Origin of the sequence: Halocatena pleomorpha, from assembly GCF_003862495.1 — an archaeon.
GTDB lineage: Archaea > Halobacteriota > Halobacteria > Halobacteriales > Haloarculaceae > Halocatena > Halocatena pleomorpha.
Genome location: NZ_RRCH01000028.1, coordinates 57,672 through 115,342, shown reverse-complemented (window position 1 = coordinate 115,342; position 57,671 = coordinate 57,672). Strand labels below are relative to the sequence as shown.

The following is a 57,671-nucleotide window of genomic DNA, read 5'->3' as shown; positions in this document are numbered from 1 at the left end:
AGTTCAATGGTCGTCCACCAGTACAATTCAACCACAAGTGCTCGTCAGAACGCGACCGAGAACGATCTCGTCTTCCCCGTTTCGACCGTTCAATACCACGGGAAAAGCCACACGATGGTTGGTGTACCCACAAACACGCCGCCAGAACTGTCTGGCCACTCAGTTCCGTGGCGGAATGCAACCATTCCAACACCACCAACCAATGGTATTCGAGGAGACGTTTCAACCCCGTCTCGCCAACGATTGCAAACTAAAACCGGATCGCAGGTGTCCGTTCGTGTTGTCCCATATGAGACAGACGATTCCATTTTCCCCCACGCGTGGTATGTCGCGTCTCCATCCACCGTTCAGACGTTCGGTGCAACGGGTGCACTCGTAGTTCGTCCGAACGGGTCGACCGAGCGCGGACAACAACTCTCACAGGGAGGAATCGTCGCACCATCGCTGTCCATGTACTTTTTACGCGGAATGCAACAAGTCCTTCACGTCCTCTTTGCCGCGACGATCGCTGCGAGCGTTATCATTCTCGTCGTGCTCTATAGCATGACGAAGATGAGCGTCCGGGATCGACGCAAATCGATCGCCGTCATTCGGTCAACCGGCGGCACAGCCCGCCGTCTCGTTGGTATCTTTTCGCTTCGGTCCGGTATCTTGGCTCTTGTCGGGTTCGTTCTGGGAGTTGTGCTCGGGTTCGTCGCGATACGGGCAATCGTGAAAATAGCGATTTTTCTCGGGGTGTCGCTCTCACTTGATCCGACCGTTACACCGGCGGTTGCTCGTATTTTTCTAATGATTGGTTGTTGTATCGTCGGTATCGGCACGCTCGCAGGTGCCCTCGCCGCCTGGTCGACAGTGACACAGCCCCCTTCACGGTTGAATCGGCCCAACGGTAGATCCACCACACCCACGAAACGAACATCGAAATTTGGTATTCGCGTTCATCCCCGATTACTACCGTGGCGATCGGTAATTCCCACTGCAACGACACTGACGGTCTTTGCTCTTATCATTATCCTTTCCGGATCGCTGGCAGGCGTGCTCGCTCCGTTAGCGACCACGTCGACGGGAACCGTCACGGAACCCGAAGCACCATATCCGATGGCGAGTCGCATCGATAGCCAGTATGCGATACCGCTCCGGAATCAGGGGATCAAAGCCAGCCCCGAAATTATCGTCGCGCAAGTTGCCGACGGAAAACCCTACCTGACAAGGGGGGCGAACTACTCTGCATTCGCTGGCGTTTCGGATGCGCATTTAATAGAGGGACATCCACCTGAATCTCCCTCACAGGCAGTTGTCGGGCACGATCTCGCTCGGACGTTGGACATTACAACCGGGGAGACGATGCTCGTAGGCGGGAGTACGTCGCCAGCAGTCGCACGAGTGACCGTGGTCGGTGTGTATCGCGCGCCAGGAATGCTAGACGATCAACTCGTGTTTCCGCTTGCGACTGCCCATACGCTCTCGACGAAACCGGGAACAGTCCAATTCATTCGAACGTCTGGTGGCACACCGAAGATCGGTGCGAAGAATCAGAAGGGAAGCCGAACCAGGGACGTAGTCGTTACCAGTGTGTCCGCACCTCGGGCAGCGGCTATCAATCAACAAATTCCCGTCACTATCGGCGTCCAGAACATCGGTGCGTCGAAACAAGCCCGGACGATAACGGCGTCTCTTGGTGGAGATACGACGCGGAAATCAGTGACGCTCCCATCAGGCGGTAAAACGACCGTTCACGCGAACATGAGTGTTCCCCGATCGGGTAACTACACGTTGACCGTCGGACCACACTCACAACCGGTTCAGGTGTATCGGAAACCGCCGCTCGTCCTTCCGATTACTCCACAGCAGGCACCACCGGGCGCGAAGATCGGCGTCGCGGTCCACACAATCACTGAGGAGAACGTCTCGGACGCGACGATCACGATCGGGAATGCGACAAAAACAACAAACGAAGAAGGATTCGCGCTAGTAACACTCCCGGAAACGTCCGGTACGTACGAACTAACGGCACGGAAAGGGAAACGAACGATAACCCGACAGATTCAGATCGAACAGGACGCCTCACGACGGTTAATCGCGGACATCGATCTTGAACCGGAGACTGGAAACGTCTATACGAAACCGAAAGCCAAAATCCGAACCACCAATCCCTGGGGAAAACAGCTCACGCGCAACATGTCAGTCGTCACTCCATTCAAGACACGAGAGCGGACACAGACGTTCCCTGCGTACAATGTAAGCAAAGCAACGATCCCACTCGATGACGGCAATTCTTCGAACCGGATTCCTCCGGGACGGTACACGGTCAAAGTCATCTCTAACGATACTGTCCTGGCGACAGACACCTACACGGTAACGGATGATGCACAACTCGGAACAACACTCCAACAGAACGCCAGCTTTTCGAGCGGCAGTGGTCTTGGACAAGCCGTCGAAGTCATCTTTGGAAATTTCCAAGTACTCATTGGGGGGATGATGGTGCTTGCCGGATTAACAACGATCGGCAGCACGACGGCGACCTTTGCTCAAGGGGTCCATGCTCGTCGACGTGCAATCGGGATTTACCGTGCTACTGGTGCTACTCAATGGCAACTGCTGAAGATCCTGCTCAGCGATGTGGTTCGCATATCGCTCCCTGCATCGATCATCGCGACTCTCTGTGCACTCGGAATCATGTACGCTGTGTCGATCACTGGCTTGCTAACGATTTTTGGTATCCAGTTGTCGGTGTCAACGAATTCCGTCGTGCTCCTCGGAACGATCGGTGGGTCACTCTTGCTCTCGTGTCTAAGCGTATCGCTCGCGGTTCTTCCGTTTCTCACGGCGGACCCCACTGCGTTACAGCAGAGTACTGGGCAACGACGGGTCACGAATTGATACCTTTTGTATAATTGTACAATTAACTGTGGGTGATGTTAAAACGTCAGTGGTTGGTTCTTCTGCCGAGTTTCCACCCTCGGCTCCAAACTGAAGGACAGACGAACACCAGGTGTAGAAACGACTAGTCTGGCTCTTGTTCATCGTCGACCAACGAACTGACGGCACCAATGGCGGTCGTCGCGGTTCCGCCACTTACCTGCTCCGCAGCGAATGCGGCTTTCTCGTACAGTTCAGTAACGTCTCCGATCGTCGCGAGCGTTTCGTCTGTGAGTTTGGCTTCCCGGCACGCGTTATAGAATTCCCAATGAGTAGACGCGGTCTCGGGAACCACTCCGCCGAACCGGTCTCGTGTCGCTGCATACCCCATCTTAATGGCAGTTTCGAACTCACCAGCATCGAGTGCCGAACGGGCGCGATCAAGAAATATCGGCGCAGTCGGTGACGATAATGCATCGACGGACTCGTCAGAAACCGTCGTCACAACACCGTCGGTACTCGCTTGAGTATATTCATCCGTATCGTTGCCGCCCCGGGTATTCGAGCGCCAGAGGAAAAATCCGCCGAGCATGGTGAGCGTAATTGCGCCAATCCCTAGCAGCCACTTGCGCAATTTCTGACTCAAGAGGCCAGTATCGTGGACATCGACCGTGATCACGGTTGATGCACGGGCTGATTTCACGCTCTTTTTATGACCGTTGAACCGCGCTACGAGGGTCATCTTACCGTCTTCAGAGACGGCACGTGATGGGTTGTCGAATGAGACACGATACGTTCCATTTTTGTCCGTTTGTGCAGAGGCGACCTTCGTTCCGTTAGCGAAGAAGAAAATTGGCTGGTTTGGGAGCGATGTGCCATCCCGGGTTCGGAGTCGGCCGGAGAGGCTTGCGTTTTGCGTTCCGCCGGTCGTTTCCGTAAGCGTGAGCTCTGTCGGAGTAGCGGCAACGGTGATAGGTGCCGTCGCATTTTTAGCGGTGAGCGCTCGGTTGCTGAACGGGAATGCGATATGGAGTTGGTGTTTCCCCGCGGACACATTAGCTGGGAGCGGTGGGGCAACGGAAAATGAACCGTTCGGCGCAGTGCGTGTCGTCCCGAGTCGTTCATCACCGATATAAACGGCGACCGGTACGTCGCGTGCGACGATTCCCTCCGCACGAACGTGCCCGGACACCGACGTTGTATGGTTGTATCGTGTCCATTTGGTGCGATCGGAAATCGAAATCGTCCCCGAATCCTGAGAGATGTTCACCGAGACCGTTGTATTCGATCCAAGATAGATCGAACTATTTTGTGGAGCATATTCGATGCGCAGAGCATGGGAACCGAGTGTCAAGACGGACGGTCGAGCAGTGAGCGTAAAATTACCGCTCTCGTCCGTTCGATTCGAGACACGTTTCGATCGATTTCCACCCAGTTGTAGCCTAATCGACTGATTTTCTATCCCAGTTCCGTTCTCATCGGTGAGTCGACCGGTGAGTTGAATCGGATCGAGAAACGATGCCTCGTGTGAATCGAGAGACACCGTCAAGTTCGTATGATCAAACTCTTTTTCACGTACTGAGGCCTGTTGCTGGGAGATATTTCGTGTGATATTCTGAATTCGTCGTTTTTCGCTAACAGTGCTGACGTTTGTGCTGTCCGAGAGTTGATTGTAGTCCGTCGTTACGTTGCCGCTCGATCGGTTGATCCCTTTTGCTAAGCGATCGAGTTCGTGAGCGATCCGACGAGCTCTTTTATCGTTTCCGTGCTGTTTCGCCCGCTGATAACGATCATGGAGCTTCCGATACCGCTGAGCCTTCGAAACGTATGTTCGCTGGCTCTGCTGCGTATTTTTCAGAGTTTTTGCCAGCTTGTCGTCGTGCGTTCCGTCCGTGTTCTCTGACACATCGACGTATTTGCTCAGCAGGTCGTCGTACCGATTTCCTAACACCGAATGGGCTTTCTCGTATTGTCCTTTCTCAAGTTTGATAGTACTTCCAGTGAGTCGTGATGAGAGCCGACTGGCCAGCCATTTTTGAAGGCTCGAAAGGTCGCCATTCGACTGGATAGCATCGGGATTTTCCTGCTGTATCGTGGAATTGTTTCGCGCAAGTGGTGTCGATTCTATCTTCTCCGTCGAGTTGATGGTCGATGTATCGGCCGGCGACAGCGCCACGACTGAAACGGGCAGTATCGTCGCTACGAGGAGAAAAACGAGGAGAGACATAGAGGCAACGGACTGTGTCACAATTATATCGTCTCTTCCCCTTCCTAAAAACATCTTTCTTATTTGTACGATTCATTATATTATTTTTCATAATATTTGCAGAGAACCACGCCTATGATTAGTGTGGATTTTTTCAATCCAAAGATCGCTGAACGAGTTAAAAGCTGGAGAGGAATTTTCAAACTTAAGACAATACATTAAATTGGTTAGAAGATAGTCGTCAATACCATGGAAGTGAAGCAAAGATACAAATCAGGAGTGATCCTTGGGTGTTTGCTTGCTTGTGGAGCGTGGTTATTCAACCAACCGTTGCTGCTCATCGGTGCGACCGGAATCGCTGCGTCACTTCTCGTCCATCAGTATCGGTTTATGCGCGATGTGTTGACGGCGACAGACAAATTGACGCTCACCCAGTCAATCACCCCTTCGCACGTGACAACTGACAAAGAGACGTCTGTCGCCCTACGAGCGACTCTGCCGGAAACGACACCGCTTGCCGTGACAGTCGAACCGCAACCACCGGTAACAGCGACTGGTCTTGACCCAGATGAACATCGACTGACGCTCGTGGATGAGAAAGAGACTGCGACAACGACGTTCTCACTTCGGTGGCCGATCGCAGGGAAATTCGAATGCTCCTCGCCGATGGTCACGCTCACCGATCGAGCAGGACTCTTCCGCTCACAGGTGTCGATGGGACCATCAACTACTGTCACTGTCGTTCCGCGACAACCACGAACTCTGCACGTGGGTGTGAGTGGGACTAGCACACCGACTATGTTCGGAGAGCGTAGAACGGGCGAATGTGGTGTCGGTCTCGATCCAGCTGAGACCCGGCAGTATCTTCCAGGCGACACGCTTCGACAAGTCGATTGGAAGGCAACAGCTCGTACCGGAAGTCCTCACGTGCACGAATTCCATGCCGAAATTGATCTTTCGACCGCGCTCGTCGTTGATCATCGCCTATCGATGGCGACCGGCACCACGGGAGAAACCAAACTTGACTGTCTCCGGCAGGTTGCGCTCACGTACGCTGACCATGCACAAATGAAAACCGAGCCTCTTTCCTTGTACACCGTCGGTGACAACGGCGTAACGACCGCACTCGGAATGGAATCAAATACGCGCCACTACACTCACGTGGAGACAATCCTTCACGATCTCGATCCAACGGATAATCGGGAACAGCCAACCGATCAGACAGGAGCAAATCAACTACGAACACGCCACGAGAACCACACACGGCGATTACCTGACACGCGCTCGATGGCGGCTGCGCTACGGACTGATGCTTCGTCGTTCGGACGGACCCTACTGCCATACGTGGCTGAGCCAAGGGGATACGTCCAACAAATCCAGGACGACCCCCTTTTCGAGACGGTCCGAACCTATCTTGGTGGCAATTCCGGATCGGTCATCACTGTCCTCCTCACTGATGACACGCACCGAACAGAAGTTCGAGAGGCTGTCAGAACGGTACGCCGCCATTCCGAACATGTGCTCGTGTTTCTCACGCCGACGATACTATTCGAACGTGGTGGGCTAGAAACTATTGAAACAGCGTACGACAGCTACGTCGAATTCGAGGAGTTTCGGCGGAATCTTGCTTACATCGATGGCGTATCGGCATTCGAAGTGGCACCTGCTGATCGAATTGAAGCGGTTCTCGCCGCAACCCAGCAGACGAGCACAGCACCAGCGGGAGGACGGTAACGATGCGGTACGAGCAACCGACGCGGCTCGATGGCGTCGGCGCACTTCTCGTCGCGGTACTTGTCACTGTCACAACGGGAGTACCCGGTCTCATCGCTGGTACTGCGGTTCTCATCGCGTGGTACACGGTGCCGACGCTGTACACGTTCGCGTTCGGACACCTAGTAGTTGGGGCGCTTGCCGAGAACATTGCTACTCCGTACCTTGTCGTGTTGGAACTCGGCCTCCTTGCCATCCTCGTCGGGCCAGCACTCACGCTTGCCGCGTCGCGTTGGCGAGCAATCGTTACGAGCGTCGTTGCGATCGTATTTGGTGGGGGTGTGCTCGCGCTCGCACGGGGGAACGGTCATCTCTGGTCGGCACTCGGAGTCGTTGGCCTCATATTCGCTATTGGCTCGTACGGATTGCACCGGTACGAACACGTTGCGCTCGGACTGTCAGAGAACACCTATGAGTAACACTGCAACCCCATGGACCACGGATAGAGATGATGAAACAGCGGCGGCATCAGACTCTACTTCGGAGGCCGACCTCGCCGCCCGACTCGAACTGCTCATGGAAGAAAACAGGCGGTTACGCGACGATATTCGCCGCGCCCGACAGTCACGGTATCGGCGTACGGCACTCGCGATGGCTGGCCTCGGAGCGGTAGTCGGCGGTTTGGGAGTGCTCTTTCCCTCCTCACAGGCCGTCTTCTTTGCACTCGCTGGAACAGGGTTGTTCGGGGCGATTCTCATCTACTTCCTAACACCGGAGCAGTTCGTCTCGGCAACGGTTGGCGAGCGAATGTATGCTGCACACGCCGAACTTGGCGCTGAACTCATCGATTCGCTCGGGTTGTCCGAGACGATCATCTATCTCCCCACCGGTAATACGGCGGGAGCCGATGCGGGTGTCCGCATTTTCGTTCCCCACCACCGCAACCACGACCTGCCGTCGCCAGATGACGCGGCTACATTGTTCGTTGCGACGGCCAACGAGCGACACCGAGGCGTCGCCGTTCCACCGACAGGCGCTGGCTTGTTTCGGGAGTTTGAGTCGATGGTCGACGATCCGGCAGACGATCTCCCTGAGCTCGCCGATCGACTCGCGGACGCACTCGTTGAGGGGTTTGAGCTTGTTGGGAGCGCAACGCCGGACGTGGACAAAACGAATGGCCGCGTGAGTATCGGCGTTAGTGACAGTCGATACGGCGCAGTTGACCGCTTTGACCACCCCGTCGCGTCGTTCATCGCAGTCGGAGTCGTACGATGGGCAGAACGACCAGTCACGCTTGAAAGTACGACGGGCAAGGACGAGCGCGTCGACTATCTCGTAAGCTGTTCGCTAGAGTCTGAAGAGTGATGTGTCGTGCTACTGCTCCGCCACGTGTTCTTGTGTCGTAGTCGGCTACCACTCACGGAGTTTGGAAGCTCCGGGGGCACCATCGGCAATCCAGACGATAAACGCTACTCCTGCGAGCACAAGCTGAAAGAGGTCGAACGGCGTTGGGCCGAGGTTCGCGAAGTGAGCGGAGAAGCTATTAGGTGTCTCAGACGACGGCAATGGAAGCACCGGCCACAGTAGGAAACTCACAGCCTCAAACCGTCCCTGCACAAGCGGACTCACTGCGTCCATCGCGAGGTGGCTTAGGTATCCGATGGCGAGCGCACCCAATGGTGTTCGTATTTTGTACCGTCGAGTGACAATCCGGAAAATGCCAAAAAGGAGTGTGGCAGTCAACAGCGAATGCGTCAGCGTGCGTCCAGACGGGAGGATGGCAAACGTCCAGGCAAGTGGCTTGTCGACCAGATCAGGAAACTGTGTTCCGAACGCGACGGTCACAGCGCCGAGTGCTGTGGGAGAGCGACAGTTTGCTCGACACCAAAGTGAGTAAAGGAGATAGCCGGCGGCGAGATGTCCCCATGGCCACATAGTACCTTGTTTCTCGGACAGGCTGTTAGACACTTCGGCTTGAGTGACCGGCTCGAAGCCACCAGATGTGGCGAGTGCCCAAGATCGATACTTTAGTAAACTCGCTTTTTGTGTGGGTATATAGATGATAACTCAACAACGTCAACGGTTAATCTACGTACAAATTTCGTGGATGCTCGTATCCATTCTCGTATTAGCGGCTTTGCAGTCTCTCTCTCTGGAGTTGTTTTTCGTCCTCTCGTTCATCGGATTGCTCGTTCTCGTCGAACTCACCGCCCCGTTCAATGTGACGCCGGCGTGGCAGCGAAGGCTGAAGTGGTTCATTCTGGTTGGGTTTGTCGTCTTCACTATCATCGTCGTTCGCCGAATTCTGGCGATTCTGCCATCGGGGGTGTTCTAAGCGTGAAGCGATCAACCGACTATTCGATGCCAACGGTTGTCCTTGGCGGGTTCACTCTCCTGATCGTAGTGAGTCTCCTCTTTGCAGCATCGACATCAGGTGCCACATTTGGTATATATAATGATGCATGGGATGGGACGAGCAATCTCCGTAGCGTCACGGAAGGCACCGGAGCGAATCCACAAGTCGCCCACGAGACGACTGCCTATTCGCAGGTCAACCCAAACGATACCGTTGGGATTATTCTCTCACCCGATGAGACGTATTCCACTGCCGACCGAGTTCGTCTGCAACGATTTATTCGGCGTGGTGGAACGCTTCTCGTCGCGGGTGATTACAGGACGCAGACGAATCATCTACTCTCGATGCTCGGAACCGATGCCCGTCTCGACGGTCGTCCAATCCGAGACGAGCGTCGCCACTACCGCTCTCCAGCCATGCCAATTGCGGACAACGTCTCGAACCAGTCGCTTGTCTCGAACGTTTCAGCGCTCACGCTCAATCACGGCACGGTAGTGTCGCCACGAGGTGCGACCGTTCTCGTTGACACGTCCGAGTACGGTTATCTCGATGTAAATCAGAATCAAAAACTCGACGACGACGAAACGATTTCTTCGATGCCTGTCGCCACCGTCGAACAGATCGGTGCAGGACGAGTATTCGTCGTTAGTGATCCGAGCGTCTTGATCAACACCATGCTGGACCGACCGGGAAACCGGGCGTTTGTCCGGGCAGTCATCGGTAATCACGGAACGGTGGTGCTCGATTACTCACACACGTCCCAAATACCACCCCTCAAACTCGCCGTCTTGATCATTCGAGAGTCGGCACTGTGGCAACTTCTCGTTGGGTGTGGATGTCTTTCACTCATCCTTCTGTGGACACAGCGACCAAGTGGCGTCACTCAACGGTGGAACGCGCTCATGGCCCGGTGTAGTGACCAGCCACCGGATCGAGTAGACGGGCAGTTCTCCTCAATGTCTGAATCAGCGATGGTTTCCTATCTACAAGAGCAACACCCCAACTGGGATGCTGTGCGTATCCAACGTATCGTCACGGCGTACCGTGAAGAACGATCCAAGTAACTAGTAGTATTATTTTCATCTCTTTAACCATTGATTTATCCGTATTGGCGCTGAAGCCCTGGTAAGGATGAATCCCCAAGAAGTCTACTCTGCGCTCACAGAGGAGATGAACACGATCCTCATTGGTAATGACAATATTATCGAAGGAATCACTGCCTCGCTGTTCACGCGAGGCCATATTCTTCTTGAAGGGGTTCCCGGCGTCGCCAAAACGACGATTGCAAACGCATTCGCGCACGCGATCGGATTTGAGTTCAATCGGATTCAGATGACGCCTGATCTACTCCCAGCGGATATTACAGGCTCTCACGTCTATCGAGAAGGGACCGGTGATTTCAGCCTCCAACGGGGACCGATTTTCACGAATTTGCTCGTTGCCGATGAAATCAACCGTGCGACACCGAAAACACAGAGTGCGCTGCTCGAAGGAATGCAGGAAAGGACCGTCACGATCGAAGGAGACACGCTTTCATTGCCGACGCCGTTTATGGTAATTGCTACACAGAATCCTATCGAGATGGAAGGCACGTACGAACTTCCCGAAGCTCAACGCGACCGATTCCAGTGCAAACTCATCGTTGACGTTCCTTCTGATGAGGATGAGATACGGCTCATAGACCGCTTTAACGAGACACCGGGCCTCAATCCAGCAGACCTCTCCCAGGTCGTCACCGTCAGGGATATTCTGGCTGCTCGTGAACAAGTGCGAACCGTTCACGTTGCGGAGTCCATCAAGTCCTACGTCCAATCGCTCGTGAGTGCGTCTCGAACACATCAAGATCTCGTCTACGGCGGATCACCTCGTGCGACGCTAGCTCTGCTCCACACTTCGAAAGCACGGGCGGCAATCCATGGACGGAACTACGTGATTCCCGATGACGTGAAAGCGTTGGCCCTCCCGGTGCTTCGACACCGGCTAGTGTTGAGCACTGAAGCAGAGTTGAGTGACCGCTTGCCAGTTGATATCATTCGTGATCTCTTGGACACCGTCACCCCACCGGGTGGTGTAACTGTCGGCAATAGCGAATACGGAGACGCAATCGACACCGATGTCGAACCTACGAAGCCATCCAACACCGACTGAAAATCTGAATCACAGATGCCCACAGACCACGGTCTTCGCTACTGACTGAAAGAATATGAGACGAGTCTTCTCGGTAGTCGGTACTCTCTCTAGGCGTATGCCCAACAGCGGAACTAACACTTACTGGCGAAGGCACACCCACTAGCTGGCATCGTTGAGTGCCTCAACGACGATGTCGGGATCACGAAGTAGCCGATGCACCATGTAGCTTCCCTCACCATATCCACCACCCGTGTGCTCACTCTCGGTGATACCCAAGAAACCTTGTTCTCGAAGAAGCTTAGATACTCGATCGTAGCTGAGCGGCTGTTTCCCTTCTTCAGCAGCAGCTCTCTTATACCAATCGTAGACCGTTGAAGTTCTGAACTGGTCTCGATCTTGTGCCTTCGTTAGTGATGCTAGCGCTGCCAAGACCAGCTTCACCTGCGGTGGCTGTCCGGAAACTAGCTCTTTAAATCGATTCGCTTCTGCCTTCTTTAAGGCTTCATCAACGAAATCATTGGTGACTGTGCTAGCGCCCGCCTTTTCTGCGAGACGGCCAGCCTCATACAGCGTGTCAACGGCCTTTCTAGCGTCGCCATGCTCTTGTGCTGACGAAGCAGCTATCTTTGGAATCACGGACTTCTCCAAGACACCCTCTTTAAACGCGTCTTTACGATTCGTAAGAATATTCCGGAGCTGGTGAGCATCATATGGATCGAATACGAGGTCGTTTTCCTGAAGACTTGAATCAACACGCTCGCTGAACCGTTTTCGGTATTCGATCTTGTTGCTGATGCAAATAACTCCGATATTTGTTTTCGATTTTCCGGATTCCTTAGCGCGTGATACACTGCGGAGAATCTCATCGTTCTCCAGTTTGTCAATTTCATCAAGGATAACGACAAAAGAGTCAATGTCGTATTCAGAGAGCAGTTCCCATGTTATATCACGGTAATCGGCGGCCCCAATACCAATCCGTGGGATTGATTTGTCCGCATGGAGCTGTTCTTCCAGACCACGGGCCATCTCACGACTAGCTTTGGCCTCTGTCTGATAGTCAGAGCAATCGACATAGCAGTACTGGAACGAATGTCCGTTATCCTGCGCTCGTTTCACAGCCCCCCGGGTCACACACCTCGCAACGAGTGATTTTCCCGTACCTGTCTTTCCGTAGATAATGCATGTTTCTGGTGGCCCTCCTTGTATCGCGGGGCCGAGCGCACCACCAACCTCACGGACCTCATCATCTCTCCCAACGATTCGGCTTAGTTTAGGAACGTACCCGACACGCACAAGCTCCCGGTTTGAGAAAATATCTCCTGTTTGATATATATTGTCGGTTAATCCATCATCCATATCATGGCATGAATACAAGACCAGATAAATCTTCCTCACCTCATACCGAGTGAATTCGGATATTTTGATGATAGAGACAACATAGACCTGTTTCAGACTGCTTTATAGGCTATAACACGATAACTCACCCACACCCCATACCGAGTGAAGATCGTACAGAAGCGGCGACGATTGATCAGACACACACCTCGCACCGAGTGAAGATCAAAACAAAGGAGCGAAGCGATCGATAATCTTCTCCCTACACCTCATACCGAGTGAACCCGAATATTCCAGCGGCAAATGCGTCGAGAGTCAGATTTAGACTGCTTTATAAGCTATAACGCTGTATCTCACCCACACCTCATACCGAGTGAAGACCCAAACGAGAGGACAGGCGGTTCACCAGACACACACCTCGCACCGAGTGAAGATCAAAATAAGGGAACGAAGCGATCGTTCAGAGACGGCTAGCTACCTCCAAAAACCACTCAAAACCATATTAGGAATTCATCCAAGCCTGCTGTAGCAGGCTATTAAAGGGCGCGGCTTGGAAGCCGCGCCCTTTGAGCGGACTACGTCCGCCCTTCGGGACGTTCCGTCCTTCGGACGGAACGCCCCTCCGGGGCGCGCCCGCAAAGCGGCCGCGCCTCTGGTGACAACAGACTACGGTTGTGGTTTCCTAATGCATCCTAATAAAGGTACCGATTAGATAAGTATGCACACGATAGAACGTCTACTGCTTACGATTTTACTACCACAAAGATCCTCCTCGCGTTACCACCGGAGCGATGAAAGACAGCTTCGGAACCAGCCGAGGTGAGTCGGTTCGAGAGCAACTCTTCTGATTAGTCCGGCTTGTTGAGGTGTGTCGTCAGGACAGTATCGTCGTCACGTCGCTTTCCTCACAGATGGGGACCCGTGGACACCCACCACAGTCAGAACCGCACGGGCCCTTGTGTCGGTGAACCACCTCGGGGGTCAAGCCTCAAGCCACTCATCTTGCTCATCTGTATTTTGATAGGCACTGACGACGACGGCTATCTCGTCCCCGACATCGAGGAGTTCCTGCAGGTACAGTGTCGCCCAGAGCACCGGGATCAGTCGGCGGACTCTCTCGCGGATCCTCGTCAGCCGACGAGTCTTTCTCGCTGGAACGGTGGGCACAGTCGCCGGTGCTGGTGTCCTCTCCAGTGCAAGCGCTCCTACACAGGCAGCCTCGGAGGCGATCGGAAACGAGCAATGGACACACCCAGCAGGAAACACAGCTTATAACGCACGTTTCGCAACCGATATCGGACCAACAGGGGAGATCACGAAAGCATGGAAAGAGGGGCTCGGCGGGTGGCACGAGCGCGATTCCGTCTGCGTCGTCGACGGGACAGTGTACGCCGCTGGCGATGGGTTGTAGGCGCTTGATTCAGCCGACGGAACCATTCACTGGGAGTTCAGCCGAGGTGCCTGACAGAGTCCCAGAGTCGATGGGCTCCGATGTTCAGAGCCCGACAGTAATGGATGGTGTCGTATTTGCTCCCGTTCGCTTCAATATTTTTGATGATGATAACCCATCGCATGCAGCTATGGTCGCTGTGAACGCAGCCACTGGGGAACGATTGTAGCGGATCGACGCGCCGGTAGGAGCCGAATTCTCCGATGTGACAGCGGTTGGTGGGACCATCTACACGACAGGCCCAGACCTCGACGGCGGCGAGGATCGATTCGTGTACGCACTCGATCCCGTTGATGAACCAGTGCGCTGTCTCGCCCGAGAACAGTCATGGCAGCATTGGCTTCAGCGAGGCAGCGGTTTCGCATATTGGACCGCTTGCGTGACGGCCGCGAACTCCTCACGACAGTCACGAACGAATTCGACTCTTCTTTCGCAGTTCTCCTGATTCTTTTTTCGGTCTCCCTCACGCGGTGAGCGCACAGTGCAGTGCTCACTCGACGAGCTCGTGCAAGGCGGTCGGTTGGTGATAATAGTGGATGTAGTTCCACGCACGCAACCACCGGAGTCGGTCATCCCCTTGATGCCCATACATTCATTATTATTTATAATTAAATTAATACTGTAGTGAATAAGAGCGGACATATCATCAACGGAGTGCTCATCGGCATTGGGGTCGGCGTGCTCCTCTCTCCGACGGGAGACAAGTGGATGGTTCACTCGGCACAGTCTAGTTTAGCACCTCGTCGACCGGCGTTCATCCGTCGAGCGATTGGTGCGGTCTGAGATGGTTGCAGTAATGCGCAAATAATGCAAGCCACTGGCGAACGCTCCGCCGACTGCCCACCCACATTATGGAAGCGGCCGACCCGCATCTTAAGCGTATGAAACCATTTCTCAATGAGGTTTCGCTCGGTGTAGTCGACCTGGCCGCTCAACCCGAGTCGAGAGAGGGCAGTCCGATAGCCGAACTGATCGACGAGAAACACTGTGTCTGAAAGATCGTGTTTCTCGTCGAGGCCAGACAGAAACGCAGCTGCTGGATCGGTGCTGTCCAAACAACGCCACATCGAGAATTAACTTTGTGTCGAGGTATATTGCAGCGTACAACCAAGACCACTCGCCGTTGATCTTGACAGCGGTTTCGTCGACCGCGACCCGCGACGGCGAAGCGTCGGCGGGTCGGGAACGCTGTCAGCAATCCGATGTACCTAGTTACAGACCGCTCCGTGAGAGCGTTCGACGCCGAATTCAGCCAGAATCGAAGTTGTCTCTCTGAGCGAATAACCGGTCGCGTGGAGCCGGACGGCGAACGCCTGAAAGGGCGAGGCTTTCGCCTCGGATTTTCCGTAAACGGCCAAATCTCTGCAGTTCGCTATTATGAATTCTGAATTTTTGTCATATAACCGCGATTTAATACAGCAAGACGAGTTTCAAATCAGTTACTGCCGTAGTTTCTAATACCTCCACCCTTTCAATTCTGATTGTCTTCCCCACGTGAATTCTCCACCAACCACGTGGACGAAAAGATACGTGGGGTGAACCGTGACGATGACAGTTTTGACATATAAATTACTGCAACCATCTCGTATGTAATAGACATCAGATAGGAAACTATTCCGGTAGTGGATCAAGGAAACGAACAACTCACTGGCTGATCTCAACAAACAATCTACGCCATTAATCCCCACTGCGTTAAGGAACACCGAAACGGGCACCAGCAAAAGTGCCGCAACCCATGAGTTGATACCACCTCTCGCCTAATCACGTCCATACCATGGCGTTACCTCCGTCCGACGGATACCATCACTCCCGATCAGTTTCGTCGCCCCCGCACTGTCAGCCCCGAGCATCATTCTGATTAGCCCTTTCAGAATGAAGTACATCGAGTACAATCCAAAAACAAGCGTGATCAGCTGGGTGATGTTGATTCCAGCCGTCTAGGTAGGTTTTCGACGATAGTGATATGACAGTTGACTTATTTCATGATAAACGCCCATCACACAAGGGATACTTCTGAGTCATCGAACTGTTGGAAAGCGACGCACGATTCGACCGGACTGCAGCGGGATCCGTTGTACGCGATCGCGCACCCCACGGACTGGCGGTCATCGTAACACCCCCGACCAGACTAAGTGTCGACCCACGGAGGCAGTAGATCGGTCGGGTCTCCTTCCAGTTTCCTCTATCAGCAGTTGACTGGTCAAAAACGTAGACGTTCCGAGCCACCGCGATCCGTATATCGGGGACGAATCCACGACACTGATACGGTACATCACGACAGGGTAATTATTATACGTGCCCTCTACTATCAAAACACATGTGTTACCGAGTCGCTGTTATCGGTACTGGCACAGAACCGGACAACCCCGATGAAGACGGCTACGCGATGGCATACCATCACGCTACAGCCTACGAGAACCATCCCGAGTGCGATCTCATCGCGTGTGCGGACATCGTCCGCGAGAATGCTGAGACGTTCGCCGAGGCGTTCGACATCGACAACAGAAACGTTTTCGAGGCGTACGATGAACTGTTCGAGGCAGTCAACCCCGACATCATCTCCCTGTGTGTGCCGCCAGCAGTCCACGCTCGAATCGCGATCGACTGCATTCGGTCGGGCGTCGTTGAGGCGATTCACTGTGAGAAGCCGATGGCCGACAGTTACGGTGGAGCACACCTGATGGCTCAGGAGGCACGTCGTCACGACGTTCAGTTGACGTTCAACCATCAGCGGCGGTTCAGTGACGCAGTCAGAACGGCAAAGGAGTTGCTCGACAGCGGTGCGATCGGTGACCTAGAGCGGATCGAGTTCGCGTCCCCGGCCGGTATCTTCGATTACGGATCTCATTCCTTCGACCTCTGTAACTACTTCAACGACGAAGTGCCCGGCGACTGGGCACTCGGTCAGATCGAATACAGCGAGGAGAACATCCTCTTCGGTTCGCACAACGAGAATCAGGCTGTCGTTCTTTGGGAGTATGAGAACGGCGTTAGTGGTCTCGGAACGAGCGACTGCACCGACGGTAGGGGTCCGGCAGGCGTCGTCAGTTGCCACCATCGTCTGGTTGGTAGCCGCGGCACGATCGAACTCGGTCCCTCCACTAAGGACGGAGAGGAGTTACCGACGTTGCGAATCCGCCGTGCTGGTGACGAGGAGTGGAAATCGGTCGAGACCGATGACGGCCTGCACAGTTGGGAATTCATCGACCGCGCCATCGCTGAGAACGTTCGCTGTCTCGAAGCTGCGGAGAAACCGGAACTCTGCGCTGAGAATGCGCTGAACGCGACCGAGTTGATCTTCGCCACGTGGGAGTCCGCCCGCCGACGGGGTCGCGTCGACCTCCCGCTGAGCATCGACGACAATCCACTCGAAGCGATGGTCGAATCCGGCGCACTGACACCCGTGCCGACGGAGGGCGAATAAATGCCGAACATCTCCGTTTGCGTAGAGATGGTGTACGACGACGAGCCGTTCCACGAGCGAATTACGCGGGCCGCCGAGGCAGGCGCTGACGCCGTCGAGTTCTGGGACTGGCGGGAGAAGAACCTCGATGACATCGAGAACGCTGCCGCCGATGCGGATATTCCGATCGTCGGCTGCGTCGCGGGCGGGACACTCACCGATCCCAGCGTAGCCGACGACGCCGTCGAGACCGTTCGAGAGTCGATCGAAATGGCCGCCTCCCTCGGGATGCTCTCACTCATCGTGACGACTGGACCGAACCAGGACGGACTGGACCGGACCACACAGCACAATTCAGTCGTTGACATCCTCTCGCGGGTCGCGCCCGACGCCGAAGCAGCAGGCGTGACGCTCGTTCTGGAGCCGCTGAATACGACGGTCGATCATCCAGGGTACTACCTCGAAACGTCTGAGGAAGGATACGAGATCATCGACACCGTCGACTCACCGAACGTTCGCCTGCTCTATGATGTTTATCACCAACAGATCACAGAGGGCAACGTCATCCAGAACATTACCGAGCACATCGATAGTATTGGTCACATTCACGTAGCTGACGTTCCTGGTCGGCACGAACCGGGAACCGGTAAACTCGATTATGAGAATATCTTTGAGGCGATTGAGGCGACGGAGTACGACGGCTACGTTGGCTGTGAATTCTCGCCTACTAGCGACGCCGACGAGGCGATGGCTACGGTACTGAACTGGTGCTGACGGGAGCGTACTGACGACTGATGGGCTGACGAGGGACGCCATCGACACCCTTGACAGTCGAACGCCCGGCATCGACCGTCGCCGGGGACTCGACTTTCCTGTTCCAATCAGCTCTTACGAACCGTACTGGTACCAGAGGCGATACATGACGTATCCGGCGATGGATGTAGCGAGGAGTGAGACACCCCACAGGCCAAGCACTCCGGCCATCGTTCCTTCGAAGACGAACATACCGGCGAGAAGCAACGCGATTCCGACGCCGGTCGATAGCCATAATCCCTGCCCCCCCGGAAGAGTCATAGATCGATACCGTTCGGCGTTCGATGCTTGAGACGGTTCCGTATCAGTGGTATCAGCCATGCTGTTTCGTCTAAACGATTCTTATGAGGAGTCAACCGATGACCCGGACGTTATTTCGGGACTGTTCCAGTACTCGTGCTGTTCGTCCGCTCGGAAGCACCGAGCGTAGTTCGTTTCCTCATCGTCGATGTAGATCCGTTCTGGATGCTGGCGTTGGCACACCTCGCGGGCTTCTGGACAACGTGGATGGAAGTGACACCCTGACGGAAGATCTGTCGGATCTGGGACATCTATTTTCCGTAACGGGAACGTCGCATCACCCCCGTCGTCGTAAAGGTTTGCCGTCGCCCATTGGAGCGCCTTCGTGTACGGATGTTGTGGGTTTTCCATGATTTCATCTACAGATCCGATCTCAACGATCTCGCCGAGATACATCACAGCGATGCGTCCACCTGACTTTTCTGCTATGTATCTCGCATTCGAGAGATCATGTGAGATAAATAGATACGAGGTCTGGAACAGTTCCTGTAACTCCAGCATGAGATCCATCATTTCGACTCGCAAGGATACATCGAGTGCACTGATCGCTTCGTCAGCGAGGATAACATCGGGATTCAACAGTAGCGCCCGAACGAGAACCGCACGCTGGGTTTCTCCCCCACTCAGTTGGTGAGGATACCGGTTCAGGTAATCGTCGGGCGGTGACATCCCGACCTGTTCGAACAGCGTATGAATGCGTTCTACTCGTTCCTCACGACTGAGATCGGGATACCACTGTTTCAGGGGAATCATCAACGAAGTACGGAGTCGCTGATTTGGGTTGAGCGCACTGCCGGGATCTTGATGGATAATCTGGAGTGCGGACCGGATCTCATCGAAGGGAATCGAAGCGGAACCCGCGTCGTTTCGGGCCTTCCAGATGTCCTGTCCGCGGTAGCGCACTGTTCCGCTGGTCGGCTGTTGAGCACCGATTGCCGTCTTGCCGAGCGTTGATTTTCCACAGCCGCTCTCACCGATGAGCGTGAGCGTTTCCTGTTCACCGAGGGTGAGGGACACGTCGTTGACTGCTCTGACCGTCTCGGAGTCGCTGAAAATATCGAATAGGCCTCCACCGTCGGTGAACGCAACGGAAACATCGTCGATCGAAAGCATCGGTTCGGAGGACATCAGTTATCTCGCCCCTCAGTCGCAGTGGTTCTCCCAGACGATGGACGTTCATCAGGGGCGGCACTGATCGGCACGGCATCCGGGGCGTCGTCGTAGTAGAAACATGCTGATTCGTGAGCGTCACGGACTGTCATCATCGGCGGCTCTTCGGATCGACACCGATCATCGGCTATCGGACACCGGGGGCTGTATGAGCATCCCGAGATCCGATCGACCGGGTCTGGCTTGCTCCCCTTGATGATGCTCATTTCGTCAACCGGGACGTTCAGATCCGGTGTCGCATCAAGGAGTGCACGCGTGTATGGGTGTGAAGCGTTGTACAACAGTTCGTCCGTCGTTCCGATCTCGGTGAGGTTGAACGCGTACATGACGGCAATGCGGTCGGCAAGCGTTGTCAACAGCGGGAGGTCGTGGGTGATAAACACAAGTGTCAGATCGTATTCCGTCTGCAGTTCATCCAAGAGCGTGACGATCGATCGCTGCATCAGCAGGTCTAGGGCGGCTGTCGGTTCGTCGAGAACGAGTAAGTCCGGTTCGAGGAGCAGACTCAGCGCGATGAGTGCGCGCTGTTTCATGCCGCCGGAGAGTTCGTGAGCGTAGGAGTCGAGGATTCGGTCCGGATCGAGATACACGCTTTCTAAGAGTTCGTGCGCTCGGTCCATCCCGGCGGGGATATCACGGCCGTGATCTTGCAGGGTCTCTCTGAACTGTGTGCGGATCTTCGTAACGGGATTGAACGAACTCATCGCCCCCTGAAACACCATGGCGACTTCTTCCCAGCGAAATCGATCCAGCTCGGAGTCAGACAGCTCTAAAACGGAAACCGGTGCTCCGTCCTCCGGGTGGTACATGACCTTACCGGTCGAGACGCCGGGATCGATGACGGCGTTGAGAAACGACGACGCGAGCATGGACTTCCCACTTCCGCTTTCGCCGATGATACCGAGCGTCTCGTTGCGAGCAACGTCAAGGTTGACATCGCGCACGACGTGTGACTGTCCACGATCCATCTGAAACGTGACGTCGAGATTCGAGACCTCGACGATCGTGTCTGTGTTACTCATTCGTTGTGTTGTCGTAGTGGCTTGTCGATCACAGTGTTAGTACCGCTACTGGTAGTTTTCTCGGTCGATCGGATCATGAGTCTGAGTCCCCCTCGTCGATCGTTGCGGAGTGGCGCGCTCTAAGCCGGACGTTGAACACGCTATCCATCCCCTGTGAGAACAACACGAGTCCGAACGACATCAGGAAGATCGTCAATAACGGGAAGGCAAGAAAATGGTACATGCTTGGGCGGTTGAGTGCGTTCCCCTCGTACGCGATGTTCATCATGACGCCCCAGTTGAACGTCGTGAACGGAAGGATACCAAGGAAGTACAGCCCGACGGACTCGAAGATGATACGTCGAGACGCCAGCGCCGAGTTCACCGTTATGTACGGCATCAGTTGAGCGATCACGTCCCGGCGGAGAATCGTCCCTGTCGAGATGCCCATGATCCGTGATGCTTCGACGTAGGATTCCTCACGGATGCTCAGTACTTGCGAACGCACGGTTCTCGCTAACCCAGGCCAGTTGTCCAGCCCCAGGAGAACGCCGATCACGTACGGATTTCCTGGTTGGAAGATGGCGACGAGAACGATTACCAGCGGAAGGCCCGGAATAGTGATAATGATGTCCGTTATCATCATCAGTATCGTATCAAGCGTCGAACCGCGGCGAAACCCCGAAAGAACGCCGACTAGCGCCGCAACGCCGACGCTCACGACCGCTCCAGCGAACACCATCCGGAACATATCCGGCGTCGCATGAATGAGTTGTGCCCCGATCGGTTGCCCGAAGGTATCCGTCCCAAGAACGTAGCTCGGGTTCTGGAACGGTGGTTCGAGAACCGGCGCGTCACCGCTGGTGGGCTTGTCGACCAGCCACACACCGACTGTTCCCATCAGGACGAACATGAGGATGATCGCCGTTCCCACGATCGCTCGCCAGTCGGTCATTGCGACTCGGAACGGCGCAGCGACGTACAGATCGAACTGCCGCTTGAGGCGCTGCGTCTGTGGAACCGTTTCGCGATCAGTATCAGCGTCGAAGAGGTCACCGAGTCCGTCCGAATCGTCGGACCGTTCGCTACTCATCGGTGCCTCCAGAGGAGATTCGGGGATCAATGAATCCGTACGTCAGATCCGCGATCAAGATCGCAACGATCGTTACGAGGGTGAACACGATGAGCGATCCCATGAGCACGGGGTAGTTTCGCACCTGAATGGCGTCGTACACTAACAACCCGACGCCGGGATAGGAGAAGATCTGCTCGACAATGACGGAGCTACTGAGTACTCCGGCGATTCCGATCATGAACTGCGTGTACATCGGCAGGATGGCGTTTCGCCCTACGTACTGAGTCGCGATACGGGAGTTGCGAAGTCCGCGTAGCTTTGCGACGCGCAAGTAATCTTCCCCGAGCACGCGAACAGCGTTACCCCGCATTGTCAACGCCGTTCCGAGTCCGAGAATACTCATCGATAGTACCGGTAATGCGGCGTGATACGCGATGCTCTGCATGAACAGTATATTGAACCCTTCTTCAACGCCAAGGCCAACTCGACCACCTGTTGGGAAAATCTCATTTCGAATGCTGAAGAAGAAAATAAGCAAGATACCTGCGACGTAATACGGCGTGGAGTTGAGACCAATCACGACGATAGATGAGATCGAGTCGAATCGAGATTTTTCTTTGAAGGCCATCACGGCACCAAGTACGATGCTTACAGTGTATCCGATTACCATGGCATAGACGCTGATGAGCATAGACCACGGAATTCGTTCGGCGAGCAGCGATGTCACGGACGCGTCCTCATACAGCGACTCACCGAGATCCTGCTCGAGAAAAACACTGCTCATGTACTGTATGTACTGTTTGTACATCGGTGCATCGCTCTGTAGATTCGTATACTGTGCGACTAACCGTTCAACCCGGGCCGGATCAATCGTGTTGCCAGTGCCCATCTGTTGTTGCAGAATAACGTTTCGGAGGGCTTCAGTCGGTCCGCCTGGCATCATCCGATACAGGACGAACGTGAGCGTCACCGTTACAAAAAACGTCAGCGCTGCCTGTGCAACCCGTTTTGCGAGATAATCCGTTCTCATGGCCGATCCTTAGGTAAATTCGTCGTTTTCATGGATGAAAATTTATGAATTTCTACTTAGCCGAGATCAATCCACTCGTCAAGGCCCATGGGCCGGGATTCGGCCGATCAAGCCGGGTTTCGTCCGGATTTGGGAAGCTGAAGTTGCTGACATCGCCACCGAAACCCCGATTCTCCTGCATGTGTATGATCGATGGCAGGTCGAAGTTGACCCACCGAACGAGTTTCCGGGTGATCGTTTTCGTCTCCTCTGCGGACGATGCGGCGTTCAGGTCGTTCATGAGCTGTGCGGGATTGATTTGAACGCCGTTGCTCCCGACTGTTTCTGCACCGACCTCTTTGGGGATCTCAGTCGAGAACGGCACACCAGTCGGCCCGGTATCGGTACCGCTGTCCGGATCTCCAGCGAGGATTCCATAGAAGTTGTTCGAGAAGTAGGCCGTCGGATGCCAGAACGGCAGCGCAACATGCCAGATCCAGGCGATATCGAATTCCCACTCTTGGAGTTTCGAGTAGTAGTCTTGACCGATCGCGTTCATGTTCGTCTCCATGCCAAACTCGTTCAGTTGATCGCTGAACACCTTCGTCGGCTGGGACTGGGAGACGGCTGATTGGGTGATGATGTCGAAAGAGATGGCTGTGCCGTCCGGACTGACCCACGTTCCATCGGTCATCGAATAGTTCGCGTCTTCCATGTGCGTGCGTGCTCTCTCTTTGTCGGCTTTAACCGGATACTGGATGAGTTGATCGGTGAACCCTTTCCCAAGATACATGTCCTCGATGGTTTCTCGGATTCCCGTCTGGACCTGAGTTGGGGACGCGAGCATTCCGGTCTGGGTTGCTGCGTTGACGATCGATGGGATATCGATCGCTGCGATGATCGCCCGTCGGACTGATCGGTTCCCGAGATGTTCGTTGTTCCAGTTTAGAATGTACTTTTGACAGTTGTAGTGGCTCAGTTTGTAGACGTTTTCGAGATTATCGGGGTACTCCGAGCGCTGATTTTCGGTGATGTACTGCGTCATGTCGAGTTCGTTGCTCTTTTCGAGTTGCTCGACTTGGGTTCCGGATTCGACGTTCGGCAGCACGCGGAGTTCCTCGATGTTCGTCCGATCCGACCACGGATGATCGTCTTGCTTTACAGCGAGTGTCTCGGAGGAGTTGAAATCCTCGATTTTGAACAATGAACTGCCGAGTCCCTCCTCGACGAACGTCTCCGTCGAGATAGTCATCTTGAGGAGGTCGTCGGTGACGGCCTGCCGCTCACTCTTGGTAGTTGCGTCCCGATACCGTTCGAGATATTTCCGAAAGACCGATTTTGGTGCTGCCATCCCGTAACCGGCGTTCAGTTTCGCAACGGTCGGTGAGACTTCGTTCTTGTACGTTCGACGGACGGTGTAGTCATCGATCAGTTCGTGGCTTTTGATAGGTGATCCCTCCGGGTCTTGGTATCGGTCGATTTCTGCCTCGACCAGATAATCCTCGGCGGTGATGTCGTCGCCGTTCCAGTAACCCCAGTCCGTCGGGAACTTGATCGTGACTTCCGCTCCATCGACGCTCAGTTTCTCGAAGAAACTCGAAGAAACCGATCCGTCACCGTGTGCAGAAGTGGTATGCTGAATCCAGTAGATACTGTACGTTTGGGCGTAGTTCGATGGATTCCACGGATTGAAATGAACCTCCGTCGGTGGACGCCCGCCCTCGAATGCCGTGGCGAATGTGGATGTTTCACTGCCGCTATCACCCAGACAACCAGCGAGTGCTGTCGTAAGCGCTGCGCCGCTAGCCCCGATAAATGTACGTCTACTCAGATGACGATGATCCTTGTTCATCTTCCCCACAGGCTATCCATATATTCCACACTCATATATATTTTGGCAACGACAATTATAACGGGATATTTCCAGTTGGGTTTCAGCTTCACGATATGGGGTGTACTCACTCGTTTTTCCCGGTGCAGTGGTGCATCATCCCGAACGAAAATGAGCCAATCACGACCAGCGTTACGAGTTGTAGTACCGTGATAACGTACGTGCCAGTTCCGCTCTCGATGATCGTCAACGCAGTTCCCAAAATGAGTACCGACAGCACTGAAACCATGAACAGGAGGCGAAACTGCTGACGGAATCGACACAGCACGTCGATAAACGTTTCTTCTGACATCATACCAGTGGTTCACGTTCATCCATGACAAAGGTTACTGTGTGAACGAACTGGCCGATCGTAATTCTCGAATGTTGACAGCGGCCCTGCCGTGACTTTTTTATCCCTTCGTATCAAGTGCGATATTAATCGCTATGATAACCGACGCTCTGTCAGACGGCAACGTTCCGATCGTGGCTGGAGACACCATCGCTGATATATACGTTGATGAAGATGACCATAAGGTTGCGAACATTGCGACAGCCGATTTTCGTGACGATATCGAACGCGTAACCGGACGTTGCCCGACGATTACCGGCTCGCTTGATGAACTTTCGGGAGCCGCTGTGATCGTCGGGACGATTGGCCACTCTGTGGGTGTCGAGCGGTGTCTGAAGGTGAGCGATGTTGACGCCGGAACGCTGGCGGACGAACGGGAGTGCTTCGTCATCGAGACGGTTGCTATCGAGACGGTCGACGGACCACTTTCGAACGTCGAGTCGTGTGTACTGATCGCCGGGAACGACCGCCGAGGGACGGCCTACGGCGTGTACGAGCTGTCAAAACAGATCGGTGTCTCGCCCTGGTACTGGTGGGCGGACGTTTCGATTGCGGAGCGCGACGCGGTCGTCGTCGAGTCGGGGACGTACAGCTTTGGACCTCCATCGGTACCCTATCGAGGAATCTTTCTCAATGACGAGGATTTCGGGTTACGTCCGTGGGCATCGGAGACGTTCGCTCCCGAAGAAGCCGAGGACCGACCCGGAATCGGGCCGACGACCTACGCTCAGATTTTCGAACTGCTGTTGCGTCTCAAGGCGAACACCATCTGGCCAGCGATGCACCCCGGTACCAAGGCGTTTTACCAGTACCCCAAGAACCCGACCGTCGCCGAAAAGTACGCGATCATCGTCGGAACGTCACACTGTGAACCGTTGCACAGAAACAACGTCGACGAGTGGGACGATCCGCCGAGTGACTGGAACTATGCGACGAACCGCGAACAGATTCTAGCATACTGGCGCTCTCGTGTCGAATCCGTAGCGGACCACGAGAACATCTTCACCCTTGGAATGCGCGGGATCCACGACTCCGGTATGGCGGGCGGAGACACCCGAGCAGAGCGGGTCGAGTTGCTCCAACGAGTGATCGACGATCAGCGGCGACTGCTAGCCGATGTTCACGATCGACCCGTCGAGGAGATACCGCAGGTGTTCTGTCCGTACAAGGAGGCCCTCGACGTGTATCGCGGTGGTCTCGACGTTCCCGAAGACGTCTGTCTGCTGTGGTCGGACGACAATCATGGCTACGTTCGAACGCTTCCGACTGACGCCGAGCGAACCCGCAAGGGAGGGTCTGGGATGTACTATCATCTTTCCTACTGGGGTCGACCTCACGATTATCTCTGGTTGTCGAGCGTCCCACTTGGCCTCGTCCGGACCGAACTGGTGAAAGCGTATGATGCGGGCGCTCGTGAGTGCTGGATAATAAACGTCGGCGACATCAAGCCGACTGAAACCGAACTGGAGTTCGCCCTCGACCTCGCGTGGAACGTCGAGGCTACCCGGTCCGTTTCGAGCGACGAGTGGCTACGGGATTGGGCAGGTCGCGAGTTTGGGAGCGCTCATGCCGACGATATCGCTGAGATCGTTGCTGAATATTATCGGCTGGCGCTCGCCCGAAAGCCCGAACACATGGGCTGGTCGAGGGTGTACCCGGATACAGGTCCGGATGAACCAGCGTTCAGTTTCGTGCGAGAAGGTGATGAAGCACGTCGGCGGATCAACGCGTTCGAACGCCTCGTAGAACTGGCTGAGTCTGTGTCTGAGACACTCCCACTGGAGCGCCAACCAAGCTTCTATCAATTGGTTCTGTATCAGGTACGCTGTGCCGCGTGGATGTCGAAAAAGTATCTTCATGCTGCTCGAAGCCGTCTGTACGCTGCACAAGGTCGTACGACAGCAAATTGCTACGCCACCTTGGCCGAGCGCGCCCACCGTCGAATCGAATCGGAGACACAGTACTACAACGAAGACCTGTGTGGGGGCAAGTGGGAGGGGATGCAGTCACATCAGCCACGCGAATTACCCGTGTTCGACGCTCCCGCCACGGCGCGCGTAACGCCACGAACGGGGGCTGCACTCGGCGTCGCCGCAGAGGGTCACTTCGAGCCGGTTCGCGGTGACGAGCGCACACCGCCGTCGTTGCCGACGTTCGATCCCGATAGCGATCCCGAACGCTTTATCGACGTTTTTACTCGCGGCGAGGATCCGGTTGACTGGTCTGTGAAGACCGATGTGGAGTGGATCGAGATCGAGACAACCAACGGAACCGTTGCGGGAGAACGCCGACTGTGGGTCGGGATAAATTGGGATACTGCCCCGAATCAGCACACGAGTGGTGAGGTAACGATCGATGGCGGCGGCATCGAAAAGACTGTTCGCGTCGTAGTAGCCTCGCCGTCCACCGATTCTCGTGGTTCGTTTTTGGAGACGAACGGAACCGTCGCAATCGAGGCGGAGCACTACAGTCGGGCTCACGACGGCGATCGAAGCGCCTGGGACCGGTGTGATGTGCCGGGACGCGTTTCAGGATCGACTATCGCCGTTGCCCCCTCGACGTTTCCGAGCTATAGTCCGGACAGCGATGCTGTACCACTGTTAGAATACGACATTGAGGTATCAACGGTCGGCTCGGTCGATGTCGAGGTGCAGTGCGTTCCGACACAGCCACTCAACGAACGACGATCGCTACGGTACGCTATCTCCATCGACGGCGGCGAGAGAGCGGTTGTTTCGATCGATCCCGACGGCGATGAACACGATCCACAGTGGCAACGGAACGTTCTCCGTGGAGCCACGATAACGACAACGACACACGAGATCGAGACGCTTGGGAGCCACACCCTGCAACTCCGAGCATTAGATCCAGGTCTCATCGTGGATCGGATCGTCGTTTACACCGACTGTGACCGTGAGACGTACCTCGGTCCCCGAGAATCCACCGTCAAAACGTGATCGAACTGCACGCCCCTGACCTTGCGTGTCGTGTGCGAACGGGCGTATCGCCATTTTAGACTGCGAGGCGTTTGCCGTACTCGGCCACCAGATCGGTGAGTACGTCTGGTATCTCTCGATAGCTTTGAGAGCCGGGATAGCCGTGTTGTAGCTGACAGGCGAACTGTTAGCGTATTTCCCCGTGGTATCTCCGTCCGGTATGACCAGACGGGCATCGAAACCTGTACGGCTGATGACGGTCCTGCACTCCGATATCGGTCCGCGATGAACGTATTCCGACTGCGAATCCACGTCACGGTTGGAGCGGTACGAGTCACTGTGGTCGGCTCGTAGCTGTCCGATACAACCGGATCCATTGAATTATTTATTATGTTTCAGTGATGGGTCGTAGCGCCGGACGGGATCAGACGAAACGTAGCCCTGAAAGAGTCGTATGAACGGTATTTCGGAACTGAACGATCGCAACCAAATCGTCACGAGACCACCGTTTGCTCATAGCTGCACCCGCAATTCGGTGATGACGGATGAGTCATCACGGAGACGTGATACGCTATGCTTGCCTGCCCCAGAATAGCGATTCGCTCTGATTACAGGCGTACGTCTGTAATTCTATGCTCCTTTGACGACCCATTCCTTCCCACCACCGCCGGAAAACAGTCGTAGTCAGAACTCATTTCCGGGAGAGAGCGAACAGTCCACTTTACAGTAGTGACGAACCGACTCATTTCTCGGTCGACATAACCGGACGCCTCGATCGTACTAAAGACACCATTAGACACGATTTTTTTCAGATAGTCCCTAAACTCCATTCAATGGAGAAGCTGCTTTCGTCGTTGCATTTGGGACGATTCCTTCTACGTAGAGGGACTCGTTCGGGCGACTGAACACTCACTTTACCGAAATGATAATATATTTATCTCTTGGATTAGTATACGTGACGTATGAATCCGGTAGCGGACAATCCGCTTCAGACCCGCGAGGATTTCGGACGGGCCGTCGAACAGTTGTTCGAGCCACTCATTGCCCACTTCAGCCCGGGGAAAGCGAGGGTTAGGCCGACCGCGTCCGGCGCTCACTTTCCGGACGTTTCGGCCGAATTGGAGGGGTTCGCGCGGCCGCTGTGGGGGATCGTCCCGCTGGGCGTCCACAGGGGGTTCGATCGCTGGTCGATGCTCCGGCGAGGACTCGTCAACGGCACCGACCCATCCCACGAGGAGTACTGGGGGGAGGCGGATGACTTCTCACAGAAGCACGTCGAGATGGCCGCCATCGGTGTCGGACTCACGATGACGCCAGAACACCTCTGGGAGCCGCTGTCCGAGGTCGAGCGGGAACGGTTGGTCGCGTGGCTGAATGGGATCAACGACGCCCAACTCCACGACTGCAATTGGCTGTTTTTCCGCGTCATGGTGAACATGGGACTTCGATCGGTCGGTGCGTGTCACGACTGGGTACTCACGCAGTCGTCGCTCGACAGGCTGGAGTCGTTCCACTGCGGCAACGGCTGGTACACCGACGGACCGGAAGAGAGTCCGATCGACTACTATCTGCCGTGGGCCATGCATTTCTACGGGCTCGTCTATGCGATGTGCACCGATGCGGACCCGGACAGGGCGGACCGATTCCGAAGTCGGGCCGAAGCGTTCGCAACCAGCCACCTCCATTGGTTCGACGACGACGGCCGGGCACTTCCATACGGGCGAAGCCTGACCTACCGCTTCGCACAAGCCGCGTTCTGGGGCGCGCTGGCGTTCGCCGGTCTACAGCCGCTTCCATGGGGCGTCATCAGGGGCGTCTGGGCGCGCAACGTCAGGTGGTGGCTGAACCAGCCGATCTTCACTGATGGGGGACTCCTATCAGTCGGCTACCGGTATCCCACGTTGAAGCCGTCGGAGTCGTACAACTCACCCAACTCCCCGTATTGGGCGATGAAGGCGTTTCTTCCGCTCGCGCTCGAACCGGACCACCCTTTCTGGCAGGCCGAGGAGCAGCCGCTGCCGTCCCTCCCTGAACGAGTCGTTCAACCTCAGGCAGGGAAAGTAATCTGTCGAGACGACCATCTCGTTGCCCTCTCGCTCCCCCAAGACAGCGTCCACGGGCGCGAGAAATACTCGAAGTTCGCGTATTCGACGGAGTTCGGTTTCTCCGTCGCTGGTCGGACGCCCGGCCCGGGACAGGCGGGACACGACAGCTCCTTAGCACTCAGCCTTGACGGTGAACAGTTTAAGATCCCATCCTCAGTTGCGGGAACAATGGTGGATAGATCGACGCTCGCGTCGCGGTGGGAGCCGTGGGACGACGTGAGTGTCGAGACGTGGCTGGCACCAGCACCAGCGGGACACGTGCGCATTCACCATCTCGAGACCGAACGCACTGTCCACGCCGAGGAAGGTGGGTTCGCACTCGACCGGACGGGTGACGACGACGCGTCGGCGTTCTCCCACGACACCAACGGGACAACGGCGCTCGCAACGTATCCAAACGGCGTAAGTGGGATCTCCGATCTGTTTGCCGAACGCACGCCAGCAGTCGTGTCGGAGGAACCCAACACGAATCTTGCCCACCCACGAACGGTTGTACCGACGCTACGAGAAACATACGAACCCGGCGAACAGTGGATTGCGTCGGCCACTATGGCTAGCCCGGACCCCACGGCCGACTGGGAACCGTTCCCGGAACTCACCGCTACTGAGGAAGGCCTCACGATCGAAACGCCTGCAGGCGATCGACTCCTCGACTGCACGGCGGGCGATTGGCATAGCGGCGGTGCACCCAAAGAAATCTGAAGAACGCTCGTGACCTCGATCTCTGCGTTTACCAGCCATCGTCGAAGATCGTGTAGTTCTGCGGATAATGATCCTCTGCTGCTCCTACTCGGTGGGCTGTGTCTCTTCATTACGCATATGCTGTTGTAACATAGAGATCTCATACGATCATACCGGACAACCATATTCGCTTTTGCTCCGAGCTTGGTTTTTGAACTGTCCCACAATATTCGATAGATTCAGAACTGAATCAAATACTTCGACTCAGACGGAATATTTCTACGAGTATCTATCACTACCATTGTAATAGATCATCTACTATATCCATCCGGTACTGTCGGACAGCGTTTGTTATCCTCACGGAGGTTCAGGTAGATGCTCTTACAGACCCATGTCTGTAATACAACCTGTTAGTGGTAGAATGCTACCTGCTATGAAGCAACTAAATATCCCTCCGAAATACAATAAAATTAATTATCATATAGAATTTACACCTATTCGAACAAACTGGATTGCATTGAACCGAAGTGAAAGTGATTGACTTGGGTACGGTCCATGGGAAAATACCACTCCGGTGAGGGCACGTCCGTGCAGAGCGCGCTGAGCGGCATCTCGACAGCAACGAACAGTCTGAACTCTATGAGTTGGACGAGACATAACGGATGAGACCCGACAATACCTTTCAGAAGCACTGATCTCGGTTGCGCTACCCAAACGTTTATTATAATGGATTATACAACAAGAAAGTGCGGTTCAAAAGACAATGACTAACTCGAACAAGAGGCGATATCGCCAGTATCGACGCGATTTCCTCAGCGGGATCGCTGTCGGGACGGCGGTGTTCGGAACAGGTAGTGTCACTGCAGCAATCTCTGACGGTCGGAACGACCAGTCTGACAGAAAGAAAGTGAGTGACGGAAGCGAATCCCCCCGTCAGATGGAGGCGCTTGATCGGGGTCTTGTGGCCGTCCCAACGGAAGACGGAGTGCTCGTCCGATGGCGTCTGTTCGGGACGGAACCCGCGAACCTCGGATTCCACCTGTACCGTGACGGTGAGCGGGTGAACAACAAACCGATCACCGACAGCACCAACTACCTTGACCCGGACGGTACGACTGACTCAACCTACGCGGTTCGAACGGTTGGCAACGGTCGGGCCGACGGAACACGTGATGACGGTGACAGCGACCGCAAACCCGGTATGTCCAAGTCCGTCGAGGTCTGGGACGACCAGTATAAGGAAATCCCGCTCAACAAACCTGCCCCCGTGGAAAATCCAAACGACGATACTATGGTCACCTACAGCGCGAACGACGCGAGCGTCGGTGACCTCACAGGCGACGGCACGCTCGACATCGTCGTGAAGTGGGACGGATTAGCGCTAGACAATTCTTTTGATGGGGACACGACCGATGTCCTCTTCGACGCCTACACGATGGAGGGCGAGCACCTCTGGCGGATCAACCTCGGCCAGAACGTCCGTTCTGGTGCCCACTACACGCCGTTCTTAGTGTATGACTTCGACGGCGACGGCAAGTCGGAGTTTGTGGTGCGGACAGCTGACGGCACCGAAGACGGGGCTGGCAACATCATCGGCGACCCGGATGCTGATTGGGTCAACGACAGCGGATACATCCTCGAAGGACCGGAGTATCTCACTGTTTTCGACGGCGAGACGGGTGAGGCACTCGCGACAGAGGACTTCGAGCCGGCACGTGGAGATCCCTGCGACTGGGGCGACTGCTACGGCAACCGCGTCGACCGGTTCCTCGCGGGGGCCGCCTACCTCGACGGCGAACGCCCGAGCATTGTGATGACGCGGGGGTATTATGAAAAGACGATGCTCGCCGCCTGGGACTTCCGCGACGGCGAACTCACGACTCGGTGGGTGTTCGACACCGAGGATGATACTCCGAATCCCAACTACGAGGGGAAAGGCGCACACACTCTTGACACTACGGATGTCGACGGCGATGGCAAGGACGAGATCGTCTTTGGGGGTGCAGTCATCGATCACGACGGTACCGGTCTGCATACCACGAGTATGCAGACCCCCGATGCCATCCACTGCGGGGACTTTATTCCTAACCGTGAAGGATTAGAAATATTCGTCCCAGCGGAGTATCCTTCTGAGGGCGCACCGAGCTTGTCGATGCGGGACGCGGAGACGGGTGAATACATTTGGGCTATCAGGAATGGTGCCGACGTGGGCAGAGCGCTGGTCGCTGATATCGATCCGAACTACCAGGGAGCGGAAGCCTGGGGTGGCCAGCCTCTCTCAAGCGACGGACTGGGCACGTATACCGCTCGCGGTAAGCAGATACGCGAGAATCCCATCAACTCGATTAATTCGGCGGTCTGGTGGACGGGCGACCTGCACCGCGAACTGCTGGACCACGATTTCCTTGGCTGGGATGAAGGGTATGGTGTCGGCTGGATCAAGAAGTGGAACCCAGAAACCGAAGAACTGGATCTCTTGAAGTCGTTCGAGGGAACACGCTCGAACAACTCTTCGAAGGGGAATCCATGCCTTTCAGGAGATATCGTGGGCGACTGGCGCGAGGAAGTGATCTGGCGGACTGATGATAGTGGAGCGCTGCGTCTGTACGCAACGCCCCATGAGACCGACCACCGACTGTACACGCTGTTGCACAACCCGATGTATCGGACGGGAATTGCTCGCCAAAACGCTGGGTACAATCAGCCGCCGTGGCCGGACTACTTCCTCGGTCACGGAATGGACAATCCGACGAAACCTGACATCGAACTCGTCTCTGCCGACGATGGCGACGATTGAGCGTCGCGTGTACCCTTGCGGTAAGGCTCACCAACCCAAAACCTCACGCGCTTAGGATCAAACGTGAGTAGGAAGACAAGTCGCCGTCCCGGCGGCTAATTGCTTCTTCGCTTTCCAGAAGGGGACATCGGTGTCGAGATTGAGTGCGAAAAGTCCCCAACTCGGGCTTTAGGCAACGTCCGCCGCCCGCGACCAGAGAGGTTTGATATGCATCTCCGAGCGACACGCAACTGTGGTGGAACCGGCGTTGCCGGCTCTCTGAGGCACACTTCGATGGAGAGGCCGTGCTGGCGGTCTTCGATCACGCTGGATTCAATGGATATGCTGAGCGGAAGGACCGAGAGTATCTGTCGTCCGTCACTCCGTAGCCAGTATCTCCATCGCTGGTGGGGACTGTCTGATTTCTCTCGGAAATAAAGCAGATGATCAGTTATATTTATATAAAACGACCCGTCACGGCACAATATGAACGTACTTGTCGCTATTCCAGATACTGAAACGCGGGCGGAGTTTTTCTTGCCACAGCTTCACGAACGCATCGAGTCGTTAGGAACGGTTAGCTGGAACGACACTGAAAACCACTACTCTGAGTCGGCGCTTCACGAGCAGATCCCGGGTGTCGACGTACTCGTGACGGGGTGGGGATGTCCAGAGGTCACCAAATCCGTCCTCGCGAACGCCGAAGATCTGCAATTAATTGCTCACACCGGAGGGAGCGTTGCTAAGTACGTTTCCACTGCTGTCTACGAGGCCGGGATCGCGATCATCAGCGCAAACGGCGTGATTGAGGATATCGAGCGACTGGAGCGCGATGAATCGCTGGAACACGAAATCCCACGAAATCAATGGGAAACCATGTCTCGCTGACTGCTGGGTAGATACCGTGTCACTGAATCCCCCGAGTGGCGTATGTGATGAAAACTGGATCTCCTAACTCGCCGCCGAACACGAAGGACATCGACAATTGTAGGTCCGCTTTCACTACCCGCTGCAAGGAATCCTGATCACCTTCTTCCATCGTTACAGCCGACTGAATCCCACGAGGGAAATATGACAAAATTTCACCTTGAGATACGCCGATCAATCAGGAGTGCCTTGTTGAATTCACGGAAGACGTTGGGAAGTTCTCTGTGGGAAGAGACTCAACGTTCGCGTGTGGGGAATCGATTCGAGCAACGCCCCGGTGTCAGCGACGCTCCACAGGTATCTGGACCGACGCTCGGTGGATCAGGGACCGGTTAGGGCGGATTGGCGTCGGGTTCCTCGACTGCGAGCGCCCACTGTTCGATCCAGTCGCGGAGATTACTACTCGGCACCGACAGCGAGTGCGTATTTCCACCGTGATTCGGATAGCCGCCGACCTCCCCTTCGTTGCCAGGGATGCCGGGGGCATTGGCCGGGTCAGATACTGATGTGTCGAGGCTCCGGTTGCGGACGTTGTCGATGACACGCTGTTCGTGGCTGATCCGGTCTGCTGGACGCGCGCCAGCGTACGAAAGGTTGTGGCTCTCAACATCACCCGACGACATCGCCGTCAGGCCACTAGGCCACAGTGGTCGGGAACCGAGTTGGCTCGCGCTACAGAACGTCCGTCCGTTCAGCCCTGGATCGGTGACGTAATTGTCTTCGATAGAGACACTGCCGTCTCCTTTGATGATGGCGTCCGACCAGTCGAATCGTCCAATGTAACTGTTGCCGACGACTGACGACTGTGCGCCGCTTGAGATCATGATCGCCTTATCAAAGTAATAGACGATGTTGTTAGCCACGACGCTCTGTGTGTTGTCCTTCAGCCGGGGATTGCGATCGTTGTTGGCTGCGTAGACCGATCCTAGAATCGCAACGTTCTGTGCGCCATCGCCGACGAGTGATCCGTTGGAGTTCTCCTCGGGTTCGTCAAGCCCCTCAGCGATCAGCGAGTTGGTGATCGTCGTGTTGTTGCTGTCGTAGCCGACTGAGAGGTTTTCGTCGCGGCCCCAGTATGCCGTGCAGTGGTCGAAAATCACGTTCGACGTGCCGTCAGCGTTGTTCATCGGATCGGCACCTTCGGCTGCGCCGCCGTCCTCACCACGGAAGATACGGATGTGCTGGACGACGCAGTCGTTTCCTTCGACCTGAATCATACCGTTGATGAACGTAATTCCGGGCGATGGCGCTGTCTGTCCAGCGACCCAACACTGGTCGTTCGTAATTGACAGATCACTCCCGCCGAGATCGATCACGCCGCTGGCCTCAAAGACGACAAGGCGTGGCCCGCTGGCCTCGAACGCGCTTCGAACAGCGCCCTCAGTTGCCTCTTGCACCCGATGGACCGTCACACTGTCATCGAACCATGATGAGTCCGCGAATCCAGCGTCGAGATCGAAGTAGGACCCGCTGCCGGTGCCACCGCCGCCCGAATCGTCCGATGTGTTGAACGAGGCGATCGAACCAGTGGCAGTATCGCCGTCGCTGGCGTTGACCACCGCACGGAAGTCGTAGTCCGTGTTCGTCACAAGGTCCGAGACAGTCGCACTGTACGAACCAGTCGAGGAACGTGTCTGTGCACCCGTAGCGTTCCACGAACCGCCGCTCTCGCGGTATTCAAAGTAGACTTCTGCTGAGGACGCCCCGCCGAGGCTGTTGAGAGATCCGTTGAGTGTCACCGACGTATCGCCCACACTCGTAGCCGATCCAGTTGTGACGACGGCGTCGGTGTCGCCACCACCATCGCCAGTCGAGACGCTGCCTGCAACGTCAACGTCGCCGATATCGCCGTTGCTTCCTGGCGAAATCCCTGAAAGACTCTCGAACTCCGCGGCGCACAGTGTGCCCGTGCTGTGACTCGTAACTGCGAGACCAACGTACGCGCTATCAGCGAAGTCAATCTCGCTCGGCGCGATGTTTGCGATGCGTGTCCAGTTGCTCCCGTCAGTCGAGCCGTAGGCCGAAATGGTGTCGCCGCTACGCGTCAGTCGGAGCCAGTCTGCCGCGATGGAACCGCCGCTGACTTCACTCTCGCCGCTTCCGTCGTCGGATGTCGTACTGACGGTCGTGTTACCGTTGTCTGACCGCCACTGTAATGAAGCCTCACCGTTCGGACGACGGCGGACCATAGCGTTCTCCGCGTCGGCGTTCAGCGTCTGCCGAACCATGATGCCTGCTTTCGCCCAACTGTCCGTGTTCTCAAGCGAAGTATTGTGGACGGTAACGTCGAAGTCACCATCTATTTCTTCGTAGTAGTAATGGAACTCATCTGCTTGATTCCAAATATCCCCACCGCCTCCTTCGATCGTGGTCGTGGTTGCTGCCGTGGCTGTATTGCCGAACACGACGGTACCGATACTCCCTGCTGCGATCGCACGTAGAAACGTGCGCCTGTTGTGTGTCATTAATACACACCATTTATACTATAGAAATCACTAATAATGAATTTATTATAATATATATTATTATAAAAGTGTGGAAAATAATTTGGTCCAGTAGAATCGTCGAGATCTCTTATAATGATTAAAACGGGAGTTACAGATCACATCTCCATTGGTGCGGGCACGATACGATGACTCAGAGCTGAGAGGTCAACGACTCTCATCAACTCGTTTCTCGTCTGCGGGTCGCTGGACAACGATTCCTATCTGCCGAACGATTACAAGTGTACAACTGTAATAATCCATCAAGGTCAACCGTTTCGCTCTTCGGATATCGATTCCGGCGTCTATGAGGGAACGGAAAATCGAAGGCAGCAGCGTGGTATCAATGAATACCGGTTGATTCGCTATGGGCAAACGGAGACCTCCGTCGCAATCGTATTTCAATGATATCAGACAGATACAGACCGATTTGGATCAGATACTACTACGATCAATCTACGGGGATCAAATATGTTCTCCTCTTGGGAACATATATTCCCCATATTGTAACACCATCCCTATCTCCGTCGTTTCGGCACGCAGCAGCCGATCTTATACGTATCAGGTCATTCTACGGCCGTGTTTAGTTACGCGTGCAAGGTGAGGCAGTGCGATTTCGTGGTGTCTACGCCAGAAATCGCCGCCTCAGCAGAGACTGGATTGGTTGGGATTTGTGGAGCACGAGCGGATACCCGAGTCGGTGATGGCGCTGGGGTTTCTCGTTGCTGGCGCAAAACACCTCCAGACTGCGCTCAATCGAGCAGTCTCCGATTTCAGATGTGATTCGATTAGCATGCTGTCGTTACGCTCTGTGAGCTCACTGAAGACGACTTCACGCTCAGATCCCCGGCAAATAACCATTTACAGGACACCTCCGAACTAGGGTGACCAGCTGAGGATAGAATTTGATGTAGCGGTACACAGTGTGATGACACTGCCATTTGCTCCCGCTGGACCGAATTTACCCACCTCTTGAACTCTTGTCGGAGTGAATCGATAGCAATAGCATTTGCGTCTGATTGGGTAATCACTATTATTTCACCTATACTTTTGCTACAATATTATAGAAATATTTCCGGTGACGGTTTGGTGTCTTAATATCATCTTCGCTTTTCAATCAATATAGTGAAATTAAAACTAGATAGAGGGATCATTCTTACTATCGATTTTATTACTTTTATCCTGGGTGTATTACTCATCTTTGTAAACAACTACAAGAATTTGCCTATCAGGCACAAGTAAACGTCTTGAGCCGTTAAGAAGGTGTCTGCGCCGTGCACGACAGAGTACAGTTCGGCATAGCGCGGTCTCATCTGGGCGAACGTGTCGAGTCACAACTAAGTAGGCGGATACACTTGACGTTAACGAAATACTTGTGAAGTTCTTTAACTATGAACTTATTAAGCTCCTTGAAGTAAAACGACCGTACTACGGTTCATAGTCATAGCGAGTGTTCCACTCGGTTTTGTCGGTTTCGTGAACTGCCTCGTAGTCACGTCAACGGAAAATCGAAGTGTTCTCGTATCAGCACATCGCTTCGCGATTTGCGCAACCCCGCCCTCAACGGAGGCGTGAAGCGCCGGAGTGGGGTGAGGTAGTTCACACGAGACGTTCTGAGGTCGCCATATCAACTAGGTTCTCAACGATCTCATCGACGCGTCCATCCTCCGGGGATATCGAGCGTCGCCTCTGAGTCGGTTTTCAGTTCGAACTGGTAGTGCGATCCACTCCGAATCCCTCTATTTCGCGTTTCTGCAATGAGGAACCCCTTTATCCCGAAGGACTGAGTGTGTATAGCGCTTTTGCGAGGATATTATGTGGACACAGTGGGGGGATACCAACTCCGCCAATACAATTTATGCGGACACGGTAGGGGTCCCCCTCCACGACCCGTCGGGTACTAGCTGTAAATCTTGCTACCAGAACGTATCGTCATCATGTTTGAACCGCACGGCATAGTTGACGCTGTCCAGTGCCGACTCGTAAGCGATACCCGGGGTCGTAGAACTCGGCTAGGCAGGATCGTGCGTCTCGTCGACCGTCCGGTATACGATATCTGAGTAACCACTGGAGATTGTGGTGTTTCTTTGGAATTCGCCCAAGAAGGTTGCTTGCTGTCTATAGAGTGAGAGAGACGCGTACTGTCTTCTGTATGTAGTGTAAAACTACCAAATAGTCGGTAGTTGGAGGTGCGATTGTCTACCATAGACAAAGAAACACCACAGAGTGAGGCGTCCGAGCTGTCGCCAAACGGACTGCTGGACGTGCCGCCGACGAAACCGGTAACAATAACGAGCTGTGTCTCCTCTATAGCAGAAGTCGACTAAGTGGATTTCTAATGCATATTGATCTTGGAATCCATATCGACAGCCCATATTTTCCGAATATTTGCATTGATATCTACCATTTGCAAGTATGATGTTCGCCGGTGCGCTCAAGCACTCCGCCCGGGTCGTGTCTTCCCTACACATCACAGTGCTAGCACAACCTTCAAAAAAAGACGTAAGCAATTTATTTATCCCTAACTATTATAAATAATAAACCACTAGTAAGTGATTAATAGGGAAAAACCTGTCTCCTTCAACCCCGATTAACAGTGCTTCTCTTGGTTGTCTGCAGAATCGCTTGAGCTGTTACCACTGTTGGCCTTAGATGAAGTGGAATTTTTCGAGCTGCTTCCACCGTCGGCCCCGGGGAGTTCCGGAGGCATCGACCGCTTGCCACTGGCCGCCATCTTCGGTGAGAGCGGAACTCCGCCGCCGCCGATTACGGTGACTGTCGGATTCGTACCGAGGTTGGTGGTTTTCACTGTCGCGTTACTTGTGGAGCTTTTCAATTGAGGTGCATTCGCGTTCACGTCACAGCCGCTCACGTTCACCACTGCCTGCTCTCCCCCGGATCTCCCATCGATGTATCGTGCCTCGAAGACCGAGTCGGGATTGACGTCATTAGGAGAGAGATAGAACGCCGAGTTCTCGATCCGCTGGTTACGGTAGTGCTTCCCCCAGACGCACCGGGCATTGCGACTGTCGTCGCTGGGGTATTGTCCCCGCTTGCCGTTCGGATCGTTCACAACGCCGACGCAGTTGCGAACGATCGACTTCGGGGACCCGATGCGGAACTGGCTCACAGTGTTGTCCCGATGGTAGCAGTTTTCGAGTGTGACGGAACCAGCGCTGCCGCCGTCTTTGCCGACAGCACTCGCATACACTGCGTTGTTGCCGAATCCTTCGATGTACGTGTGTCTGATGTCGATGTGTCCCTTGTGGGACGGTCGAATATAGATTCCTCCAAGTTTCGAGGCCGGCTGGCCGTTCCGTGCTTTGCCGTTCGACCAGATGTTTTCTATCAGACCACGACCGCCGGACGGTGTCGATACCTGAAACTGAAAACTATTGCTGCCTTCACCGTCTTGGCCGACACCGCGGAAACCGACGTTTTTGACTGTCCATCCTTTCTTGTTCTGCGAGCGAATCGTCAAAGAAGCACCCTCAGCAGTCTGATCGACCAGAATGTTCGACAGTTTCTCGCCGTCGGATAGGTCGTACACTTCTTTTCCTGTAACCTTCCATACGTTGTACTTGCCGTTCGAAGATTTATCGATCGACGCTGCAGCCAATTCAGTGAGTCCCGTCGTACCCACAACGCCAATACCAGCCGCAGCACCAGCTTTCAGGAAGGATCGTCGACCGAAGTGAGCGTTCGACGCTCGTTCCGGATTGTCATCAACAACCTCGTTAATCTCATCTTTCTCTCCGCTATTCCCTGTATGGGTATCCTTCGCGCTCTCCTCCGAATGGTGATTTCGTGCCATGGATCAGTAAGGACTACCTACTAACAAGAGAGTTGTTACTGATACAACATATATTGTAGTATAACCACTATATTCAGTTCTATTTAACCATCTATTTAGAGTTATTTAATAATGTATTTATGTGTTTATACACATAGATTGCTCATTCCCGTCTGGACATTAGAGGACCTTCACAACCGCGTGTTAGGACCTCCTTACCCGGCTACATGGCTGTTCGTACGATTGGAGTCCTCCAACCACACGCAGCAATATTATTATCCACATTTTATTCCTATTTTTATACTGTAATTGGATGGTATTGTAGGAGAACACTCCTCCGCGACAGCAAGCGATCCAAAACTGGATCGTCGGATCGAAATCGACACCGACTGTCTAAACGCAGCAGCAACTATGCGCGACGAATCCACCCAGCCGACTTCTGATCACCGAGGATATATTAAAAAACCAGAAGTTCTAATAGCCGGGCGTGGTAATCCACTTTAATCGCGATGACAGCAATTGAAACCACCGCCCTCACCAAGCGGTATGGTGATACCCTCGCAGTTGATTCGTTGGCTCTCCAGATCCCGTCCGGCGTCGTGTATGGATTTCTCGGTCCGAACGGCGCGGGCAAGACGACGACGATGCGGATGTTGACCGGGTTGCTCACACCTAGTAGCGGGAGTGCGCGCGTGGGAGGCGTTTCAGTTACCGACCGAGACGCCCTACGGTCACAGATCGGCTATCTTCCAGAAACGCCACCGTTGTACGACGAAGCGACCGCGTTTGAGCAGCTGACCTACGCAGCTGGGTTGCGTGATCTTCCTGAAGGTCCGACACAAGACCGCATCGAAACGCTTCTGGACGATTTTGATCTCCTCACCGACGCCGACGATCGGATCGACGGCTATTCGAAAGGAATGCGACAGAAAGTCGCCTATATACAGGCAGTCTTACACGAACCGCCAGTGGTGTTTCTCGATGAGCCAACTTCAGGGCTCGATCCCCGGGCCGCAAAGACGATTCGACAGCGGATTCGCGGGTTGGCAGACGATGGGATGACGGTGTTTCTCTCCACGCACATCCTTCCTGTTGTCGAAGACGTTGCAGACACCGTCGGAATTCTCGCTGACGGAGAGCTTATTGCCGAAGACACGCCCGACAGCATGACTCAGCGCGCTGAAAGTGGCCAGAAACAGTCACTCGAAGACGTGTTCTTGGAACTGACTGACACTGAGACAGCTGCTGAGGTGCAGCCAAATGGCTGAGTCGGGCTGGCTTGCCCACGCCTGGCAGATGGGTTGGTTCGATTTCAAGCGAACGCTCTCGGGGATGTGGGACGACAAAGCGCGATTGGCGATGACAGTTGGGCCGATGGTGTTTATCGGCGCTGTAGGACTCGCATTGCTCATTGCGTTTGCTGATGAGTTGCAGGGATTTTCGGGGGTGGCACTCACAGACGGTGCCCGAGGACAGGTAGCAATGTTCTGGGTCTTCGGTGTCTACATCTTCACCAACCGGTTAGTCACCCAGCGGAGTCGCGTCGAAGCCGAGGAGCTAGTGTTGACGGCAGTGTCTGCACGAACGGCTGCTGTGGGCCACATTGTCGCCGAAACGCTGCGAGGACTGGCGTATTTTGCGGCTCCAATAGTCGTGCTCACGGCTGCTGGTTTCATTATCTTCGGTTCATCCGGCGTCTTTCTTACTATTCCGATCGCGGCGTTGACGTTCGTGATGACCACCATAATCACAGGGACTGCTGTCGGGTATTCGATCGCCTGGCTGCTCACTCACGTGAAGTTCGTCCGACGGTACAAGACCATCATCGGTGGAGCAGCAGTAGCGGTCGTAATGGGTGGGTATCTGTTCGCGGTATTGGGCCCGACGGAAGGGATGAATGTGTCCTTTATGAGTTGGGTTCCAACAGGGTGGGTGCTCGATGTTGGCGTGTTGGGGGTAGGAGGAGCGATCAAAGGATCGACAGTGAAGGCTATCGGATCGTTGGTGACGAGTGCACTAATTATCGTTAGTGGAATTTTCGCAACCGAACGAATCACCAGTGGTTACTGGTTCAGTGAACCAGTCAGCATCGACGACGCCGATGAACCGACTGATCACAGCGAGCGTTCATTTCGGCTGAGCCCACTCCCGTTTCCGGGGTTTATTTCCCAGCCGACTCGCCGGGTGTCTGAGTGGGTGATTTTGCGTTCAATCCGTGATCCAAGCCGACTCTCGTATCTCACACTTCCGGCGGTTGTCGTCTTCGATGCCGGATTTATCGCCTACAGCAATGGTGCACTCGACGTTGTTCTGGCACCGGTGCTTGCAATTGGGTTGCCCTGGATTCTCAGTGAGATTGCCGCGATGAATCCACTCGGTGACGAAGGGTCGATGTTGCCGATGATGGCCGCTACCATCTCCGCACGCCAGTACGTCCACGGATTACTGGTTCCAGGGCTGCTCTATGGGCTTCCTATCGCGGGTGTACTCACCGCGCTCGCTGGGATGATATCATCCTACTCACCAATGGAAATTGCTGGGCTGGTCGGTATCGCTCTGTATTTGACCCTAGTAGCGGTGACGATCGCTCCCGCACTAGGGATGGCAATGCCACGATTCGATGCGATTTCAATCGGCCGAAGTGACGACGTACTCCCCCCGCGGGTGAGCACGATCGTCATCCACAGTGTAAGTGTGGTCGTTCCCGGCGCATTGCTCGGTGGCCTACTGCTCGGTCCTGAACTGACCCGGACTGCACTGTCATTCATCTTCGGTGGCCTCCCAGCACTCGTGCTCGGACTGCTCGATGTGGGCGGAGTCAGTTGGTTCGAACAGTTGATGAACAATATCCAAGCAATTGACGTCGTAACGTTGCGCTATGGCCTTGGTGGAGGACTCTTTGCTGGTGGCCTCCTCGTGGCAGGAATCTGTTATCGAAACGCAATCAGTCGCTTTGAAAAATACGAGCCACAGTAGCCCACGAGGCTAATAAATATAAGGTAGGCTCGATCGGCATCCAAACGTGTGCGTGGGGATTTTTCTCTGATACCAGTGTCTTTGTCTTGGAAGACATGCATCCCGAGCGAGACGAACTGTTGGTCCGTTATCGTCGTGGTCGCAGTCAGCTCTACCGGCTCACGCTGTCGACGAACCAGGTTGAGCCAGTAAGCGACCATCTCTTGGTGCGAAAGGCACGCTGCAGTCCCAGTGGTGGGTGGATCGCCATCAACACAGCTTATTCTGAAACGGCTCCTAATGAACAGCTTCAAACAGCTATTGTCACAGACTCGGGCGGGTCTCACAGTGAGTCTTTGACCAGCGATCCGGTCGAATTTGCCAAGTGGTCTCCCTCAAACAACCAACTGCTGATCAGGGCAGCCGATGACCGCGACCGATTCGGCGTGTATGATGTGGCAAGTGATCGGCTTCGATGGATCCAAACAGAGGTTTCCCACTGCCAACCAATTGATTTCCTACCGTCTGGTGATGGCATTTTCGTGCTTCAGGATGGGACGCCGCACATCTATCCTATCGAAGAGAATGCGACCGGATCAAGCATCCCTGGTATGAATACGACCTCAGTCACAGCGGCGACGGTGACCGATCGGTCGCTCGTCTTTCAACAGCACGATACAGAGGGAAACGCGTCTCTTACATGTTCAAACACATTTGATATCTACCGCAACAATATCGTCTGCTATCAGGATTCTCACTATCTCGCAAACTATGGCCGACCACTCATGGATTAGCTTCTCTCAGGACGAGTCATGATTAACTGGTTATAAACAATACGACAGAATCAACATTCCCGAGCTATCATAAATCCATCGTGATTTGCTGACAGCTAGGTGTGACATCCTCCCCGCCGTAAACGGCGGGATTCTCTCCTTGCAGAAATAGGAGAACCGGATGGTCAGTCGTCCGCCGGTGTGGCTGCGCGGCTGCCCGTGGTCACGCCACGTTGTACGTCGAGGAACTCCATTGTAGCAGTTGGACACGTGCGCTTGATCAGCTCGAACGTGTCACGACACAGTGCACGACCGTCTGCCTCAGACATGGCCGGATTGCCTGGGACGACCAGCAGGACGTCGTCAGTTGACTCGGTGACCTTGAATGCGTCTGCGTCCCGGCTCACCGGGCCGAGCAGCGCTAAGAGATCTCCATCGGATTCCCAGAGGAGATCACCCTCTGCGGCCGTTTCCGGTTCCTCGTGGAAGATTGGGAGCATCGTCTCGCCACCGTCTGCTCGACGGATCGTGATCGGGCCGTCAATCTCGCCCGTGTCATGCATCCCTAGGATCGCGCCCGACTGGACCCCAACGATGTTGTACGCGTCGACGATATTGTTGTTACGGTTGAAGCCCCTCGCTTCGATCAACTTCACGAGCTGTTCACCGGCTGGCTCTTGATCGGAACGTCCAAGCCGATGGAATAGTTCACGGGAACCGTCGACGACATCAGAGGCCAACACCGCCGAGGCGTCGCCGGTCAGCTGATTGACCTCGTTAATTTCTGCATTCAATGCGTTTGTTCCCGACTGAACGTCGAGATTCCGGATCTGACACCCCACAGGAGCGATGCCCAGGGCACGAACATCGTCCGTGACGACTAGTGTGTTGCTATCCATTACCACATACCTACCTTTAGAACCATAGCTGTTATAATTTTCTATAAATTACCTAATTACTCGGTGATTTTGAGAGTGGATCTGGGAAAAATTAAAAGTTGCTAAATTATAGGCACATTAATCAGTGAGGTACGTCTCATCAAGCTCGTGCGTAAGTATATCCTCACCTTGCCAGCAGATCTGTCCGACACGCGTCCCTTCTGGCACGTGCTCGGTGTCTATCTTTTTGTTCACTTCTGTTATAATTGCCCAGACTCGCGGGTTCGCAAACAGTCCCATTCCCGGCTCAAGCTTCACCCGTTTTGTGGGAAAAGCCGACTGTACGACGAGAACGGACTGATATTCGGGTTCGTTTCCCATTTCTAGTATGCTCTTTGTTGCATTGTTCGAGATATTGGTGGTTCTACACCCTAGAATCGTTAAGATCTTCTAATTCCTATTAAGCCTGTTGAACGTATCTCATCTCGGATGACGGTCGCTCATCGATCTCGTCCCCGAGCGAAACGTAGGATCGCCGTGCTCTCCAGTCGGTACAGGCGTTGATCTCGATGTTGCTGCCATCTGCTCCCATATCAGACACTCATTATATGATCGATTCGCGGCAAGTAGATGTCTACAGCCCGATGAAAAATCCGTCGATCAGCCTGAAAACAGTGATAACGGCGGCGAATTCGAGACCGGATACTCATCTTGGTCCCGCCGTGTCTAATGAGACCTATCAGGAACGATCGAAATATTGTTCCCACCACTGATATCCACCCTATATCCTCATCATCGTCTAGTCTCTACTCAGTAGAGGAGCAACGATGGTGTATATTCCACGCCCCTCGGAGTGTATTGGTGTAGTAGGAATAGCAATTGCTATCGTCGGAATCGTGGGCAGCTTTTGGTTTCTTCTGACAGGAAGGTTCACCCCCTGGGGTTGGTTTCTCTTCCTCGCGAGTGGAACACTCTGGGCAGTGTCTTGGCTCTATTGCATGGGCTGGGAATGGGACCGGTTCTCACAGGAATGAACGAATACCATTTCCCATTGTAACAGAGGTCTTCAGAAAACTGTTTTCTGATATTATTTATCTGATGAGCCATTGTCGGAGAACTGATTCTCAGTCGAGTCACCTCGTACCACCAGTGGCTCATCACCGTTGCTACGGGCCATGTTCTGTTCGAATGTGTTGTTATTTGAATCGATCAAGCGAAACCATTGTCACGATTCTTGTTTGCCGTGTTGTGTACAATTTCATTGTCGTTCGGGAGGGCAGACATGACATAAAACAGGGTACCCGGCAGCAGAATATCTGGCTCGAACTCGCTCCTCCTCACGTATTTATAACCAAAATATGCCACTAGTGAAGATAGGCGCAAGGTTTAGATTCAATCTAAAACTCGATTATACCCGCCTAATGAGCGCTGTTAAGTGGATGCAGTAGATATTAGGAGGTGATGGTGGCTACTCGTGAGGCGTTCCTCAGGGTCTCCTGGATAAACGTTCTGCTGAACGCCCTCAAAATCGCTGTCGAGGGCTCGATTGGATTCCTTACCGGAAGTATCGCACTCATCGCTGACGCCGCCCACTCCGTTGCTGACCTCCTCGCAAGTGGTGTTGTCCTCATCTGGGGGCGCTCCGTTCACAAGGACGCCGACGAGTCGCATCCTCACGGTCATAACCGATTCGAACCGCTCTCTGCACTCTTCGTCGGCGGAGTGTTGGTCCTCCTCGGACTTAAACTGCTGTACGATGCCAGTCTGTCGCTGTTCACTGGCGTCACCGCCGAATACAGCATCTGGCTTGTTGCCGGCCTCCTATTCGCTCTTGTTGACATGTACGTCTGTTACTGGTACACCCACTACGTGAATCAGGACCTCCAGTTGCCGAGTCTCCACGCGCTTGCTACAGACAGCCGCAACGACATCTACACAACGGGAGCGGCCCTAGTGGGTGTTCTTGGAATGGCTATCGGCTACCCCATCTTTGATTCGATTGCGGGTGGCACCGTAAGTCTACTTGTCATTCACCAAGGCATCGAAATCTCCCAAGAGAACATCCGATACCTCGCGGATAGTGCGCCCCCCGAGACAGAACAGAAGGAAATCAAGGGCCGAATCCGCGAACACCCAGAGGTCCGTGGGATTCATGATTTCGTAGCCTACTATTCCGGCCACGTCATCGAGGTGGAAGTCCACGCCGAAGTAGATCGAGGCTTGACAGTGGTCGAAGCCCACGACATCGAATCAGAACTCCGCGATCGTATACGCGACATCGAACTAGTGTCTGACGTTCACATCCATCTCGACCCAGTCGGTCTCAGTGAGTGGGAAGGCGCTAACGATGCAACGCCTGCGTCGACTGGGGACTGACACCGATGCAGTGTAATTGAGCAGTTGACCGTGATGTCTGTATGAATGGGCTGTTTCCCGTGTCTAACAGATAACTGATTCGAAGACGCATTACGCGACGTAGTGATCTTCTGAGAGAATCGATTCGATGAGTCTGGTCTCCGGTCGTGCCGATCTATAGACAACAGCCACTTACACCACATGTGGTGATCATCCCATTAGCCAGTCTGTACGTCGTGTTGCCAATTTCTATGACATTATCTGTCAGCCACCCACGGTCAGATCAATAGTGATTGAAGACGAAACCACAACGTGTTCCAAACCAATGTTTGATCGCTTTCGCCACCCACTGATCGCTGTCATTGTCGCGCTGGTGTTGACAATTCCTTGGATCGGGACGTTCGTCTCGTCTGGTGGGTACGGAACAGTGCACCCAGGCGAAAATATTGCGCCTAGCGTGGCCGTTGTTGTCGCTGGCTTGGCGATTCTCGGAGCAGCGTTCCTACTCGCATGGGCCGCCGAAACCGCTGAAAAAGATGTCCCGCAGGCGTTCGCTATCGCAGTCTTAGCGGTACTCGCTGTGGCTCCCGAGTACGCTGTCGACGCCCTCTACGCGTGGCAGGCCGGCGCTGGCTCAAGCGAGGCTGCCAACCTCGCGGTGGCCAACATGACTGGAGCGAACCGGATTCTCATCGGTCTCGGGTGGTCTGGGATCGCCCTATTTAGTATTTCCCGTGCGAAACGAGCTCACGATCCAGTAGTTGAGCACCGCTCTGGATTCCTTGCGGATGTCGTTGGCGTCGATCAGAAAATCTCGACTGAGATTGCGTTCCTCCTCGCAGCGACAGCGTACGCGTTTTTCGTTCCCTTCAGTGGCGGCATCGGGGCTGTCGATACCCTCATCCTCGTTGGCCTGTACGTGCTTTATCTTTTTATCATCATCCGCAGTGATGTTGACAAATCCGAAGAACACGTTGGCGTTCCTGCATATTTCCAGCGATATCCGAAAGCACCACGGATCAGCGTCGTCCTGTTCGGATTCGCATTTTCGGGTGCAGTCATCTTCACTGCAGTCCACCCGTTTGCGGAGGGACTTGAGCGGTTGGGCCTCCAGTATGGCATTCCCGAGTTTTTCATGATCCAATGGCTTGCGCCGCTCGCGTCCGAGAGTCCTGAACTCATCGTTGTTGCCTACCTCGTAAACAAGGCGCGTTCGACCGCCGGATTCAACGCACTCATCTCCTCGAAGCTCAATCAGTGGACGCTCCTCATTGGAACGCTCGCGGTCGTTTTCTCAATCTCTGCGGGAACTGTCGGAACACTCCCGTTCGATTCGAAACAGGCGGCAGAAATTTGGATCACCGCTGCCCAGAGCTTTTTCGCCATCGCCATCCTGACGAACTTCGAGATTAGCACCCGAGAGGCGGTCACATTGCTCGTACTGTTCGTTACACAAGTACTCGCGGAGTTTTACGTGATCCAGACGTATGCTGAGCCTGCTGCGACGACCATCAGTATGGACATTCTTTATGCCTACACGGCTGTCTACATTGTCCTTGGCATCGGGCTGTTCATCATGCGCCGTGGTAATGTTCGTAAGCTCCTCAAACAGACCATCGCAGCTGCCCGGACAGCATTCAGAAATGATTCCAGCCAACCGGAACGTGCGGACTAATGCCGACTCGAATTTGCTCACGTCGGCGGAAGATCGTCCTCAGCGTGGCAAGGCACTATACGCTGATGGTACTCGCGGCCGTAACTGATAGTTAAAGAGTACCTGATAAGTAGAATGGCGTCTTTTACGACACTGCTGCCGGTGAATGGATAATCGATCCCGGTTGGTTTGACACACTTGTTGGCCGGTCATCGCGGGATATTCGATCCACCGAGCGTATTTGCAGACACGTTGAAATTGAACGCAGAACCCTCATTTCATCAAACGATAAGAAGAGTACAATTGTCTCTCGATGGTGTGGCACCACCGGCCAGTAGATCAGTTGAGATCGAAGTTTATGGTTTTCGTTTGGGTGTAATGTTCGAGCGTTTCAGCAGCGGTTTCACGTCCGATCCCAGACTGTTTATAGCCACCAAACGGCTGGCCAGCTGGGAACTCGTTGTACGTGTTCACCCAGATATTTCCAGCCTCTATATCCCGTGCAGTGTTGTGGGCTTGCTGGAGATCTGCTGTGATGACACCAGCAGCAAGACCGTAATCGACATCATTGGCCCGTTCGATCATCTCATCGTACTCCGACCACTCGAAGACCGTTTCAACCGGACCAAAGATTTCCTCTTGAACTGCCCGGCTTTCGTGGGTGATGTCGGTGATGACTGTTGGCGCGACGAAGCAACCGTCCGAGAGTGCCTTTTCATCCGGTTTGCCACCACCAGTTACGATGTCTGCACCGGAGTCCCGTGCCTGCTCAATGTATTCAAGGGTACGCTGAACCTGTTCTTCAGTAACCTTCGGTCCGAGCGTTGTCTCTTCACAAAGAGGATCGCCCAAGGTGAGTGACGTTACTTCGTCGATAAACGCGTCGAGGAACTCGTCTCTAATATCCTCGTGAACAAAGAGACGCGTTCCTGCACAACAACACTCCCCCGTGTTGTGGAACATACCGACGCGTGCAACCTCAGCAGCCGTCTCGATATCCGCGTCCGGATACACGATTAGTGGACTTTTGCCGCCGAGTTCGAGTGTAATATCGGTGATCGAGTCCGCAGCGTTTTTCATCACGCTACGACCCACTTCAGTTGAGCCTGTAAAGGCTATTTTCCTAACACCATCGTGATTGGAAAGTGGTGCTCCCGCTTCCGGACCGTATCCTGTAACGACATTAATGACACCAGCTGGGAGGATATCATCGATCTCGCGCATCAATTCGAGAATCGACAGCGGAGTCTCCTCAGCAGGTTTCAAAATGATCGCATTGCCGGCCGCAAGTGCTGGGGCGAGCTTCCAGGCAGCCATCAACAGCGGGAAATTCCACGGAATGATCTGCCCAACAACACCGTACGGCTCCCGGAGCGTTTGTATATGATGATCAGGATCACTCTGAACTGTCCGTCCTTCTTCAACCCGGCACGCACCAGCGAAATACCGGAAGTGATCGATGACAAGATTGATGTCGAGACGCGCTTCCGAAATCGGTTTCCCGTTGTCGAGGGTTTCGATCGTCGCAAAGTCCTCGGCCCGAGATTCGATCCGGTCTGCGATCGTGTGGAGCAGTTCTTGTCTATCGGTCACCGAATAGTTCGACCACGTCTCGTCATAGGCTTCCCAAGCGGCATCGACTGCCCGATCGATATCCACTGGTCCCCCTGCTTGTACTTTTGTAAGAACATCGCCTGTTGTGGGATCGCGCGTGTCAAGCGTATCACCGGAGTGACTGTCTCTCCATTCACCACCGATGTAAAGCTGACCGGGGTCGGAGGGAACGAGTTCGTCAGCTGCTTCTTGGTGACGCTGTTTGATTACGCTCTTCGACTCGGGCGATCGTTGTGAATCGGTAGACATCAGGACATAGTGTATTATACAATACGTATTAATTGTTTTTATTATATATCATGATAGAATAATAGGGTATAGTAAAAATATAATTTAGTATAATCATGTGTTCTCGAATGCATATCTATAGTTGAAAATAATGTATCAAGAGCGAGCGGAAGTGGTTTCAGGTTGCGCACTGACTGAACCGTCGACGCCATCGTCATTGCCCTCGCACAGCGACAGTACTTTAGGCGTCTCGTTACGTCGCGTATCAATCGCTGCCCAGTAGTCACCGACACGCAACGGATGTCTGACCAAGCAGAGAGATTGTATGACCGTATGGCTATTCGTGACCGAGGACAGCTATCGGTTCGTACGGTTCTTCGAGGTATTCGACATCGCTGTCGGAGAGATCGATCTCGATCGCTTCAACCGCTTCCTCCAAGTGCTCGACGCTCGATGTTCCATAAATCGGCGCAGTCACACCATCTTTGTGAAGCAGCCACGCAAGGCTGATCTGGCTCATCGTGGCGTCCATTTCGTCGGCGATCTCTCGAACACGCTCATTGATCTCCCTGCTTTGTGGGGAATCGTACCGATCAGCAGTCATCTCACGCATTGCGTCGCTTTCTTCGTGTGGACGGGCGAGGTAGCCACCAGCGAGCGGACTCCACGGAATGACGCCAACGTTCTCTTGCTTGCAGTACGGCAGCATCTCGCGTTCTTCCTCGCGGTAGACGAGATTGTAGTGGTTTTGCATCGTCACGAAACGGTTGAGAGCCATCTGCTGGCTCCTGTGGAGTGCCGTTGCAAACTGGTGTGCCCACATCGAACTCGCACCGAGGTAACGGGCCTGATTGCGACGAACGGCATCATCGAGGGCCTTCATCGTTGTCTGGATCGGCGTGTCGTCATCCCAGCGGTGGATTTGGTAGAGGTCGACAGTGTCCATTCCAAGCCGGTCCAGGCTGTTTTCCAACTCCTGTTCAATGGTCTTCCGGGAGAGTCCGCCCGAATTCGGGTCATTCTCGCGCATTTGCCCCCAAACCTTCGTGGCGACCACCTGCTCGTCACGGTCGTATTCAGCGAGCGCCTCGCCAAGAATGCGTTCGGAGTCGCCGTAGGAGTAGACGTTTGCTGTATCGAAGAAGTTGATACCGAGCTCGATCGCGCGATCGATGACTTCCGTCGATTGCTCCTTTCCGACAGTCCAATCGAACATGTCGCCTTTCTCTGGATCACCAAAACTCATACAGCCAAGACAGATCTTGCTTACCGTCATCCCAGTGTTACCGAGTGTTGTATATTCCACTTGAAAAGATGGATCGACCAATGTAATAACTCCTTTCCTGGCTTATACCCACAGACATAGGTACGCAATGACAGCTTGTACCAATTGTCTGGTCAACGCGCTCAACAGTGTTTCAGACCGGTCTCCGATCCAGTTGTACCCGTCGTATGCTCTCGTTCGAGGGACTTGAGACAATCAATGCGTTCGTTGGTTGCCGGATGGGTAGCCAGTATCGGGCGGAAGTGCTGTTCGTTCAGCCGGCGACAGGCACGTCGGACAGGGAGCCGATAACTCCAGAAGATCGGCCAGCCATCCCTATAGGTGAGTTTCGGCCACGGCGTCTCCTGCTCGTCAGGAACGATCGACAACGAGACGAGCGCCGCCTCACGGGCATCTCGGTCGGGTGCTGAAGGAACGTCACTGTCAAGCGTTTCGAGGGCGCTTGCCAGCGCCGCAGGATCACCAACCAACGCGCTCGCGCCTCGGTCGGCTGCGAGCTCCCGCGAGCGAGACAGCGCGGCGACCAGCAGGCGACCGATCCCCCAGAAGGCATACGAGGCGAGCGCCACCGCGACCAAGGCGATGTGGACCCCGCCGCTGTGCTGGAGTGTCCGCCCGAGACTCCGTGCACTCGCCAGAGGGAACTCAGCCAGCGTCATTACGGTCGCGTCGCGGTTTTTGATATGTGCGATCTCGTGAGCGATGACGGCTTCCAACTCATTGGCATCAAGCACGTCAAGCAACCCCGTTGAAACGACGAGTTTGGTGTCGCTGGTCGAGAGACCAGTCGTCATCGCCAGCGGGCGCTCGCGATCGGTAACATGAACCGAGGGCACCGGGAGGTCAGCGGCCTGTGCGAGTCGCGTAACCGTCGCGTAGAGACCGGGATACGCCTCCGAGCCAACGGCCACAGCGTCGAACGTCTCGACGGCGTCTGTGCGCAGTGCTTGCCACAACATGACAACGCTACCGAGAAGCGTCACCACGCCACCGAGAGCGAACCGGAGTTCGAAGGGGACCCCGAGACTGAACAGTCTGCTGAGCCACTCCAGTCCCCACGCCAGTACGGCGGCGACGCCAGTGGCGAATGCGAGAGTGAGTGCTGCGAGCGCGAGCACGGTCACCGCCATCCGTCGACGAAGGTGTCTATCAAGGGACCAGTCCATATCTGAATACAGTAACAAGATAACATAAAACCTCACATCACGTTCGCGGCTTCAAACAGTAGATCGAGGGTTATGATTCGACGATCTCAAGCGTCCAGTTGCCGTCGGCTTCGATGTTGACCCAGACGACGCCACCGGCTTTGTACGACCGCGAGTTGTCGAACTCACCGGTCTTGTACACAAGTATCTCTCGGCTGCCATCCGCACCGTATCCGTCAACAATGAACTGCCCGTCGCCGTCGTGGGTTGTCTCAACCCTCACGTCACTCTCAGTCCACAGCGGTCCAACGAACGCCGATCCCGTTCCGGATGTCTGCACAGGGAGATCCGAGAGGTCGCCAGCGCGGACCGCCGGCTGGGTGAGTTCGATCGACCACGCGCCGTCGGCGTCGACCTCAAGCCTGTACGTTCCGCTCTCGACGGCCATGATCGACTCGCCAGTGGCGTTCCCGGCTGTCGTCAGAAGATTTTCATTCCGGCCGCTCCCATTGACATCAGTTACATCGACAGTGATCGTCGACCCCTTGTGAGAGACGTTTGCGACGAGAACGCCGTTGTCGAGGTCGAATGTCTGTGAATCGCTTGACCCGGATCCTTCGAGCGTGTGAGACTGTCCCGCTTCAAGAACGACGCCGCTCGGCCGTTTCCGGTTCGTCGTTTCCTTGTCGCCGTCGGCGCGCTCAAAGCGCTTGTCGACGAGATCGGAGGGCGTGATGACGTTGAGACCGCGTTGTTCGAAGTGATCGAGGAGCAGTCCGAAGTCGTCGAGCGATATCCGGTTCTCGTCGACGCCAACGTCATCCGCGTCGACGATCCGCGGAACGCGCACGACGGTCAGCTGGTTGTACTGGTCGGAGTGGTTAGCGTGGCGACGAACACCGGTGTGGAGCGCAGGCCCCCAGATGAACGGGATCATATGCATCTCGGTTGGCGGCACGCCGGTCGTCCCGGCACTGAACAGAAACGCCGACTCGTGAACGTCCCGGGCGATGTCGTAGGTCGCCGCGTCCATTCGGCCGTCTGGAACGAATAGATGCCGTGATCCATCCGTGAAGCCGGCGTCGACGAGCGCGTCCTGTGCCGTCTCAAGGATTTGTCGCTGCTGATCCGCCGACTGCTCCGGCAAGGGTGTCGACGGCTGTGGAAGCGAGCAGATGTCCCAACCACGGTCGCGGAGTTCGCGGAGTTCGTCACCGCCCATCCGCCCCTCACTGCCCATTTGATCGGGCGTGACCGGAACCGCTGCCGCCCAGTCGCGCTCAGCGAGCATCTCGGCCGCGATGTCGTAGTGGGACTGGTATCCGCCGTGGAACGACAGGATCGCCGCACCGTTGGCAGCCGACTGGGTTCGCCGGAGGTCGTCGACTAGTAATCTGGTCGATCCGCCGTCGGGTCCCTGCGCGACGACGTTGATGCCGGTAACGTTCGAAAGGTTGGGGTCGCCCCCTGGCTTCTGCTGAGAGCCACAATCCATCCGAAACCAGCCGTTGTACTCTTCTGGCACCGGGCGGACGCTGGCGAGTCGTCTGCTCCGCGTCGGCGCGAGGAACTCGACGACGATTCGATCAGCGGATTCCGGCTTGACCGCCAGCGAGACATCCCATTCTACGAGGTCGAGACTGTCGGAGAACTCAATCTTCGCACCGGCCTCCTCCCCGTCGCTCTGGATGACTGCGGCTTGCGATCCGATCCGCGCCTCGTTGGGGGCGGCCGTGATTTCACCGGATAGGGAGGACCATTTTCCGAGGTCTTCGAAGGTCGAGAGCGTTTCCCCTGCTTCGATCGCGGGCCAGCGTGCATTACTGTCGCTCGGCCCGCTCCCGCCGGAGTCGGTGCCAGCGGTCCCGTCAGTCCTCGTCGTTCCGAATTCGTCGGCCGTACAGCCAGCGAGAGTCGTCATAGCACCGAAAGCAGTCAGTAGTCGCCGTCGAGACAAGCCGTCGTCTGCGTTGTGTCTGTACACCATTAGAGATCAGTTACGATTCATGATGTCCCCCGATACGTAAACGAGTTCGACGATTTGCTGGCTTTGAAAATCAGAGCCGGAGCTTTCAGGTCGCCCCTCGTGAGTCGGGTGAACCTCACGAAGACATCACGGATTACTCGTTAGACCTATGGTGCGTGCGTAGAAATGCCCTGTCCCGCCCCGATATGTGACTAACGTGACACCGAAACGACTCACGTCAAGAGGCTTACGGTGATTCCCCAAACTAGCAAATCGTGGCCTATTTCCCGCTGAACGACCGGAACTATCGTGTGCAACACGGTGGCTCTTCGGATTCGGCGGAAATATTCCAGATCCTCGCGGACGAGTACGCGCGGAAAATACTTCTTGCCGCAGATCACGGGCCGAAGAACGCAAAGACACTCAGCGAGGAGTGTGACGCCTCCCTCACGACGATCTATCGGCGCGTATCGACGCTGCAAGACCACGGCCTCATTGAGGAACGCCGAACCGTCGATTCGGACGGTTCCCATCGAGGCGAATTCCAAACGGCGCTCACAGAGCTCCACGTCGACATCACCGACGGCCAACTCTCGCTGACGATAGAGACCCGCGACGAACTCGCCGACAACTTCACGGCTCTCTGGCGCGGGCTCCGGGGTGATGAGTGATGGACGCGTCGTTCTTGCTCGTTAAACTGATCACCTTCTTCCTGAGCCTCGTGGTCGCATACCTCGCGTACCACGGCTATCGCCGGAGTGGACAGAAACCAATGCTGTACGTCTCCGGCGGCTTCGTCTTCATCGGTGCTGGCGCAGTCTGTGAGGGACTCATCTACCACACGTTCGGAACGACAATCACGTCCGCCGCCTTCGTTCAAGCGGTCATCGTTTCGAGCGGGATGATGCTCGTTCTCCTATCGCTGACGAAACAATGACAACTCAGGCAGCGATCGCCGCGCCGTGACCGGTGGATTCCTGAACTTTCTCGCGGTGACGGTCGGCTCCGAACACGAAGCAGTACGACAGCACGGAGACCGTTACCGAACAGCTTGGACTGTCGCTCAAAAGCCGGGCGTGTCACGCAGCGCTAGCAGAAGCCACGCCCACCCGTAGCGTGGGCCGTTCTTAGAAGAACAGCGCCGGCACGGTGTTCCGGAAGATGTTGAGCGAGATGACAAAGAGGAGTCCGACGACGAACCAGTTGAACGTCCGCTCGTCGAACTCAAGGCGTCGGAGATACGTGCCCGAGAGCAGGCCAACGATCGTAACCACCGCGATCACCGAACCGAGCCACAACCGATACGTCGTCAGTAGGTCGGTGAACAGCGCCATCTGGACGATTCGCACTGTGAAAATTGTTCCGAGTACCATCGACAGCCCGCCGATGTATCGCTCGGTGTCTCGCTCGAACGTGTGGAAGTACGCTGGCAGCAGCGGCCCGAGGTTAGCAAGCGCGAGCAGAAAGCCTTGGGAGAAGCCAGCCGCGCCGAGAGCGAACGGGTGGTGGGCTTCTGTGACTGTGACGAAGTTCTGGACGGCCTGAAAGGTGACGTAGCCGAGGAGGACGAGACCGATAACGAAGGGGACGAGTGGTCCGGCGCTGAGCGCCGCCAGCGCTGCGACACCGGTGATGGTCCCGACGACCGCAAGCAGCAAAAGCGCCCACTCCTCGCGAACGAACGACCGCCCCGTTCCGGTTTCTGCGATCTGGAACATGTTGAGCATCCAGGGCGGAATCGCCAGAACAACAATGGCGGCGGTTGGATCGATCACCGACGCGAAGATCGGCGTCATGATAAGCGAGTAGCCGAAGCCAGTCATTCCCTTGACAACGCCGGCAACGATCGCCACCAGCACTAGTCCGGCAAGCAAGCCGATCGAGAGCTCGGACTGAACCCCCTGCCCGACATTCTCGACTCCCGGGAAGAACGCGATCGAGGCGACGAGAACGGCCAGTGCCGCACCGACCATCGTGACTTCGCGGTAGTTGAACTTGAGGAGGTTGGTGAGAAACTGTTCGACATCGACCGTGGATTCTGGTGTACTCATACTAGTTCGAATACAATTGAGACG

Annotated in this window: 43 protein-coding genes and 1 pseudogene (1 of these 44 only partly in view); 22 read left to right on the top strand and 22 right to left on the bottom strand. The window is 54.9% G+C overall.

The window, feature by feature from the left end; all coding sequences use genetic code 11:
* Positions 1 to 2,880, top strand: the 3' portion of a protein-coding gene (locus tag EIK79_RS12535) for an FtsX-like permease family protein (protein WP_124955451.1). The gene continues 153 nt to the left of window position 1, outside the view; the window shows 2,880 of its 3,033 coding nt (coding positions 154–3,033); its start codon lies off the left edge, out of view; its stop codon occupies positions 2,878 to 2,880.
* A 124-nt stretch (positions 2,881 to 3,004) separates the two neighbouring features.
* Here EIK79_RS12535 and EIK79_RS12530 read toward each other — a convergent pair whose 3' ends face one another.
* On the bottom strand, positions 3,005 to 5,086 hold the full coding sequence (locus EIK79_RS12530; protein WP_124955450.1) for a carboxypeptidase-like regulatory domain-containing protein: 2,082 nt from the start codon (positions 5,084 to 5,086) through the stop codon (positions 3,005 to 3,007).
* Positions 5,087 to 5,314: 228 nt separating this feature from the next.
* On the opposite strand from EIK79_RS12530, the gene EIK79_RS12525 reads away from it, so the two are divergent.
* Genes EIK79_RS12525 through EIK79_RS12515 form a run of 3 tightly spaced genes read left to right on the top strand, consistent with a single transcriptional unit; the run spans position 5,315 to position 8,143 of the window.
* Positions 5,315 to 6,799, top strand: a complete 1,485-nt coding sequence (locus tag EIK79_RS12525) for a DUF58 domain-containing protein (protein WP_124955449.1) — start codon at positions 5,315 to 5,317, stop codon at positions 6,797 to 6,799.
* A gap of 2 nt (positions 6,800 to 6,801) precedes the next feature.
* Positions 6,802 to 7,257 (top strand): hypothetical protein, encoded by a 456-nt coding sequence (locus EIK79_RS12520; RefSeq protein ID WP_124955448.1) that lies wholly within the window; start codon positions 6,802 to 6,804, stop codon positions 7,255 to 7,257.
* Positions 7,250 to 8,143 carry a hypothetical protein gene (locus EIK79_RS12515; RefSeq protein WP_124955447.1) on the top strand — a complete coding sequence of 298 codons (894 nt, stop codon included), beginning with the start codon at positions 7,250 to 7,252 and terminating at the stop codon, positions 8,141 to 8,143. The genes EIK79_RS12520 and EIK79_RS12515 overlap by 8 nt, the downstream gene beginning before the upstream one ends.
* 45 nt (positions 8,144 to 8,188) lie before the next feature.
* Here EIK79_RS12515 and EIK79_RS12510 read toward each other — a convergent pair whose 3' ends face one another.
* The gene (locus EIK79_RS12510; RefSeq protein ID WP_124955446.1) at positions 8,189 to 8,713 is read right to left on the bottom strand and encodes a metal-dependent hydrolase; all 525 of its coding nucleotides are present in this window, start codon (positions 8,711 to 8,713) and stop codon (positions 8,189 to 8,191) included.
* 124 nt (positions 8,714 to 8,837) lie between these two features.
* Here EIK79_RS12510 and EIK79_RS12505 point away from each other — a divergent pair, with 124 nt between their 5' ends.
* The 3 genes from EIK79_RS12505 (at position 8,838) to EIK79_RS12495 (ending at position 11,282) form a co-directional block, all read left to right on the top strand.
* Positions 8,838 to 9,113, top strand: coding sequence for a hypothetical protein (locus EIK79_RS12505; protein ID WP_124955445.1), 276 nt, complete (start codon positions 8,838 to 8,840; stop codon positions 9,111 to 9,113).
* A gap of 26 nt (positions 9,114 to 9,139) precedes the next feature.
* Positions 9,140 to 10,198 carry a DUF4350 domain-containing protein gene (locus EIK79_RS12500; RefSeq protein ID WP_233738145.1) on the top strand — a complete coding sequence of 353 codons (1,059 nt, stop codon included), beginning with the start codon at positions 9,140 to 9,142 and terminating at the stop codon, positions 10,196 to 10,198.
* A gap of 67 nt (positions 10,199 to 10,265) precedes the next feature.
* Positions 10,266 to 11,282, top strand: coding sequence for an AAA family ATPase (locus tag EIK79_RS12495; protein ID WP_124955443.1), 1,017 nt, complete (start codon positions 10,266 to 10,268; stop codon positions 11,280 to 11,282).
* 141 nt (positions 11,283 to 11,423) lie between these two features.
* Here EIK79_RS12495 and EIK79_RS12490 read toward each other — a convergent pair whose 3' ends face one another.
* Complete coding sequence (locus tag EIK79_RS12490) at positions 11,424 to 12,620, bottom strand: Cdc6/Cdc18 family protein (RefSeq protein WP_124955442.1); 1,197 nt, start codon at positions 12,618 to 12,620, stop codon at positions 11,424 to 11,426.
* A gap of 1,138 nt (positions 12,621 to 13,758) precedes the next feature.
* On the opposite strand from EIK79_RS12490, the gene EIK79_RS12485 reads away from it, so the two are divergent.
* Together EIK79_RS12485 and EIK79_RS12480 are read left to right on the top strand one after the other, a co-directional pair.
* Positions 13,759 to 14,010, top strand: coding sequence for a hypothetical protein (locus EIK79_RS12485; protein WP_124955441.1), 252 nt, complete (start codon positions 13,759 to 13,761; stop codon positions 14,008 to 14,010).
* Between the two features lie 244 nt (positions 14,011 to 14,254).
* Positions 14,255 to 14,494, top strand: a complete 240-nt coding sequence (locus tag EIK79_RS12480) for a hypothetical protein (RefSeq protein ID WP_124955440.1) — start codon at positions 14,255 to 14,257, stop codon at positions 14,492 to 14,494.
* A gap of 309 nt (positions 14,495 to 14,803) precedes the next feature.
* Here EIK79_RS12480 and EIK79_RS12475 read toward each other — a convergent pair.
* Positions 14,804 to 15,407 (bottom strand): annotated as a pseudogene (locus tag EIK79_RS12475) (IS6 family transposase).
* Between the two features lie 959 nt (positions 15,408 to 16,366).
* Between EIK79_RS12475 and EIK79_RS12470 the strand changes: the two are divergent.
* Together EIK79_RS12470 and EIK79_RS12465 are read left to right on the top strand one after the other, a co-directional pair.
* A complete protein-coding gene (locus EIK79_RS12470) occupies positions 16,367 to 17,473 on the top strand; it encodes a Gfo/Idh/MocA family protein (RefSeq protein WP_124955439.1) in 1,107 nt (368 codons plus the stop codon).
* The gene (locus tag EIK79_RS12465) at positions 17,474 to 18,226 is read left to right on the top strand and encodes a hydroxypyruvate isomerase family protein (protein WP_124955438.1); all 753 of its coding nucleotides are present in this window, start codon (positions 17,474 to 17,476) and stop codon (positions 18,224 to 18,226) included. It begins immediately after the preceding gene.
* A gap of 114 nt (positions 18,227 to 18,340) precedes the next feature.
* Here the strand turns inward: EIK79_RS12465 and EIK79_RS12460 are convergent, their stop codons facing one another.
* The 7 genes from EIK79_RS12460 to EIK79_RS12430 all read right to left on the bottom strand — a co-directional run bounded on the left by EIK79_RS12460 (position 18,341) and on the right by EIK79_RS12430 (position 25,006).
* The gene (locus EIK79_RS12460) at positions 18,341 to 18,586 is read right to left on the bottom strand and encodes a hypothetical protein (RefSeq protein ID WP_124955437.1); all 246 of its coding nucleotides are present in this window, start codon (positions 18,584 to 18,586) and stop codon (positions 18,341 to 18,343) included.
* A gap of 21 nt (positions 18,587 to 18,607) precedes the next feature.
* Positions 18,608 to 19,693 (bottom strand): ABC transporter ATP-binding protein, encoded by a 1,086-nt coding sequence (locus tag EIK79_RS12455; RefSeq protein WP_124955436.1) that lies wholly within the window; start codon positions 19,691 to 19,693, stop codon positions 18,608 to 18,610.
* Entirely contained in the window at positions 19,693 to 20,757 is a 1,065-nt protein-coding gene (locus tag EIK79_RS12450; RefSeq protein ID WP_124955435.1) for an ABC transporter ATP-binding protein, read from the bottom strand. The genes EIK79_RS12455 and EIK79_RS12450 overlap by 1 nt, the downstream gene beginning before the upstream one ends.
* A 73-nt stretch (positions 20,758 to 20,830) precedes the next feature.
* Positions 20,831 to 21,829: an ABC transporter permease gene (locus EIK79_RS12445; protein ID WP_124955434.1), complete on the bottom strand. Its 999-nt coding sequence runs from the start codon at positions 21,827 to 21,829 to the stop codon at positions 20,831 to 20,833.
* Positions 21,822 to 22,841: an ABC transporter permease gene (locus EIK79_RS12440; protein WP_185715621.1), complete on the bottom strand. Its 1,020-nt coding sequence runs from the start codon at positions 22,839 to 22,841 to the stop codon at positions 21,822 to 21,824. The genes EIK79_RS12445 and EIK79_RS12440 overlap by 8 nt, the downstream gene beginning before the upstream one ends.
* A 52-nt stretch (positions 22,842 to 22,893) precedes the next feature.
* Positions 22,894 to 24,672, bottom strand: coding sequence for an ABC transporter substrate-binding protein (locus tag EIK79_RS12435; protein WP_124955433.1), 1,779 nt, complete (start codon positions 24,670 to 24,672; stop codon positions 22,894 to 22,896).
* A 106-nt stretch (positions 24,673 to 24,778) separates the two neighbouring features.
* Positions 24,779 to 25,006, bottom strand: coding sequence for a hypothetical protein (locus EIK79_RS12430; protein ID WP_221621748.1), 228 nt, complete (start codon positions 25,004 to 25,006; stop codon positions 24,779 to 24,781).
* A gap of 131 nt (positions 25,007 to 25,137) precedes the next feature.
* On the opposite strand from EIK79_RS12430, the gene EIK79_RS12425 reads away from it, so the two are divergent.
* The 4 genes from EIK79_RS12425 to EIK79_RS12410 all read left to right on the top strand — a co-directional run bounded on the left by EIK79_RS12425 (position 25,138) and on the right by EIK79_RS12410 (position 34,428).
* On the top strand, positions 25,138 to 27,999 hold the full coding sequence (locus EIK79_RS12425) for a glycosyl hydrolase 115 family protein (RefSeq protein WP_124955432.1): 2,862 nt from the start codon (positions 25,138 to 25,140) through the stop codon (positions 27,997 to 27,999).
* A 941-nt stretch (positions 28,000 to 28,940) separates the two neighbouring features.
* Complete coding sequence (locus tag EIK79_RS12420; RefSeq protein WP_124955431.1) at positions 28,941 to 30,785, top strand: DUF2264 domain-containing protein; 1,845 nt, start codon at positions 28,941 to 28,943, stop codon at positions 30,783 to 30,785.
* 916 nt (positions 30,786 to 31,701) lie between these two features.
* Positions 31,702 to 33,561 carry a rhamnogalacturonan lyase gene (locus EIK79_RS12415; protein WP_124955586.1) on the top strand — a complete coding sequence of 620 codons (1,860 nt, stop codon included), beginning with the start codon at positions 31,702 to 31,704 and terminating at the stop codon, positions 33,559 to 33,561.
* 465 nt (positions 33,562 to 34,026) lie between these two features.
* Positions 34,027 to 34,428 carry a Rossmann-fold NAD(P)-binding domain-containing protein gene (locus EIK79_RS12410; protein WP_124955430.1) on the top strand — a complete coding sequence of 134 codons (402 nt, stop codon included), beginning with the start codon at positions 34,027 to 34,029 and terminating at the stop codon, positions 34,426 to 34,428.
* A 371-nt stretch (positions 34,429 to 34,799) separates the two neighbouring features.
* On the opposite strand, the gene EIK79_RS12405 is transcribed toward EIK79_RS12410, so the two are convergent.
* A complete protein-coding gene (locus EIK79_RS12405) occupies positions 34,800 to 36,932 on the bottom strand; it encodes a DUF1349 domain-containing protein (protein ID WP_124955429.1) in 2,133 nt (710 codons plus the stop codon).
* Between the two features lie 2,608 nt (positions 36,933 to 39,540).
* A complete protein-coding gene (locus tag EIK79_RS12400) occupies positions 39,541 to 40,764 on the bottom strand; it encodes a hypothetical protein (protein WP_124955428.1) in 1,224 nt (407 codons plus the stop codon).
* 488 nt (positions 40,765 to 41,252) lie between these two features.
* On the opposite strand from EIK79_RS12400, the gene EIK79_RS12395 reads away from it, so the two are divergent.
* From EIK79_RS12395 to EIK79_RS18485, 3 genes are all read left to right on the top strand, one after another.
* Positions 41,253 to 42,011 carry an ABC transporter ATP-binding protein gene (locus EIK79_RS12395; protein ID WP_124955427.1) on the top strand — a complete coding sequence of 253 codons (759 nt, stop codon included), beginning with the start codon at positions 41,253 to 41,255 and terminating at the stop codon, positions 42,009 to 42,011.
* Positions 42,004 to 43,719 carry a hypothetical protein gene (locus EIK79_RS12390; protein WP_124955426.1) on the top strand — a complete coding sequence of 572 codons (1,716 nt, stop codon included), beginning with the start codon at positions 42,004 to 42,006 and terminating at the stop codon, positions 43,717 to 43,719. Before EIK79_RS12395 ends, EIK79_RS12390 begins: the two co-directional genes overlap by 8 nt.
* A 335-nt stretch (positions 43,720 to 44,054) precedes the next feature.
* Complete coding sequence (locus tag EIK79_RS18485; protein ID WP_124955425.1) at positions 44,055 to 44,492, top strand: hypothetical protein; 438 nt, start codon at positions 44,055 to 44,057, stop codon at positions 44,490 to 44,492.
* A 164-nt stretch (positions 44,493 to 44,656) separates the two neighbouring features.
* Here EIK79_RS18485 and EIK79_RS12380 read toward each other — a convergent pair whose 3' ends face one another.
* The 3 genes from EIK79_RS12380 to EIK79_RS19040 form a co-directional block, all read right to left on the bottom strand.
* Complete coding sequence (locus tag EIK79_RS12380; RefSeq protein ID WP_124955424.1) at positions 44,657 to 45,370, bottom strand: phenylalanine--tRNA ligase beta subunit-related protein; 714 nt, start codon at positions 45,368 to 45,370, stop codon at positions 44,657 to 44,659.
* Positions 45,371 to 45,487: 117 nt separating this feature from the next.
* Entirely contained in the window at positions 45,488 to 45,730 is a 243-nt protein-coding gene (locus tag EIK79_RS12375) for a hypothetical protein (protein WP_124955423.1), read from the bottom strand.
* Positions 45,731 to 45,809: 79 nt separating this feature from the next.
* Entirely contained in the window at positions 45,810 to 45,941 is a 132-nt protein-coding gene (locus tag EIK79_RS19040) for a hypothetical protein (protein ID WP_267900541.1), read from the bottom strand.
* A gap of 869 nt (positions 45,942 to 46,810) precedes the next feature.
* Between EIK79_RS19040 and EIK79_RS12370 the strand changes: the two genes are divergently transcribed.
* The gene (locus EIK79_RS12370) at positions 46,811 to 47,725 is read left to right on the top strand and encodes a cation diffusion facilitator family transporter (protein WP_124955422.1); all 915 of its coding nucleotides are present in this window, start codon (positions 46,811 to 46,813) and stop codon (positions 47,723 to 47,725) included.
* 304 nt (positions 47,726 to 48,029) lie between these two features.
* A complete protein-coding gene (locus EIK79_RS12365) occupies positions 48,030 to 49,379 on the top strand; it encodes a sodium:calcium antiporter (protein WP_124955421.1) in 1,350 nt (449 codons plus the stop codon).
* Positions 49,380 to 49,697: 318 nt separating this feature from the next.
* On the opposite strand, the gene EIK79_RS12360 is transcribed toward EIK79_RS12365, so the two are convergent.
* From EIK79_RS12360 to EIK79_RS12345, 4 genes are all read right to left on the bottom strand, one after another.
* Complete coding sequence (locus tag EIK79_RS12360; RefSeq protein WP_124955420.1) at positions 49,698 to 51,221, bottom strand: aldehyde dehydrogenase family protein; 1,524 nt, start codon at positions 51,219 to 51,221, stop codon at positions 49,698 to 49,700.
* 316 nt (positions 51,222 to 51,537) lie between these two features.
* Entirely contained in the window at positions 51,538 to 52,506 is a 969-nt protein-coding gene (locus EIK79_RS12355) for an aldo/keto reductase (protein WP_124955419.1), read from the bottom strand.
* A gap of 101 nt (positions 52,507 to 52,607) precedes the next feature.
* Positions 52,608 to 53,651 carry a M48 family metallopeptidase gene (locus EIK79_RS12350; protein ID WP_124955418.1) on the bottom strand — a complete coding sequence of 348 codons (1,044 nt, stop codon included), beginning with the start codon at positions 53,649 to 53,651 and terminating at the stop codon, positions 52,608 to 52,610.
* Between the two features lie 70 nt (positions 53,652 to 53,721).
* Positions 53,722 to 55,617: a polysaccharide deacetylase family protein gene (locus EIK79_RS12345; RefSeq protein ID WP_124955417.1), complete on the bottom strand. Its 1,896-nt coding sequence runs from the start codon at positions 55,615 to 55,617 to the stop codon at positions 53,722 to 53,724.
* Between the two features lie 290 nt (positions 55,618 to 55,907).
* On the opposite strand from EIK79_RS12345, the gene EIK79_RS12340 reads away from it, so the two are divergent.
* Positions 55,908 to 56,267: an ArsR/SmtB family transcription factor gene (locus EIK79_RS12340; protein WP_124955585.1), complete on the top strand. Its 360-nt coding sequence runs from the start codon at positions 55,908 to 55,910 to the stop codon at positions 56,265 to 56,267.
* Positions 56,267 to 56,533: a DUF7521 family protein gene (locus tag EIK79_RS12335; RefSeq protein WP_124955416.1), complete on the top strand. Its 267-nt coding sequence runs from the start codon at positions 56,267 to 56,269 to the stop codon at positions 56,531 to 56,533. The genes EIK79_RS12340 and EIK79_RS12335 overlap by 1 nt, the downstream gene beginning before the upstream one ends.
* Before the next feature lie 4 nt (positions 56,534 to 56,537).
* Here EIK79_RS12335 and EIK79_RS19035 read toward each other — a convergent pair whose 3' ends face one another.
* Both EIK79_RS19035 and EIK79_RS12330 read right to left on the bottom strand, forming a co-directional pair.
* Positions 56,538 to 56,663 (bottom strand): hypothetical protein, encoded by a 126-nt coding sequence (locus EIK79_RS19035; protein WP_267900540.1) that lies wholly within the window; start codon positions 56,661 to 56,663, stop codon positions 56,538 to 56,540.
* Between the two features lie 60 nt (positions 56,664 to 56,723).
* A complete protein-coding gene (locus EIK79_RS12330; protein ID WP_124955415.1) occupies positions 56,724 to 57,647 on the bottom strand; it encodes a sulfite exporter TauE/SafE family protein in 924 nt (307 codons plus the stop codon).
* Positions 57,648 to 57,671: the final 24 nt, after the last annotated feature.

Excerpts from the sequence above, each read along its gene's own strand:
- EIK79_RS12530 (WP_124955450.1), bottom strand. The coding sequence starts at position 5,086 with ATGTCTCTCCTCGTTTTTCTCCTCGTAGCGACGATACTGCCCGTTTCA.
- EIK79_RS12525 (WP_124955449.1), top strand. The coding sequence starts at position 5,315 with ATGGAAGTGAAGCAAAGATACAAATCAGGAGTGATCCTTGGGTGTTTG.
- EIK79_RS12520 (WP_124955448.1), top strand. The coding sequence starts at position 6,802 with ATGCGGTACGAGCAACCGACGCGGCTCGATGGCGTCGGCGCACTTCTC.
- EIK79_RS12515 (WP_124955447.1), top strand. The coding sequence starts at position 7,250 with ATGAGTAACACTGCAACCCCATGGACCACGGATAGAGATGATGAAACA.
- EIK79_RS12510 (WP_124955446.1), bottom strand. The coding sequence starts at position 8,713 with ATGTGGCCATGGGGACATCTCGCCGCCGGCTATCTCCTTTACTCACTT.
- EIK79_RS12505 (WP_124955445.1), top strand. The coding sequence starts at position 8,838 with ATGATAACTCAACAACGTCAACGGTTAATCTACGTACAAATTTCGTGG.
- EIK79_RS12500 (WP_233738145.1), top strand. The coding sequence starts at position 9,140 with ATGCCAACGGTTGTCCTTGGCGGGTTCACTCTCCTGATCGTAGTGAGT.
- EIK79_RS12495 (WP_124955443.1), top strand. The coding sequence starts at position 10,266 with ATGAATCCCCAAGAAGTCTACTCTGCGCTCACAGAGGAGATGAACACG.
- EIK79_RS12490 (WP_124955442.1), bottom strand. The coding sequence starts at position 12,620 with ATGGATGATGGATTAACCGACAATATATATCAAACAGGAGATATTTTC.
- EIK79_RS12470 (WP_124955439.1), top strand. The coding sequence starts at position 16,367 with ATGTGTTACCGAGTCGCTGTTATCGGTACTGGCACAGAACCGGACAAC.
- EIK79_RS12465 (WP_124955438.1), top strand. The coding sequence starts at position 17,474 with ATGCCGAACATCTCCGTTTGCGTAGAGATGGTGTACGACGACGAGCCG.
- EIK79_RS12460 (WP_124955437.1), bottom strand. The coding sequence starts at position 18,586 with ATGGCTGATACCACTGATACGGAACCGTCTCAAGCATCGAACGCCGAA.
- EIK79_RS12455 (WP_124955436.1), bottom strand. The coding sequence starts at position 19,693 with ATGTCCTCCGAACCGATGCTTTCGATCGACGATGTTTCCGTTGCGTTC.
- EIK79_RS12450 (WP_124955435.1), bottom strand. The coding sequence starts at position 20,757 with ATGAGTAACACAGACACGATCGTCGAGGTCTCGAATCTCGACGTCACG.
- EIK79_RS12445 (WP_124955434.1), bottom strand. The coding sequence starts at position 21,829 with ATGAGTAGCGAACGGTCCGACGATTCGGACGGACTCGGTGACCTCTTC.
- EIK79_RS12440 (WP_185715621.1), bottom strand. The coding sequence starts at position 22,841 with ATGAGAACGGATTATCTCGCAAAACGGGTTGCACAGGCAGCGCTGACG.
- EIK79_RS12435 (WP_124955433.1), bottom strand. The coding sequence starts at position 24,672 with ATGAACAAGGATCATCGTCATCTGAGTAGACGTACATTTATCGGGGCT.
- EIK79_RS12430 (WP_221621748.1), bottom strand. The coding sequence starts at position 25,006 with ATGATGTCAGAAGAAACGTTTATCGACGTGCTGTGTCGATTCCGTCAG.
- EIK79_RS12425 (WP_124955432.1), top strand. The coding sequence starts at position 25,138 with ATGATAACCGACGCTCTGTCAGACGGCAACGTTCCGATCGTGGCTGGA.
- EIK79_RS12420 (WP_124955431.1), top strand. The coding sequence starts at position 28,941 with ATGAATCCGGTAGCGGACAATCCGCTTCAGACCCGCGAGGATTTCGGA.
- EIK79_RS12415 (WP_124955586.1), top strand. The coding sequence starts at position 31,702 with ATGGAGGCGCTTGATCGGGGTCTTGTGGCCGTCCCAACGGAAGACGGA.
- EIK79_RS12410 (WP_124955430.1), top strand. The coding sequence starts at position 34,027 with ATGAACGTACTTGTCGCTATTCCAGATACTGAAACGCGGGCGGAGTTT.
- EIK79_RS12405 (WP_124955429.1), bottom strand. The coding sequence starts at position 36,932 with ATGACACACAACAGGCGCACGTTTCTACGTGCGATCGCAGCAGGGAGT.
- EIK79_RS12400 (WP_124955428.1), bottom strand. The coding sequence starts at position 40,764 with ATGGCACGAAATCACCATTCGGAGGAGAGCGCGAAGGATACCCATACA.
- EIK79_RS12395 (WP_124955427.1), top strand. The coding sequence starts at position 41,253 with ATGACAGCAATTGAAACCACCGCCCTCACCAAGCGGTATGGTGATACC.
- EIK79_RS12390 (WP_124955426.1), top strand. The coding sequence starts at position 42,004 with ATGGCTGAGTCGGGCTGGCTTGCCCACGCCTGGCAGATGGGTTGGTTC.
- EIK79_RS12380 (WP_124955424.1), bottom strand. The coding sequence starts at position 45,370 with ATGGATAGCAACACACTAGTCGTCACGGACGATGTTCGTGCCCTGGGC.
- EIK79_RS12375 (WP_124955423.1), bottom strand. The coding sequence starts at position 45,730 with ATGGGAAACGAACCCGAATATCAGTCCGTTCTCGTCGTACAGTCGGCT.
- EIK79_RS19040 (WP_267900541.1), bottom strand. The coding sequence starts at position 45,941 with ATGGGAGCAGATGGCAGCAACATCGAGATCAACGCCTGTACCGACTGG.
- EIK79_RS12370 (WP_124955422.1), top strand. The coding sequence starts at position 46,811 with ATGGTGGCTACTCGTGAGGCGTTCCTCAGGGTCTCCTGGATAAACGTT.
- EIK79_RS12365 (WP_124955421.1), top strand. The coding sequence starts at position 48,030 with ATGTTTGATCGCTTTCGCCACCCACTGATCGCTGTCATTGTCGCGCTG.
- EIK79_RS12360 (WP_124955420.1), bottom strand. The coding sequence starts at position 51,221 with ATGTCTACCGATTCACAACGATCGCCCGAGTCGAAGAGCGTAATCAAA.
- EIK79_RS12350 (WP_124955418.1), bottom strand. The coding sequence starts at position 53,651 with ATGGACTGGTCCCTTGATAGACACCTTCGTCGACGGATGGCGGTGACC.
- EIK79_RS12345 (WP_124955417.1), bottom strand. The coding sequence starts at position 55,617 with ATGGTGTACAGACACAACGCAGACGACGGCTTGTCTCGACGGCGACTA.
- EIK79_RS12335 (WP_124955416.1), top strand. The coding sequence starts at position 56,267 with ATGGACGCGTCGTTCTTGCTCGTTAAACTGATCACCTTCTTCCTGAGC.
- EIK79_RS12330 (WP_124955415.1), bottom strand. The coding sequence starts at position 57,647 with ATGAGTACACCAGAATCCACGGTCGATGTCGAACAGTTTCTCACCAAC.